3 protein-coding genes and 1 pseudogene are annotated in these 44,665 nt (G+C 75.1%); all 4 read left to right on the plus strand.

Translation table 11 applies throughout. The features are described 5' to 3' along the window. Window positions 1-41: 41 nt before the first annotated feature. The gene (locus ACFY8U_RS35520; RefSeq protein ID WP_389576250.1) at window positions 42-12,269 is read left to right on the plus strand and encodes a type I polyketide synthase; all 12,228 of its coding nucleotides are present in this window, start codon (window positions 42-44) and stop codon (window positions 12,267-12,269) included. Window positions 12,270-12,497: 228 nt separating this feature from the next. Next, a complete protein-coding gene (locus ACFY8U_RS35525) occupies window positions 12,498-32,744 on the plus strand; it encodes a type I polyketide synthase (protein WP_389576251.1) in 20,247 nt (6,748 codons plus the stop codon). Window positions 32,745-32,791: 47 nt separating this feature from the next. Continuing rightward, entirely contained in the window at window positions 32,792-42,493 is a 9,702-nt protein-coding gene (locus tag ACFY8U_RS35530) for a type I polyketide synthase (protein WP_389576252.1), read from the plus strand. Between the two features lie 70 nt (window positions 42,494-42,563). After that, a pseudogene (locus ACFY8U_RS35535) lies at window positions 42,564-44,665 on the plus strand (type I polyketide synthase); the annotation flags it as partial.

Raw genomic sequence — 44,665 nt, forward strand, 5'->3', positions numbered from 1 at the left:
CCCATGTGCACACCGCCGGCGCCACGCCCGACTGGGCCGCCGTGTACGCACCCTGGGCCCCCCGACGCATCGACCTGCCCACCTACGCCTTCCAGGGCGATGACTACTGGCTGCATCCCAGCCCCGGCGCCGGTGACCTCGGTGCCGCCGGGATGCGCGCCGGCGGGCACCCCCTGCTGAGGGCCGAGATGTCCCCGGCCGTCGGCGGCGGACTGCTGCTCTCCGGCCGCCTCTCCACCGCCGCCCAGCCCTGGCTGGCCGACCACGTCGTGCACGGCAGCACCGTGCTGCCCGGCACCGCGTTCGTCGAGCTGGCCCTGCACGCGGGCGCGTCCGCCGGGCTCGTACGACTCGACGAACTGACCCTGCACACCCCGCTCGTGCTGCCCGAGCGCGGCGGAGTGCAGGTACAGGTGCGAGTCGCGGCCGACGGCGCGGTCGACGTCCACGCACGGACCGAGTCCGACGAGGACGGCCCCTGGACCCTGCACGCGAGCGGCCTGCTCACCGGCGAGGAGCTCCCGCTCCCGGACGATGCCGCGGCCGAGCCGCCCGCCGACGCGGAGCCGGTCGCCCTCGACGCCCACTACTCCGCCCTGTCGGACGCCGGGCTGTCCTACGGCCCCGCCTTCCAGGGCCTGCGGGCCGCCTGGCGGTCCGGCGAGACGCTGTACGCCGAGGTCGCGCTGCCCGGAAAGGGCGCGGCGGCCGGGTACGGCCTCCACCCGGCCCTGTTCGACGCCGCGCTTCAGGCGCTCGCCGCCGGTCCGCTCGGTGAGGACGGGGCGGCCCGGGTGCCGTTCGCCTTCAGCGGCGTCTCGCTGTACGCCCCGGGCGCCACGGTGTTGCGGGTCCGCCTGGCCCCGGCCGGCGGGGACGCGGTGTCGGTGGCCGCCTTCGACGAGTCGGGCATGCCGGTACTGACGGCCGACGCGCTGACCCTGCGTACCCTCGGCGGACCGACCGCGCCGACCGCCGACCCGCTGTACGAGGTGGCGTGGACGCCGCTCGGCGCGGCGGAGACGCCGGCCGGGAACGCGGGACCCGACTGCTTGGTCGTGGACGACCCGGCGGAGCCGGACGCGGCCGACGCGGCCGGGCCGCTGGTGTGGCGGGCGCCGGCCGACGTGGTGGCGGTCCTTGCGGGTCTCCAGGCCTGGCTGGCCGGTGCACCGGCGGAGGGCACGCCCCTCGTGGTCCTCACCCGTGGCGCCGTCGCGGCCGCCGTCGGGGCCGGGATCACCGACCCGAAGCGGGCGGCGGCCTGGGGGCTGGTCCGCTCGGTCCAGTCCGAACACCCCGACCGGCTGGTCCTGTTGGACGCGGACACCGAGGACGGCCTGACACAGGCCGTCGGGCGGCTGCTCGACTCGGGCGAGCCTCAGGCGGCGCTGCGCGCGGGCCGCCTGCTGGTGCCCCGGCTCACCCGGCTGCGTACCCCGGGCGAGCCGCACGAGGCGCAGCCCATCCCTGCCCTCGACCCCGAGGGCACCGTCCTCATCACCGGCGGCACGGGCGCACTCGGCTCGCTGCTCGCCCGTCACCTGGTGGAGCGGCACGGCGCCCGGCACCTGCTGCTGACCGGCAGGCGCGGCGCCGACGCCCCGGGCGCCGCCGAACTGGCCGCCGAGCTGGCGGCCCTGGGGGCCTCGGTGCGGTTCGCGGTGTGCGACACCGGAGACCGGGACGCCCTCACGGCCCTGCTGGCCGGCGTCCCCGCGGAGCACCCGCTCACGGGTGTCGTGCACGCGGCAGGCGTGGTCGACGACGGAATGGCCGACACTCTGACGCCCGAGCGCCTGCGCTCGGTCCTCGCGCCCAAGGCGGACGCGGCGGTCGTGCTCGACGAGGCGACTCGCGACCTGGACCTGTCGTTCTTCGTCCTCTACTCGTCCGTGGCCGCCACCCTGGGCACCCCGGGGCAGGCCAACTACGCGGCGGCCAACGCCGTACTCGACGCGGTGGCGCAGCGCAGGGCGGCGCTGGGCCTGCCGGCCGTGTCGGTGGCCTGGGGCCTGTGGGCCCGTTCGAGCGCCATCAGCGGCCACCTCGACGCGACCGCCCTCGCCCGCGCGAGCCGGCTCGGCGCGCCCCTGTCCGACGCGCAGGGGTGTGCCCTCTTCGACGCGGCGCTCGACGCCGCCCGCCCGCACCTGGTGGCGGCGGTCGTGGACCGGGCCCGGCTGCGTGCGGCCACGGAAGTCCCCGCGATCCTGCGGGGGCTTGCCGGCACCGCCCGGAGCACGGCCGGACGGGCCGGAGGCAGGCGGGGCCGGGAAGGCCTCGCGGCAGCCCTGGCCACCGCGGCCGACCCGGCGCGCCGGCTCCTCGATCTGGTCCGGGCCGAGAGCGCGGCCGTGCTCGGTTTCGCGTCCGGTGACGAGGTGACGGCGGACCGTGCCTTCCGTGAACTGGGCTTCGACTCGCTCACCTCGGTCGAGCTGCGCAACCGCCTCAACACGGTCACCGGCCTCAGGCTCCCCGCCACCCTCGTCTTCGACTACGCCAACCCCACCGCCCTCGCGGAGCACCTTCTGGTCGAACTGGTCGGCGCCCGGGAGACCGCCGCGAAGCCCCGTGCGACGACCGCCCGCGGCGACGAGCCGATCGCCATCATCGGCATGGCCTGCCGGTACCCCGGCGGTATCGCCTCCCCCGAGGACCTGTGGCGGCTCGTCATGGCCGGCGACAGCGTCGCGATGCCCTTCCCCGAGGACCGGGGCTGGGACCTCGACGCGCTGTACGACCCCGACCCGACCCGCCGCGGCAGCTCCGACGTCCGGCTGGGCGGATTCCTCGACGGCGCGGGCGACTTCGACGCCGACCTGTTCGGCATCTCGCCGCGCGAGGCGCTCGCCATGGACCCGCAGCAGCGGCTGCTCCTGGAGACCTCCTGGGAGGCGTTCGAGCGGGCCGGCATGAATCCCGCCGGGCTGCGCGGCACCCAGGCGGGCGTCTTCGTCGGAGCCACCAACGTCGGCTACGCCAGCGGCGCGAACCTCCCCGAGGAGGTCGACGGACACCTGCTCACCGGTATGTCCGGCAGTGTCGTCTGCGGCCGGATCGCCTACACCTTCGGTCTCGAAGGTCCCGCCGTCACCGTGGACACCGCCTGCTCGGCCTCGCTGGTCGCCCTGCACCTGGCGGTGCAGTCGCTGCGCAACGGCGAGTGCGACCTCGCCCTGGCGGGCGGCGCCACCGTGCTGGGCGCCCCGGACGTCTTCACCGAGCTGAGCAAGCAGAAGGGGCTCGCGCCCGACGGGCGCTGCAAGTCCTTCTCGGCGGACGCGGACGGCACCGGCTGGTCCGAAGGCGCCGGCATGATCATCGTCGAGCGCCTCTCCGACGCGCGGCGCAACGGCCGCCGCATCCTGGCCGTGGTCCGCGGCTCCGCCGTCAACCAGGACGGCGCATCCAACGGTCTCACCGCGCCCAGCGGCCCCGCCCAGCAGCGGGTCATCCGGGCCGCGCTGGACGCGGCGGGCCTCGCGCCCTCGGGCGTCGACGCGGTCGAGGCGCACGGCACCGGTACGCGGCTCGGCGACCCGATCGAGGCCCAGGCGCTGCTGGCGACGTACGGGCAGGAGCGCGAGGACGACCAGCCGCTCTGGCTCGGCTCGCTGAAGTCGAACATCGGCCACACGCAGTGCGCGGCGGGTGTCGGCGGCGTCATCAAGATGGTGGAGGCGATGCGGCACGGCGTCCTGCCGCAGACCGTCAACGTCTCCGAGCCGACCGGGCAGGTGGACTGGTCCGCCGGCGCCGTCGCGCTGCTCACCGAGGCGCGGCCGTGGCACCGCGGGGACCGGCCGCGCAGGTCCGCGGTCTCGTCCTTCGGGATCGGCGGGACCAACGCGCACGTCATCCTCGAAGAGGCACCGGCCCCTCGCGCGCTGCCGTCCGCCCACAAGCCGGAGGCCGCACCGGACGCCGACGCGCCGGCGCGCCCCGTCGCCTGGCCGGTCTCGGCCCGCACCGACGAGGGCCTGCGCGCCCAGGCCGCCCGCCTGCGCGCGTTCGCGGCCGAACGCCCCGGTCCGGACGCGGCGCAGATCGCCCGGACCCTGGTCACCGGCAGGGCCGCGCTGGACCGTCGGGCCGTGGTGGTCGGGCACGACGACGACCTCGGCGGCCTGCTCGCCGGGCTCGACGCGCTCGTGTCGGAGACCTCGTCGGCCTCCGTGGTCCGTGGCACGGCGGTGCAGGGGCGCACCGCCTTCGTGTTCACGGGCCAGGGCTCCCAGTACGCCGGTATGGGGCGCGAACTCTATGCAGCGCACCCGGCGTTCGCCGAGGCGTTCGACGCGGTGGCGGCCCGGATCGACATGGGGACGCCGCTCACCGAACTGCTCTTCGGGGACGGGGCCCACCTCGAGCGGGCCGGCAACGCCCACGCCGGCACGTTCGCTCTCCAGGTGTCCCTCGCCCGGCTGCTGGAGTCCTGGGGCGTCACCCCCGACGTGGTGCTCGGCCACTCCACCGGCGAGCTGGCCGCCGCGCACATCGCCGGCATCCTCTCGCTCGACGACGCCTGCACCCTGGTGGAGGCACGCGCCCGGCTGCTTCTCGGCCTGCGCGAGGACGGGAAGATGCTCGCCGTGGAGGCGCGCGAGGACGACGTACTGCCCCTGCCCGACGGCGCCGACCTCGCCGCGGTCAACGGGCCCGAGTCGCTGGTCGTCTCCGGTGACGCGGACGTGCTCGACGCGCTCAGGGACCGCTGGCGGGCAGAGGGCCGGCGCGTGAAGGACATCTCGGTCTCCCTCGCCGCCCACTCCCACCACGTGGACCCGGCCCTCGGCGAACTCGCCGCCGTCGCGGCCGGCCTCACCCACCACGAGCCCGCCGTTCCCATGGCGGCCACCGGCCCCGGGCAGCTCGACACACCGGAGTACTGGGTCGAGCAGATGCGGCGCACCGTCCGCTTCGCCGACGCCGTGCGCGGTCTGCGCGGGGTGCGGCGGTTCGTCGAGATCGGGCCCAAGGGCGGGCTGTCGGCCATGGCCCAGCAGCTGGTGGACGACGCGGTCGCCGTGCCGACGCTGCGCTCCGGCGTCCCCGAGCCCGAGGCCCTGCTGCAGACGCTGGCCGGGCTGCACGTGTCGGGCGCGACGGTGGACTGGCCGCTGGACGCGGTCGAGGGCGCCGACCTGCCCACGTACGCCTTCGAACACCGCCGGTACTGGGCGCTGTCCGAATCCGGCCCCGCCGACGTGGAGGGCGCCGGTCTCGCCGGCGTGGACCACCCGCTGCTGGGCGCGGCGGTGGCGTCGGTGACCGACGACGGCCTGGTGCTCACCGGGCGCCTGTCCACCTCGGTCCACCCCTGGCTCGCGGACCACCGGCTCCGCGGCACGGTCCTGGTCCCGGGCACCGCGCTGCTCGAACTCGCGCTGCAGGCGGCCCAGATGACCGGAGGCCGACTCGTCGAGGAACTGACCCTGCACGCGCCGCTGGTCCTGCCGGAGCGGACGGCCGTGCGGTTCCAGGTCGTGGTCGGAGCCGAGGACGGCGCGTCCGGCGGCGGACGCGAGGTGGCGGTCTACGCCCGCCCCGAGTCCGGCACCGACGGACCGTGGGTCCGGCACGCCGCGGGCGTGCTCGCACCGGCCCTGCCGCCGGAGCCGGCGCCGCAGCCGGAGTGGCCCCCGGCGGGCGCGGAGCCCGTGGACCTGGAGGGGCACTACGCGCTGCTGGACGCGGCAGGCCTGGAGTACGGGCCGGCGTTCCAGGGCCTGCGGGCCGCCTGGCGGTCCGGCGATGTGCTCCACGCCGAGGTCGCGCTGCCGGACCCGCAGCGTGGCGACGCCTACGCGGCGCACCCCGCGCTGCTGGACGCCGCGCTGCACGCCCTTGCCCTGGCGGGCCCCGCGGAGGCGGGGCCGCCGGCACCACGGCTGCCGTTCTCGTGGTCGGGCGTCGCGCTGCACGCGGTCGGCGCACGGACGCTGCGGGTACGCATCACGCCCGTCGGCCCGGACGCCGTGACGCTCGACGCCTTCGACGACGCGGGCCTGCCCGTGCTGTCCGTCGCGTCGCTGACGCTGCGGGAAGCGGCCGCGCTGACGGCCCCGGAGCCGGCGGCCGACTCCCTGTTCGAAGTGGTGTGGACCGAGCTGGACGAGGCGGCCGGGAGCGCCGCCGGCGAGGCGTGCGTGACCGTGGACGATCCGGACGGCCTCGCCGAGGTGCCGCCGGTGGCCCTGTGGCGGGCACCCGCCGACCCGGCCGCGGCGCTCGCCGGGGTACGGGCCTGGCTCGCCGACGAGCGCACGGCCGACGCGCGGCTGGTGGTCCGCACCCGCGGCGCCGTCGCCGCCGTCACCGGAGACGACGTCGCCGATCCGCTCACCGCCGCCGCGTGGGGCCTGGTGCGAACGGCGCAGACCGAGCACCCCGGACGCTTCGTGCTGATCGACGCGGACACCGACGAAGAGGCGGCGGCCGTCCTCGGCCTGCTGTCCGGGGCGGACGAGCCGCAGGCAGCGGTGCGCGACGGCCGGGTCCTGGTGCCCAGGCTGAGGCGTTACCGGTCCGAGGGCACGGACACCGCCGTACGGCTCGACCCCGACGGGACCGTGCTCATCACCGGCGGCACCGGTGCGCTGGGCGCGATGCTGGCCCGGCACCTGGTGACACGGCACGGCGTCAGGAACCTGCTGCTGACCGGCCGCCGCGGCCCCGACGCCCCCGGCGCGCGGGACCTGGTCCGGGAACTGGCCGAACAGGGCGCGGACGCCCGCGTCGTCGCCTGCGACGCGGCCGACCGCGAGGCGCTGGCCGCGCTGCTCGCGGAGATACCGGCCGAACACCCGCTGACGGGGATCGTCCACACCGCCGGCGTCCTCGACGACGGGGTCCTGGAGGCACAGACCCCCGAGCGGCTGGCCGCGGTGTTCGCGCCGAAGGCCGAGGCCGCCCTCCATCTGCACGAGCTGACAGCCGGCCAGGACCTGGCCATGTTCGTCCTGTACTCCTCGCTCGCCGCGACCATCGGTGCCGCCGGACAGGCCAACTACGCGGCGGCCAACGCCGTGCTCGACGGCCTCGCCGCACACCGCAGGCACCGGAGCCTGCCCGCCGTCTCGCTCGGCTGGGGCCTGTGGGCGCAGCCGGGCGCGATGTCCGAGCACCTCGACGGCACGGCCGTCGCCCGGCTCACCCGCCTCGGAGACGCCCTCGGCGCCGAGGAGGGCCTCGCCCTCTTCGACGCGTCGCTCGCCTCCGACCGGGCCCACCTGGTGCCGACCCGCTTCTCCCCGGCACCCGTGCGCGCGGCGCACGAAGTGCCGCCGCTGCTGCGCGCGCTGGTGCGCGTCCCCGCCCAGCTCCGCAAGGCCGGCGCGTCCGGCGCGGACCGGGGCAACGGCCTGGCGGCGAAGCTGGCGGTGGCCGCCGACCCGGCCGGGCTGCTGCTCGACCTGGTACGCGACGAGGTCGCCGCGGTGCTGATCCACGCGCCGGGCGAGCGGGTCTCCCCGGACCGGGCCTTCCGCGAGATGGGCTTCGACTCGCTCACCTCGGTGGAACTGCGCAACCGGCTCTCGGCCGTCACCGGTCTCAAGCTGCCCGCGACCGTGGTCTTCGACCATCCGGCCCCCAGAGCCCTGGCGGGCCACCTGCACGAGCGGCTCGCCGGCACGGTCCGTGCCACGCGGACCACCGCGCCCGAGACCGCCCCCGCCCTGGCGGACCACCCGCACGAGCGGCCCACCGGCACGGTCCGCGCCACGCGGAGCACCGCGCCCGTGGCCGCACCGGCCCCGCCGGCGCAGCCGCCGGCCGGTGAGCCGATCGCCATCGTCGCGATGGCCTGCCGCTACCCGGGCGGGGTGGACTCGCCCGAGGACCTGTGGCGGCTGATGGCCGAGGAACGCGACGTGGTCGGCCCGTTCCCCGCCGACCGTGGCTGGAACCTCGGTTCCCGGGGCCGCGGCGACGCCATCCGGGCCGGAGGCGGCGCGTTCGTCGACACCGCCGGTGACTTCGACGCGGCGCTCTTCAACATCTCGCCGCGCGAAGCCCTCACCATGGACCCGCAGCAGCGGCTCCTGCTGGAGACCGCCTGGGAGACCTTCGAGCGCGCCGGCATCGACCCCGCGACCCTGCGCGGCAGCAGGACCGGCGTCTTCGCCGGCGCGATGGGATCCGGCTACGGCGTGGGGCTGCAGATGCCCGAGGACGCCGAGGGCCACCTGGTCACCGGCAGCGCGGGCAGCGTCGCCTCCGGCCGGGTCTCCTACACCTTCGGCCTGGAGGGCCCGGCCGTCACCGTGGACACCGCCTGTTCGGCGTCGCTGGTCGCGCTCCACCTGGCCGCGCAGGCGTTGCGGTCCGGCGAGTGCACCATGGCGCTCGCCGGCGGCGTCACCGTCGTCGCGACCCCGGACGTGCTGATCGGCTTCAGCCGGCAGAACGGCCTGGCCGCCGACGGCCGTTGCAAGGCGTTCGCCGCCTCGGCCGACGGCACCGGTTGGGGCGAGGGCGTGGGCCTGCTGCTCCTGGAGCGGCTCTCCGACGCCCGCCGCAACGGCCACCCGGTGCTCGCGGTGGTCCGTGGCTCCGCCGTCAACCAGGACGGTGCGTCCAACGGGCTCACCGCGCCCAACGGCCCCGCGCAGCAGCGCGTCATACGCGCCGCGCTGACCGCGGCCGGCCTGGAGCCGTCCGAGGTCGACGCGGTGGAGGCGCACGGCACGGGCACGAGGCTCGGCGACCCGATCGAGGCACAGGCCCTGCTGGAGGTCTACGGCCAGGACCGCGACGAGCCGCTGCACCTGGGGTCGGTCAAGTCGAACCTCGGCCACACCCAGGCCGCCGCCGGCGTCGCCGGCGTCATCAAGACGGTCGAGTCGATACGGCGCGGCACACTGCCGAAGACGCTGCACGTGGACGAGCCGACCACGGAGGTGGACTGGTCGGCGGGCGCGGTGGAACTGCTCACCGAGGCCCGTCCCTGGCCGCGGACCGGTCGCCCCCGCCGGGCGGGTGTGTCCTCGTTCGGGATCAGCGGCACCAACGCCCACGTCCTCATCGAGGAGGCCCCGCACGAGCGGCAGGCGGAGCAGGCCGCACCGCCGGAGCCGGGCACGGCGCCCGCCGTACTGCCCTGGCTGCTCTCGGCCGGCTCACCCGCCGCCCTGCGCGGCCAGGCCGCGCGGCTGCTCGCTTTCGCCGACGCGCACCCGGAGACCCCGGCCGAGGACATCGCCCGCGCCCTCACCGGCTCGCGGGCCCAGCTCGCACACCGCGCGGCGCTGCTCGGCGCCGACCGCGAGGCGCTGCTCGCCGCCCTGCGCGCCTTCACCGAGGGCGCCCCGGGCGCCCCCACCGGCAGGGCGGACGAGTCCCGCACCGCGTTCCTCTTCGCCGGCCAGGGCGCGCAGCGCGCCGGAATGGGCCGTGAACTGTACGACGCGCACCCGGTGTTCGCCGGGGCCTTCGACGCCGTCTGCGCCCGGCTGGAGCTCGGCCGGCCCCTGCGGGACGTGGTGTTCGGCACCGACGACGACATCCTGGCCCGGACCGAGTACACCCAGCCCGCGCTGTTCGCACTGGAAGTGGCGCTCTTCCGGCTCGTGGAGTCGTGGGGCGTACGACCGGACGTGCTGGTCGGCCACTCGATCGGCGAGCTGGCCGCCGCGCACGTCGCCGGTGTGCTGTCACTGGACGACGCGTGCACGCTGGTGGCGGCCCGGTCCCGGCTGATGCAGGCGCTGCCCGAAGGGGGCGCCATGCTCGCGGTCGAGGCCGCCGAGGACGAGATCACGCTGCCCGACGGCGTGGACCTCGCGGCGGTCAACGGCCCGAAGGCGCTGACCGTATCGGGCGACGAGGAAGCGATCGCAGGCTGCGAGGAGGGCTGGCGGGCGGAGGGCCGCAAGGTCCGGCGGCTCGTCGTCTCGCACGCCTTCCACTCGCACCGCATGCAGCCGATGCTCGACGCCTTCCGCGAGATCGCCGAGCAGCTGACGTACCACGCACCGGCCGTCCCGCTGGTCTGCACGGCACCGGGCGACCCGGCGACCCCCGAGTACTGGGTGCGCCAGGTCCGCGAGCCGGTCCGGTTCGCCGACGCCGTCGCCGAACTGTGGCGCCGGGACGTCGGCGCCTGCGTCGAGCTCGGCCCGGACGGCGTGCTCACCGCGCTGGCCCGCGCCACCGCCGGCCAGGACGTCGTCGCCGTACCCGCGCTGCGGCCCGGCCGCGCCGAGCCGGTCACGCTGCTGACCGCCGTGGCCGCCGCCCACACCCGCGGTACCCGCGTGGACTGGCAGGCCGTCCTGGGCGCCGGCCCCCGGGCCGCACTGCCCACCTACGCGTTCGACCGGACCCGCTACTGGCCGGAGTCCCGCGCAGCGGAATCCGGCCCGGCCGACACCGAGTTCTGGGACGCCGTCGACTCCGGCGACCTCGGCGCCCTGGCCGGAATGGATCCTGGCACGGCCGCCGCGCTGGCCGAGGCACTGCCCGCGCTCGCCGCCTGGCGCCGGACCCGGATGCTGCGCGAGGCCGCGGCCGACTGGCGGTACCGCGTCGAGTGGACGGACGTCCTCCCGACGACCAGGCCCGCCGGCGGACACTGGCTGGTCGCCGCCGCACGCGAGGACAGCGACCGGGCCGCGGCCGTGGCCGCCGCGCTGCGGGACAGCGGCGCCGGGGCGACCGTCTGCACGCCGGACGAGCTGCCCGCGGCCGACCCCGCCGACGGGGTGCTGCTGCTCTCCGACGACCCGGAAACCGTTCTGACCGTGGTGCGCACCGGACTCGGCTCGCCCCTGTGGTGCGTGACGACGTCGGCGGTCGGTGCCGGCGGCACCGTGGCCGACGCCCGCGCGGCCCAGGTGTGGGGTCTGGGCCGGGTCGCGGCCCTCGAACTCCCGCGCCGCTGGGGCGGTCTCATCGACCTGCCCGAGCAGCCCGGCGCGGACACCCTGGCCCTGGTCCCCGCCGTCCTCGGCGGCACGGAGGACCAGGTGGCACTCCGCGGCGGCCGGGTCCTGGCCCGCCGCCTGGGCCGCGCACCGCTGGCGCACGGCGGGGCGTGGAGCCCGGCGGACACCACGCTCATCACCGGCGGCACGGGCGCCCTCGGCGGGCACGTCGCCCGCCTGCTCGCCCGGCAGGGGGCCGAGAAGCTGGTCCTCACCAGCCGGTCGGGGCCCCGGGCGCCGGGTGCCGCGGCCCTCGTCGCGGAACTCGCGGACCTGGGCTGCACGGCCGTCGTGGAGGCGTGCGACGTCGCCGACCGCGACGACCTCGCAGCCCTGCTGGCCGCACACCCGGTCCGGGCCGTGGTGCACACCGCAGGCACCGACACCGCCCGTCCCCTCCGGGACCTCGATGCGGACACCTTCCGCGAGGTCCTCCGGGCCAAGGTCGACGGCGCCCGCAACCTCGACGAACTCCTTCCCGACGCCGAGCAGTTCGTCCTGTTCTCGTCCATCGCCGGGGTGTGGGGGAGCGGGGAGCAGGCGGCGTACGCGGCCGGCAACGCCTCCCTGGACGCGCTCGCCGAACGCCGCCGCGCCCAGGGCCGCGCAGCCCTCTCCCTCGCCTGGGGACCCTGGGCCGGGGAGGGCATGGCCGCGGCCGGACTCGGCGGAGCCGACGGCGATGCCGCCGCCTACCTCGCCCGGCGCGGTCTGACCGCGATGGCGCCCGAGACGGCGCTGCGGGCCCTGTCCGACGCGCTCGGCGCGCAGGACACCTGCGTGACCGTCGCCGACGTGGACTGGAGCCGCTTCCTGCCCGCCTTCACGGCCGGCCGGCCCGCCCCGCTGTTCGCCCCGCTCACCGACGGCGAGGGGGAGGAGCAGGCGGCGGAGGAAGGACTCACCGCGTACGCCGTCGGACTGGCCGGCTTCTCCCCGGCCCGGCGCGAACGCGCCCTGCTCGACCTGGTGCGCCGTCAGGTCGCCGACGTACTCGGCCACCAGGGAGTGGACGGCATCGCCGCGAGGAGCGGCTTCGCCGACCTCGGGTTCGACTCGCTGACCGCCGTCGAGATCCGGGGGAGGATCGCCGCAGCCACCGGACTGGGGCTCCCCAACTCGATGATCTTCGACTACCCGACCCCCGCCGCACTCGCCGCCCACCTGTCGGAAGAGATCGCGGCAGAGGCCGCTCCCACCGCGGACCAGGCCCCGGCCCCCGCCGGCGCGGATATCCCGGCGGACAGCACCGAAGAGGGTCCGTCGGAGGGCGACATCGACCTGATGGACCTCGACGCGCTCATCCAGACCGCGTTCGAGAATCCGGAGGAGTGAACCCCCTTCCCGCCTGCTCGAACACCATCGCAAATGCCACCCGTCGGCCCGGCCCCCTAAGGGGTCGGGCTAGGGGTTGTCCACGCCTCGGCGCCGTTCGTAGGCTCAGCGAGAGTTTCCGCACGGAATTTCCCCTGCCGAAATTACCCATTCGGTGTCGGAGAAATCCCAGGCGAAATTGCGTTGTCGCGCGGGCAGGGTAATTCAGCGAAATTCCGCCGCGAAAGTGTGCTGCGGGTCCGGAGAAGGTGGCATCGAGTGGCCGACGACCAGAAGTATCTCGACTATCTCAGGCGGCTCACCGCGGACCTGCGGCAGACCCGGCGCCGCCTGCGGATCGCCGAGGCGCGCGGGAGCGAGCCCGTGGCGGTCGTCGGCATGGCATGCCGCTACCCCGGGGAGGTCCGCTCCCCGGAAGACCTCTGGGACCTCGTCTCCTCGGGCCGCGACGGCATCTCCGCCTTCCCCGTGGACCGCGGCTGGGACACCGCCGCCATCTACGACGAAGCCCCGGACGCCGCCGGCACCACCTATGTGCGCGAGGGCGGATTCGTCCACGAGGCAGGCGACTTCGACGCCGCCCTGTTCAACATCTCGCCGCGCGAGGCGCTCGCCATGGACCCGCAGCAGCGGCTGTTCCTGGAGACCTCCTGGGAGGCCCTGGAGCGCGCGGGCGTCGACCCGCTGTCCCTGCGCGGCAGCCGCACCGGCGTCTTCGTCGGCTCCTCCTCGTCCGCCTACGGTGCCGGGCTGCGCGCCCTGCCCGAGGGAGTGGAAGGGCACCTGCTGACCGGCAGCGCGCCCAGCGTCGTCTCCGGACGGGTCGCCTACGCCCTGGGCCTGGAAGGGCCCGCCGTCACCGTGGACACCGCCTGCTCGTCGTCCCTGGTGGCGACCCACCTCGCCGTGCAGGCACTGCGGTCGGGCGAGTGCGACGCGGCCCTCGCGGGCGGCGTGACCGTGATGACCAGCCCGGGCATCTTCACCGAGTTCAGCCGGCAGCGGGGCCTCGCCGCCGACGGCCGCTGCAAGCCGTTCTCCGCGGACGCCGACGGCACCGGATGGGCCGAAGGCTCAGGTGTGATCGTCCTCCGCCGCCTCGCCGACGCGAAGCGGCGCGGCGACCGCATCCTGGCGGTCATCCGCGGCTCCGCCGTCAACCAGGACGGTGCGTCGAACGGCCTTACGGCTCCGAACGGCCCCTCCCAGGAACGGGTCATCCTGGCGGCCCTGGAGAACGCCAGGCTCGACCCCGCCGATGTGGACGTGGTGGAGGCGCACGGCACCGGCACGACCCTGGGCGACCCGATCGAAGCGCAGGCACTGCTCGCCACGTACGGCCAGGGAGCCCGCCGCGAGCCCCTGCTGCTGGGCTCCGTCAAGTCGAACATCGGTCACGCGCAGGCCGCTTCGGGCGTCGCCGGGCTCATCAAGATGGTGCTGGCCCTGGGCAACGAAGAGCTGCCGCCGACCCTCCACGTCAGCGAACCCACCCCGCACGTCGACTGGTCGCAGGGCCAGGTGCGGCTGCTCACCGACCCGGTGGACTGGCCCCAGGACCCGGAGCGACCGCGCCGGGCGGGCGTCTCCTCCTTCAGCATCAGCGGAACCAACGTCCACATCATCCTGGAGGGCCCCGACGCGACGGCCGAACGGGCCGACGACGAGACCGGAGAGACCGGAGAGACCGGAGAGAGCGGCGCGAGCGGCGAGACCGGCGGGGAGAGCGGTGAGACCGGCGGCGAGTCGGCGAAGACCGCCGACGCCGACCGTCCGGTGCTCCCGGTGCTCCCGGTCGTCCCGTGGGTGTTGTCGGGGCACACGGCGGAGGCCCTCGCGGCGCAGGCCGGCCGCCTCGCCGCCATGGCCGAGGCCGACCCGGCGGGCGTGGGCCGCTCCCTGCTCTCGCGTGCGGTGCTGGAGCACCGGGCGGTGGTGCTGGGGGAGGACCGTGCCGGGGCTCTGCGGGCGTTGGCGCGTGATGTGTCGCATCCGGGTGTGGTGCGGGGTGTGGCGCGTTCCGGTGGCGCTCCGGTGCTGGTGTTCCCGGGGCAGGGGTCGCAGTGGTTGGGGATGGGCCGGGAGCTGGCGGGTTGGTCGCCGGTGTTCCGCGAAGGCCTTGAGGAGTGCGCGGCGGCGATGGAGCCGCACGTGGACTGGTCGCTGTGGGACGTCCTGGACAGCGAGGATGAGGTTCTTTGGGGTCGGGTGGATGTGGTCCAGCCCGTTCTGTGGGCGTTGATGGTGTCGTTGGCCCGGCTGTGGAAGTCGTGTGGTGTGGTCCCGTCGGCGGTGGTGGGTCATTCGCAGGGTGAGATCGCGGCCGCGGTGGTGGCCGGTGGTCTGTCGGTGGTGGACGGGGCGCGTGTCGTGGCGCTTCGTTCGCGTGCGCTGCGTGCGCTGGCGGGCCGGGGCGGGATGGTCTCGCTGGTCGCCGGCCCGGAGGTGGCCGCCGAGCTGGTGGCCGGCTTCGAGGGCCGGGCGTCGGTCGCAGCCGTCAACGGTCCCGGTTCGACGGTCGTGTCCGGTGAGCCGGACGCACTCGACGCTCTGATGGCGCTGTGTGAGACGCGTGGGATACGGGCGCGCCGCGTGCCGGTGGACTACGCCTCGCACTCCGTACAGGTGGAGGAACTGCGCGAGCAGATCCTTACCGACCTTGCTCCGATAGTTCCCAAGTCGTCCACTGTTCCGCTGTATTCGTCGGTGACCGGTGGCCGGATCGATACCGCGGTGATGGACGCGGCGTACTGGTACGAGAGTCTGCGGTCGTTGGTCCGGTTCGACGAGGCGACGAATGCGCTGCTGGCCGACGGCCGGTCGGTGTTCCTGGAGTCCAGCCCGCATCCGGTACTGACCCCTGGCATCGAGCAGTCGCTGGAAGCTGCCGGCCATCCGGGCGTCACGCTGGCCACCCTTCACCGTGACCGCGGGGACGCGACGCGCTGGCTGACCGCCCTAGCCGAGGCCCACGTGGCCGGTGTCCCGGTCGACTGGACCGGCGTCCTGCCCGACGCCCGGCCCGTCGACCTCCCCACCTACGCCTTCCAGCACACCCACTACTGGATGACCGAACCCCCCGAGGTGGCCCGCGCCCTGGACGCGGCCGCCGGCGGCGATCCGGACGAGTCGGAGTTCTGGGACGCCGTCGACCGGCTCGACTACGACCAGGTCGCCGGCACCCTGCACCTGGAATCCGGCGACGGCCTGGAGACCGTACTGCCCGCCCTCTCGGTGTGGCGCCGAAGCCGCGCCGAACGCTCCACCGTCGACGCCTGGCGCTACCGCGTCGCCTGGCAGCCCGCCGACCGCGCTCCCGCCACCGCACTCGACGGGCGCTGGCTGCTGCTGCGCACGGAGGGGACGGACGCGGACCACGCCGCACGCTGCGCCCAGGCGCTGCGCGAGGCGGGCGCCGACGTGACCGAGCTGACGGTGCCCGACGCCGGACTCGACCGGTGGGGCCTCAGCCAACTCCTGCGCGAGACGGCCGAGTCCGCCGAGTCGCCGATCACCGGGATCCTGTCGCTGCTCGCCGACGACCGCCGGGCGCACCCCGAGGACCCGGCGGTCTCCGTCGGGCTCGGCGCCACCCTCACCGTCGTACAGGCACTGGCCGACGCAGAGATCACGGCGCCGCTGTGGTGCGCCACCACCGGCGCCGTCGCCGCGCACCGCGCCGACCGGATCACCGACCCCGCCGCCGCCCGCATCTGGGGACTCGGCCGGGTCGCCGCCCTGGAACACCCCGAGCGCTGGGGCGGGCTGGTCGACCTGCCCGCCGACCCCGAGCCCCGCGCCCTGGCCCGCCTCGCCGCCGTGCTCACCGGAGCCGAGGACCAGGTCGCCGTGCGGGCCGAAGGCGTCTACGTACGCCGCCTGCTCCACGCGGCCTCCACCGCTGCCGGTGATCCCGCCCCGGCCTCTGACGCGCCCGAGGCGGTCCTGATCACGGGCGGCACTGGGGCCCTGGGCGCGGAGACCGCCCGGATGCTCGCGCGCCGGGGCACCCGGAAGCTGGTGCTGAGCAGCAGACGGGGCATGGAGGCCCCGGGGGCCGCCGAACTGGTCGCCGAGCTGGGCGAGCTCGGGGCGACGGCGACCGTCGTCGCCTGCGACGTCGCCGACCGCGAGGCACTCGCCGCGCTGCTCGCCGAGCACCCCGTCACCGGCGTCGTCCACGCCGCGGGGCTCGACCCGGTCCTCCCGATCGACGCGACGTCGGTGCCCGAGCTCGCCGACGGACTCCGGGCCAAGGCCTGCGGTGCCGAACACCTCGACGCGCTCCTCCCCGACGCCGAACTGTTCGTGCTGTTCTCATCCATCGCCGGGATCTGGGGCAGCGGCGGACAGGGCGCCTACGCCGCCGCCAACGCCCACCTCGACGCCCTCGCCACCGCCCGGCGGGCGGCCGGCCGTGCCGGAACCGCCGTCTCCTGGGGCTCCTGGGCAGAGGTCGGCATGGCCGCGCGGGACGGCGCCGACGAGTACCTGAGACGCCGTGGGCTGCGCCCCATGGCGGCGGCTCTGTGCATCGCCGCGCTGGAGCGCGCGATCGACTCCGACGACGCGTGCGTGACCGTCGCGGACGTGGACTGGACACGCTTCACACCTGCCTTCACCAGCCGCCGGCCCAGCCCGCTGCTGGCTGAGCTGCCCGAGGCGGCCGACGCCCTCGCGGAGGGCGCGGACGGCGACGAGGGCCGTTCGGGCACCTCTGCCGCCTCCGCCGTGCGGACCCTGCTGGCCGGGGTGCCTGAGTCGGAATGGGGCCGTACGGTCGTCGACCTGGTCCGCCGGGAGACCGCGGCGGTCCTCGGCTACCCCGAACCCGTCGAGGCCGAGCGCCCGTTCAAGGACCTGGGCGTGGACTCCCTCACCGCGCTCCAGGTCCGTAAGCGCGTGGCCGACGCCGTCGGTCTGCAACTGCCCGCGACGCTCGTCTTCGACCACCCCACGCCGTCTGCGGTCGCGCGTCACCTGCTGTCGCTGATCAGCGCCGACGAGCGCACGGCGGCCGTCGCGGTGACGGCGGCGTCCGACGAGCCGCTCGCCATCGTCTCCATGGCCTGCCGCTACCCCGGCGGGGTGGACTCCCCCGAGGCGCTGTGGGACCTGGTCGCCGAGGGCCGCGACGGGGTCGGCGCCTTCCCCACCGACCGCGGCTGGCGGGCGGCCCCGGGCGCGAGCGTCGACTTCGCCCTGGAGGGGGGCTTCGTCCACGACGCCACGGACTTCGACGCGGGGCTGTTCGGGATCTCGCCGCGTGAGGCGCTGGCGATGGATCCGCAGCAGCGACTGCTGCTCGAGACGGCCTGGGAGGCGCTGGAGCGGGCGGGCATGAACCCGCGCACGCTCCAGGGGACGGCGACCGGCGTGTTCGTCGGCGCCTCTCCCTCGGGGTACGGCGTCGGTGCCACCGACTCCGGCTCCGAGGGGCACTTCCTGACCGGCATGTCGGGGAGCGTGCTGTCCGGCCGCGTCGCGTACTCGTTCGGGCTCGAGGGCCCGGCGGTGACCGTCGACACTGCGTGTTCGTCGTCGTTGGTGGCACTGCACCTGGCAGCGCAGTCGCTGCGTGCCGGCGAGTGCTCCATGGCGGTCGTGGGCGGCGTCGCGGTGATGAGCACCCCAGGCGTCTTCGCCGAGTTCGACCGTCAGGACGGTCTGGCCGGGGACGGCCGGTGCAAGGCGTTCGCGGCTGCCGCGGACGGCACGGGATGGGGCGAGGGCGTCGGCGTGCTGCTCGTGGAGCGGCTCTCGGACGCCGAGCGCCTCGGCCATCAGGTCCTGGCGGTGGTGCGAGGTTCGGCGGTCAACCAGGATGGTGCGTCGAACGGTTTGACGGCGCCGAACGGTCCTGCGCAGCAGCGGGTCGTACGGGCGGCGCTGGCCGCGGCCGGGTTGGAGACGTCCGAGGTCGACGCCGTCGAAGCACACGGCACGGGCACGAGGCTCGGCGACCCGATCGAGGCGCAGGCCCTGCTGGCGACCTACGGACAGGACCGTGACGAACCCCTTTACCTGGGTTCGGTGAAGTCCAACATCGGTCACACCCAGGCGGCCTCGGGTGTCGCGGGTGTGATCAAGATGGTGGAGGCTCTGCGCCACGGCGTGCTGCCCAGGACCCTGCACGTGGACGAGCCGACGCCGCACGTGGACTGGTCGGCCGGCGCGGTGGAGCTGCTGTCGGAGGCGCGGGATTGGCCGGAGGCGGGGCGTCCGCGTCGCGCGGGTGTGTCGTCGTTCGGTGTGAGTGGTACGAACGCGCACGTCATCCTGGAGCAGGCCGCTGATGTGGCCGAAGCGGCTCCCGTTGAGGTGGGGGCTGCGGGGCCGTGGGTGTTGTCCGCGCGGTCGCAGGGTGCGCTGGTGGCCCAGGCCGAGCGGCTGGGCTCGTTCCTGGCCGAGCGTCCTGAGGTGGCTGCGTCGGCTGTGGCGCACACGCTGGCGACGGCGCGTGCGGCGCTGGAGCACCGGGCTGTCGTGCTCGGTGACGACCGCGACGAACTGCTGACCGGACTGCGGGCACTGGCCGGGGGAGAGCCCTCGCAGCGGGTCGTCACCGGCACGGTGCGGAACGGGCGTACGGGCTTCCTGTTCTCGGGTCAGGGTGCGCAGCGGGTCGGTATGGGCCGTGAACTGTATGACGCCTTCCCGGTGTTCGCGGACGCGTTCGACGCGGTGTGCGCGCGGGTGGATGTGGACCGGCCGCTGCGGGACGTCGTGTTCGGCGAGGACGCGGAGCTGCTGGCCCGTACGGCGTACACGCAGCCTGCTCTGTTCGCGGTCGAGGTGGCGCTGTTCCGGCTGGTGGAGTCCTGGGGTGTCACCCCGGACGTCCTCGTCGGGCATTCGATCGGTGAGCTGGCCGCCGCGCATGTGGCCGGGGTGCTGTCCCTGGACGACGCGTGTGCTCTCGTCTCGGCGCGTGGTCGGTTGATGGATGCGCTGCCGTCGGGCGGCGCGATGCTCGCCGTGGAGGCGGCCGAGGGTGAGCTTGAGCTGCCCGAGGGTGTGGACCTTGCGGCGGTGAACGGCCCCACCTCCCTGACCGTTTCCGGTGACGCCGATGCGATCTGTGCCCTGGAGGAGCGGCTCCGGGCAGAGAACGTACGGGTGAAGCGGCTGACCGTTTCCCACGCGTTCCATTCGCGTCTGATGGAGCCGATGCTCGACGAGTTCGCGTCCGTCGCGAAGTCGTTGACGTACAACGCTCCGACCATCCCGGTCGTCACCACGGCGCCGGGCGATCTGGCGACGCCGGACTACTGGGTCGGTCAGATCCGTGAGCCTGTCCGCTTCGCCGACGCGATCGCCTCGCTCACCGACGTGCGGGTCTTCCTCGAGCTCGGGCCTGACGGGGTGCTCTCCGCCCTCGTCCCGAACATCGCCGAGGACGTCACCGCCGTCCCGGCCCTGCGTGCGGGGACAGGGGAGACGACCGCCTTCGGGCGGGCCCTGGCCGGCCTGTATGTCCTGGGTGCTGTCGTGGACTGGGACCGGTATGTGTCGGGGCCTGGTGTGGGTCTGCCGACGTATGCGTTCCAGCGTGAGCGGTACTGGCTGGGGTCGGCAGAGGTCGCGGAGGTGGCGGCTTCCGGCGCTGAGGATGAGGCGTTCTGGTCGGCGGTTGAGGCTGGTGACAGTGGGGCGCTGGCCGAGGTGCTGCGTGTGGGTGCTGGTGAGGTGGAGGCGGTGTTGCCGGCTCTGGCGGGCTGGCGGCGTGAGCGGGTGGAGCGTTCGCGTGCTGACGTGATGCGGTATCGCGTTGCGTGGCGTGTGACCGACGAGGAGACCGTCGGTGTGTCGGGTCGTTGGCTCGTGGTGGGTACGGAGGGTGTGCCTGAGGAGCGGGTCGAGGCGTGTGTGGGGGCTTTGGCGGGCGGTGGTGCGGAGCCGTTCGTGGTGGTGCTGGACGATGGTGAGCTTGATCGTTGGGAGTTGGCTGCCCGGCTGACGGAGGAGGACGCGTTCGGGGGTGGTGTCGCTGGTGTGTTGTCGCTGGCGGCGCTGGACTCGCGTGTGGGTGTGGCGGGTGTGCCGGAGGGTCTTCCGGTGTCGGTGGCGTGGTCGCTGGCGCTGGTGCAGGCGTTGGGTGATGCGGAGATCGACGCGCCGTTGTGGTGTGTGACGTCGGGTGCCGTGTCGACGGGGCGTGCCGATGGTGTGGTGGATCCGGTTCAGGCTCAGGTGTGGGGGCTGGGGCGGGTTGCCGCGTTGGAGTTCCCGCAGCGTTGGGGCGGGTTGGTGGATCTTCCGGTGGTGCTGGACGAGCGTGCGGGCTCGCGTCTGGCACGGGTACTGGCCGGATCCGAGGACCAGGTCGCAGTCCGCGCCTCCGGCACCTTCGCGCGCCGTGTTGCCCGTGTGGAGCCGCATGCTGACGCTCCTGGGGAGTTCGCTTCCGCCGGAGCGGTTCTCGTCACCGGGGGTACCGGGGCCCTCGGTGCGGCTGTCGCCCGTCGCCTTGCCCGGCGCGGGGTCACCGAGCTGGTGCTGACCAGCAGGCGGGGCATCGAGGCCCCGGGGGCCGCCGAACTGGTCGCCGAGCTGGGCGAGCTCGGGGCGACGGCGACCGTCGTCGCCTGCGACGTCGCCGACCGCGGGGCACTCGCCGCCCTGCTCGCCGAGCACCCGGTCACGGGTGTGTTCCACGCGGCTGGTGTCGTGGACACCGTGCCGCTGGTCGGTGTGGGTCCGGAGCAGTTCGCGGAGGTTCTGCGGGCCAAGACGCTGGGCGCCCGGCACCTGGACGAACTGGTGCCCGAGGCTGACATGTTCGTACTGTTCTCGTCGATCGCGGGTGTATGGGGCAGCGGAGGGCAGTCCGCGTATGCGGCGGCCAACGCCTACCTGGACGGTCTGGCCGAGCAGCGCCGCGCCCGCGGCCTGACCGCCACCTCGGTGGCCTGGGGACCCTGGGCCGAAGCCGGAATGCTCGTGGAGGAGAACGCCGAGGACTACCTGCGCCGCCGCGGCCTGACGCCGCTGCCGCCCGAGCTCGGAGTGACCGTCCTGGAGGACGCGGTCGCCCGCGACCTCGGCTGTCTCGTCGCCGTCGACGCGGACTGGACTCGCTTCGCACCCGCCTTCGGATCGGGCCGCGCCACCCACCTCTTCGACGACGTTCCCGAGGCCGTGGCCCCGTCCGCCGCCGCACCCGTGCCGGAGGCGGACTCCGACACCACGCCCCTCGTCTCCGCGCTCGCCGGAAAGGGACCCGCCGAGCGTCGTGCGCTGCTGCTGGACGCCGTCCGGACCGGTGCCGCCGCCGTCCTGGGCCATGCGAGCGCGGACAGCATCCCCGTCGAACTCCCCTTCTCCGACCTGGGCTTCGACTCGCTCACCGCCGTCGACCTCCGCGACCGGCTGATGGCCGCGACCGGCCTCTCGCTCTCCGCGACACTCGTCTTCGACCACCCCACCGCCCAGGCCCTGGCCGGCCACCTCGCCGAGCTGCTGCCGTCCTCCGCTCCCGGCGACACGTCGGCGGCGATCGCACCCCGCGTCGCAGCCGACCCGGACGAGCCGATCGCGATCGTCTCCATGGCATGCCGCTTCCCCGGCGGAGTCCGGTCCCCGGAGGACCTGTGGGACCTGGTCGCCTCGGGAGCCGAGGGCATCACCGACTTCCCCGCCGACCGCGGCTGGGACCTCTCCGCACTCCGGGAGACGGGAGCCTTCGCGGCCGAGGGCGGCTTCGTCCACGACGCCACCGAGTTCGACGCGGGGCTGTTCGGCATATCGCCGCGTGAGGCGATCGCGATGGATCCGCAGCAGCGACTGCTGCTCGAGACGGCCTGGGAGACGCTGGAGCGGGCGGGCATGAACCCGCGCACGCTCCAGGGCACGTCGACCGGCGTGTTCGTCGGCGCCTCGACGTCCGGCTACGGCACCGGCGGGCGCACCGAAGGCGCGGACGGCCACCTGATGACCGGCATGGCCGGGAGCGTGCTGTCCGGTCGGGTCGCGTACTCGTTCGGCCTCGAGGGCCCGGCGGTGACCGTCGACACGGCGTGTTCGTCGTCGTTGGTGGCGCTGCACCTGGCGGCGCAGTCGCTGCGCACCGGCGAGTGCTCCATGGCGCTCGCCGGCGGTGTGACCGTGATCGTCGGTCCCGACATCTTCGCCGAGTTCGACCGTCAGGACGGTCTGGCCGGGGACGGTCGGTGCAAGGCGTTCGCGGCCGGCGCGGACGGCACGGGCTGGGGTGAGGGTGTGGGTCTGCTGCTGCTGGAGCGGCTGTCGGACGCGCGCCGCAACGGGCACGAGGTGCTCGGGGTGGTGCGGGGTTCGGCGGTCAATCAGGACGGTGCGTCGAACGGTTTGACGGCGCCCAACGGTCCTGCGCAGCAGCGGGTGGTGCGGGCGGCGCTGGCCGCGGCGGGTCTGGAGACGTCCGAGGTCGACGCAGTAGAGGCGCACGGTACGGGTACGCGGCTCGGTGACCCGATCGAGGCGCAGGCATTGCTGGCAACGTACGGCCAGGACCGCGAGGAGCCGCTGTATCTGGGGTCGGTGAAGTCGAACATCGGTCACACTCAGGCTGCTTCGGGTGTCGCGGGTGTGATCAAGATGGTGGAGGCGATCCGTCGGGGTGTGCTGCCCCGGACGCTGCATGTCGACGAGCCGACGCCGCATGTGGACTGGTCGGCCGGCGCGGTGGAGCTGCTGTCGGAGGCGCGGGATTGGCCGGAGGCAGGTCGTCCGCGTCGCGCGGGCGTGTCGTCGTTCGGTGTGAGTGGTACGAACGCGCACGTCATCCTGGAGCAGGCCGCTGAGGTTCTTGATGTGGCTGAGCCGGCTCCGGTGGGGGCTGTGGGGCCGTGGGTGTTGTCCGCGCGGTCGCGGGATGCGCTGGTGGCCCAGGCGGGTCGGTTGGGCTCATTCCTGGCCGAGCGTCCTGAGGTGGCTGCGTCCGCCGTGGCGCACACGCTGGCGACGGCGCGTGCGGCGCTGGAGCACCGGGCGGTCGTGCTCGGTGACGACCGCGACGAACTGCTGACCGGACTGCGCGCACTGGCAGAGGACCAGGCCGTTCCTTCCGTGGTCCGTGATGAGGCCGCGCACGGCGGGCTGGCGCTGCTGTTCACCGGCCAGGGCGCGCAGCGGGCCGGTATGGGGCGTGAGCTGTACGAGGCGTTCCCGGTGTTCGCGGACGCGTTCGACGCGGTCTGTGCGCGGGTGGACCTCGAACGGCCGCTGCGTGAGGTCGTGTTCGAGGACGGTGAGGCCCTGGACCGGACCGTCTACGCGCAGCCTGCTCTGTTCGCGGTCGAGGTGGCGTTGTTCCGATTGGTCGAGTCCTGGGGTGTCACCCCGGACGTGATGGTGGGCCACTCGATCGGTGAGCTGGCCGCCGCGCACGTGGCCGGAGTGCTGTCCCTGGACGACGCGTGCCGTCTGGTGTCGGCGCGTGGCCGTTTGATGGATGCGCTGCCGTCGGGCGGCGCGATGCTGGCCGTGGAGGCTGCTGAGGGTGAGCTTGAGCTGCCCGAGGGTGTGGACCTTGCGGCGGTCAACGGGCCGACTTCGGTGACGGTGTCCGGTGACGCGGACGCGATCGGTGCGCTGGAGGAGCGGCTCCGGGCGGAGAACGTACGGGTGAAGCGGCTGGCCGTTTCCCACGCGTTCCATTCGCGTCTGATGGAGCCGATGCTCGACGAGTTCGCGTCCGTCGCGAAGTCGTTGACGTACCACTCGCCGACGATTCCCGTCGTTGCCACTGCTTCCGGGGACATTGCGACGCCGGACTACTGGGTCGGTCAGATCCGTGAGCCCGTCCGGTTCGCCGAGGCGATCGCCTCCCTCAGCGGTGTTCGTACGGCACTGGAGCTGGGTCCTGCCGGTGTGCTCTCCGCCTTCGTACCGGAGCAGGTCGACACCCTGGCCGCCGTACCCGCGCTGCGCCCCGACCGCCCCGAGGCCACCACCCTCGTCGCCGCCCTGGCCCGCCTGCACACACGTGGCGTCCTGGTCGAGTGGGACCGGTATGTGTCGGGGCCTGGTGTGGGTCTGCCGACGTATGCGTTCCAGCGTGAGCGGTACTGGCTGGGGACGGCAGAGGTCGCGGAGGTCGCGGTTACTGGCGCTGAGGATGAGGCGTTCTGGTCGGCGGTTGAGGCTGGTGATAGTGGGGCGCTGGCCGAGGTGCTGCGTGTGGGTGCTGGTGAGGTGGAGGCGGTGTTGCCGGCTCTGGCGGGCTGGCGGCGTGAGCGGGTGGAGCGTTCGCGTGCTGACGGGATGCGGTATCGCGTTGCGTGGCGTGTGACCGGTGAGGATTCCGTCGGTGTGTCGGGTCGTTGGCTCGTGGTGGGTACGGAGGGTGTGCCTGAGGAGCGGGTCGAGGCGTGTGTGGGGGCTTTGGCGGGCGGTGGTGCGGAGCCGTTCGTGGTGGTGCTGGACGATGGTGAGCTTGATCGTTGGGAGTTGGCTGCCCGGCTGACGGAGGAGGACGCGTTCGGGGGTGGTGTCGCGGGTGTGTTGTCGCTGGTGGCGCTGGACTCGCGTGCGGGTGTGGCGGGTGTGCCGGAGGGTCTTCCGGTGTCGGTGGCGTGGTCGCTGGCGCTGGTGCAGGCGTTGGGTGATGCGGAGATCGACGCGCCGTTGTGGTGTGTGACGTCGGGTGCTGTGTCGACGGGGCGTGCCGATGGTGTGGTGGATCCGGTTCAGGCTCAGGTGTGGGGGCTGGGGCGGGTTGCCGCGTTGGAGTTCCCGCAGCGTTGGGGCGGGTTGGTGGATCTTCCGGTGGTGCTGGACGAGCGTGCGGGCTCGCGTCTGGCACGGGTACTGGCCGGATCCGAGGACCAGGTCGCCGTCCGCGCCTCCGGCACCTTCGCGCGCAGGCTCGTCCGTTCCGCAGCCCCCGCCGGGGCGGCCGCCCGCTCCTGGCGGCCGCGCGGAACCGTACTCGTCACCGGCGGCACCGGCGGGCTCGGCTCGCGTGTGGCCACCTCGCTCGCCGAGGCCGGCGCCGAGCACCTGCTGCTCACCAGCAGGCGCGGCCCCGAGGCGCCGGGCGCGGACGAACTCGCCGCGTCCCTGGAGGCCCTGGGCTGCCGGGTCACCATCGCGGCCTGTGACGCCGCCGACCGTGATGCGCTGGCCGCGCTGCTCGCGGAGCACCCGGTCACCGGCGTTTTCCACGCGGCTGGTGTCGTGGACACCGTGCCGCTGGTCGGTGTGGGTCCGGAGCAGTTCGCGGAGGTTCTGCGGGCCAAGACGCTGGGTGCCCGGCACCTGGACGAACTGGTGCCCGAGGCTGACATGTTCGTTCTGTTCTCGTCGATCGCGGGCGTGTGGGGCAGTGGCGGGCAGTCCGCGTACGCGGCGGCCAACGCCTACCTCGACGGTCTGGCCGAGCAGCGGCGCGCCCGCGGCCTGACCGCCACCTCGGTGGCCTGGGGACCCTGGGCCGAAGCCGGCATGCTGGTCGACGGTGAGGCGGAGGAGCACCTGCGCCGCCGCGGCCTCATCCCGCTCGACCCCGGTCTCGCCGTGACCGCGCTGGAGCAGGTGGTCACCCACGATCTCGGCTGCCTCACCTTCGCCGACCTCGACTGGCACCGCTTCTCCGCCAGCTTCACCGCCGTCCGTCCCGCGCCGCTCTTCGGCGAACTCCCCGAGGCCGCCAGGCGCGAGGCCGAAGGGGCGACCACCGCCCAGGGCACGCCGCTGCGCCGCCGCATCGCGGAACTCGGCGCGCAGCAGCGGGAGCGGGTCCTGCTGGCACTCGTACGTGACGAGGCGGCCGCCACGCTGGGCCACAGCGGCAGCGACGCCGTCGCACCGCTGCGAGCCTTCTCCGACCTCGGGTTCGACTCGCTGATGGCGGTGGAACTGCGGGGGCGGCTGAGCGACGCCACCGGCCTGGACCTGCCCGCCACCCTGGTCTTCGACCACCCCACCGCCCAGGACCTCACCACCCACCTCGCCGCCCTGCTCGTCGCGGACCTCCCGCTGGCGGCCGGGAACGAGGAGGGCACCCTCGACGCCGGGGCCGTCCCCGCGGTCCCGGACGCCGGCGGCTCCCACGACGAGCCGCTGGCCGTCATCGGCATGAGCTGCCGATTCCCCGGCGGAGTCCACTCGCCCGAGGACCTGTGGGACCTCGTCGCCGAAGGTGTCGACGCGGTCGGCGACTGCCCCGCGGAGCGCGGCTGGCCGCTGCAGCCCGCCGACGGCACCGGCGTGCCCCGCCCCCTCCAGGGCGGATTCCTGGCCGACATCGCCTCCTTCGACGCCGGCCTGTTCAACATCTCGCCCCGCGAGGCCGTGATGATGGATCCGCAGCAGCGACTGCTGCTCGAGACGGCCTGGGAGGTCTTCGAGCGCGCCGGCATCGACCCGCTCTCGCTGCGCGGCTCCCGTACCGGCGTCTTCGCGGGCGCCAACAACCACGACTACACCTCTCTGCCCGGCGAGACCCCGGAGGGCGGCGAGGGCTACCTGGCCACCGGGGGTTCTGCCAGCGTTCTCTCCGGCCGGATCTCCTACACGTTCGGCCTGGAGGGCCCGGCCGTCACCGTCGACACCGCCTGCTCGTCCGGCCTGGTCGCCCTGCATCTCGCGGGGCAGGCCCTGCGCCGCGGTGAATGCTCCCTGGCCCTGGCCGGCGGCGTGGTCACCATGTCCACCCCCGGCGTCTTCGCCGAGTTCGGCAAGCAGGACGCGATGGCGGCCGACGGCCGCTGCAAGGCGTTCTCCGACGAGGCCGACGGCACCGGCTGGGCGGAGGGCGCCGGCATCCTGCTGCTGGAACGGCTCTCGGACGCCCGCCGCAACGGCCACCGGATCCTCGCGGTCGTCCGCGGCTCCGCCGTCAACCAGGACGGCGCATCCAACGGCCTCACCGCCCCCAACGGCCCCTCCCAGCAGCGCGTCATCCGCGCCGCCCTCGCCGACGCGGGGCTGTCCCCGTCCGACGTGGACATGGTCGAGGCCCACGGCACCGGCACCCGGCTCGGCGACCCGATCGAGGCCCAGGCGCTGCTGGCGACCTACGGCCAGGGCCGGACGGACGACGAGCCGCTCTGGCTCGGCTCCATCAAGTCCAACATCGGTCACACACAGGCCGCTTCGGGCATCGCGGGCGTCATCAAGGGAGCCATGGCGATGCGGGCCGGCCGGCTGCCGCGCACGCTCTTCGCCGACCGGCCCACCACCCAGGTCGACTGGACGGCCGGAAACGTCAGGCTGCTCGCCGAGGAGCGGGCCTGGCCCGAGAAGTCCGGGCCGCGCCGCGTGGGCGTCTCGTCGTTCGGCATGAGCGGCACCAACGCCCACGTGATCCTGGAGCAGGCGCCCGCCGACGAGGCCGTACGCGAAACCGCCGCGCCCGCGCCCTCGGCCCGGCCGGTGCCGTGGCTGCTCTCCGCCGACACCCCCGACGGGCTGCGCGACCAGGCCCGTCGACTCGCCGGCTCCGTACCGGCCACCAGTGCGTCGGACGACCCGCTCGACCTGGCATGGACGCTGGCCACCGCCCGCGCCACCCTCGCCGAGCGCGCCGTCGTCCTCGGACCCGAAGGGCTGACCGCCCTCGCCGAAGACGGCGATTCGCCGGAACTGCGCCGCGGCACCGCCCGCCAGACCGGCGCGCCCGTCTTCGTCTTCCCCGGGCAGGGCGCCCAGTGGACCGGCATGGCCGCCCGGCTCATCGACACCGAGCCGGTGTTCCGGACACGGCTGGAGGAGTGCGAGCGCGCGCTCGCTCCGTACCTCGACTTCTCGCTCATCGCCGTGATCCGCGGCGAGGACCCGGTGCACGCCGGCGTGGACCGCGCCGACGTCGTACAGCCGCTGCTGTGGGCGGTGATGGTGTCGCTGGCCGAGCTGTGGCGCGCGTCGGGCGTCGAGCCCGCCGCCGTGATCGGCGCCTCCCAGGGCGAACTGGCCGCCGCCGTCGTGGCGGGTGCCATGGAGCTGACGGACGCCGCGCGCGTCGTCGCCGCCCGCAGCCGGGCCATCGCCGACCAGCTGTCGGGCCGCAGCGGCCTGGTGTCCCTGCCGCTGACCGAGGCCGAGGCCGCGGAGATGCTCGCCACGCTGGCCCAGCCGCTGTGGATCGCCGCGCTCAACGGTCCGCGGGCCACCGTGGTCGGCGGCGAGAACGCCGCACTGGACCGCCTGACCGCCGAGTGCGAGCGGCGCGGCGTGCGCGCGCGCCGCGTCGGCATCGACTACGCCTCGCACACGGTGCTGGTCGAACCGCTCCGCCCGGTCTTCGAGGCGCTGCCCGAGACGCCCGCCGCCTCCGGCGACGTGCCGTTCTACTCGACGGTCACCGGTGCGGCACTGGACACCGCGGACCTGGGCTCCGGCTACTGGTACCGCAACCTCCGCGACACCGTACGGCTGGACCAGGCCGTCCGCGCCGCCGGGGCCGACGGCCACACCACCTTCCTGGAGATCAGCCCGCACCCCGTGCTCACCCCGGGCATCACCGAGACTCTCGACGACACCGACACCACGGGTGCGGTGCTCACGACCCTGCGCAGGGGCGAGGACGACGTCCGCCGCTGGGCGCTGGCGCTCGCCGAGGCGCACTGCGCGGGCGTCGACGTGGACTGGCGCGGCGTGCTGGGCGGTCCGGTCGGCCGGAGCGTTCTCGACCTGCCCACCTACCCCTTCCAGCAACGGCGTTACTGGCCGGACATCCGCCCCGCCGCCGATGTCGCCGCCGCCGGGCTGTCCGGCGTACGGCACCCGCTGCTCGGCGCGGCGGCACCGCTGGCCGGTGGTGGCACGCTGTGGACGGGCAGGCTGTCGACGGCCACCCACCCCTGGCTCGCCGACCACACCATCGGTGACGCGGTGCTGCTGCCCGGCACCGCCTTCGTGGAACTCGCCCTGCACGCCGGCCTCGACGGCCTGGACGAACTCACCCTCCAGGCACCCCTGGTGATACCCGCCGGCGCGGGCGTGACGCTCCAGATGCTCGTGGGGGAGTCCGCCGAGGACGGCCGCCGGCCCGTCACCGTCTCCGCCCGCCCCGAGGCGGCGGGCGACGCGGGCGAAGCGGGCGCGCCCTGGACCACTCACGCCACCGGCTTCCTCGCCGGTACCGGCTCCGCGGACCGGGCGCCCGAAACCAGCACGCCGGCCCCGTGGCCGCCCGCCGGAGCCGTACCGGTTCCCGTCGACGGCTGCTACGAAGCCCTCGCCGACGCCGGCTACACCTACGGCCCGGTCTTCCAGGGGCTGAAGACGCTCTGGCGCGCCGGGGACGACCTCTGCGCGGAGGTCGCGCTCCCCGACACGGCACGTGCCGACGCCGAGCGCTTCGGACTGCACCCCGCGCTCTTCGACGCCGCCCTGCACGCGGCGGGCGTGGGCGGACTGCTCGCCCGGACCGGGCTGCTCCCGTTCGCCTGGGAGGGCGTCCGGCTGCACGCGACGGGCGCCGACACCCTGCGGGTACGGCTCTCGCCGGCGGGCCGGGACGCCATCTCGCTCGTGGCCACCGACGCCGCCGGGACCCCCGTCGCCGAGGTCGCCTCCCTCACCCTGCGGCCGGTCGGCGCCGACGCGCTGCGCCGGGCGGCCCGCGCCGCGGAACTCGACGTACTCCACCGCGTGGACTGGGCGCCCGCCGCCGAAGGACCGGCCCTCCCGCTGGTCCTCGTCGGCCCGCCGCCCGCCGCCCTCGCGTCGCTCGCGGCCACCCGGTACGACGACCTGGACGCGCTCGGCGCCGCGGTCGAGGCGGGCGAGCTGCTGCCGGAGGCCGTCCTGTGGTGCGGCTCCCGGCCCGGCGGCGAGGAAACCGGCCACGCGGCCGACATCGGGGGCCACGCGGCAGACCCCAGCGCCGCGCACGCGGCCGACACCGCCTCCCTGCACGCCGCCGTCCACGAGGCGCTGCACGCCGCCCAGACCTGGCTGGCCGACGCGCGCTTCGCCGGCTCCCGGCTCACCGTGCTGACGGCACGCGCGGTCGCCGTCGGTGCGGGCGAGGGCGTCCCCGACCTCGCGGGCGCCGCCGTGCACGGCCTGCTGCGCTCGGCGCAGAGCGAGCACCCGGACCACTTCGCCCTGATCGACGTGGACGGCCACCCCGACTCGGCCGCCGCCCTGCCCACCGCGCTCGGCTCCACGGAGCCACAGCTCGCGATCCGCGCGGGCGCCCTGCTCGCGCCCCGGCTGGCCCGCGGCACCGGACCGGCCCCTGCCGGGGATCCGGTGCCCGGCACCCGCCTCGACACCACCGGCGAAGGCACCCTGGAGAACCTGGCGTTCGTCCCCGCCCCCGAGGCACTCGCCGACCTCGGCCCCACCCAGGTCCGGGTCGCGATGCGCGCCGCGGGCGTCAACTTCCGTGACGTGGTGATGGCCCTGGGCATGGTCCCCGGCCAGCGCGGCATGGGCACCGAGGGCGCCGGCGTGGTCCTTGAGACGGGCGCCGAGGTCACCGACCTCGCCCCCGGCGACCGCGTCTTCGGCCTGTTCGCCGGGGCCTTCGGGCCCACCGCCGTCACCGACCGGCGGGTGCTGGCGCGCATGCGGCCGGAGTGGACCTACGCCGAGGCGGCCTCCGTACCCACCCCGTTCCTGACGGCCTACTACGGGCTGGTGGACGTCGCCGGCGTCACCGCGGGCGAGACCGTCCTCGTCCACGCGGCGGCGGGCGGCGTCGGCATGGCCGCCGTGCAGCTCGCCCGTCACCTCGGCCTGGAGATCCACGGCACCGCCTCGCCCGGCAAGTGGCGGGCCACCGGCCTGCCCGACGAGCGGCTGTCCTCCTCCCGGACCACGGACTTCGAGGACCGGGTGCGCGAAGCCACCCGCGGACGAGGCGTGGACGTGGTGCTGAACTCGCTGGAGGGCCCCTTCATCGACGCCTCGCTGCGTCTGCTGGCCCCCGGCGGCCGGTTCGTCGAAATGGGCAAGACGGACATCCGCGACGGTGAGCAGGTCAGGGCCGCCCACCCGGGCACGCACTACGACGTCTTCGACCTCATGAGCACCGACCGGGGCCGGATCGCGGAGATCTTCACCGAGATCATCGACCTGTTCGATCAGGGCGTTCTGGAACTCCTGCCGCTCACCGCCTGGGACCTGCGGGACGCCGCCGAGGCGTTCCGGTTCATGGGCCGCGGCCGGCACATCGGCAAGAACGTCCTCACCCTGCCCGCCGCCCCCGACCCCGACGGCACGGTCCTCATCACCGGCGGCACCGGAGCGCTGGCTGGCCTGCTCGCCCGCCACCTGGTCGCCGAGCACGGCGTACGGCACCTGGTGCTGGCCAGCCGAAGCGGCCCGGCCGCCCCGGGCGCGGACCGGCTCGCCGCCGACCTCGCCGCGGTCGGGACCGACGTACGGATCGAGGCCTGCGACGTCGCCGACAGCGACGCGCTCACCGCCCTGCTGGCCGGCCTCGACCGCCCGCTCACCGGCGTCGTCCACGCCGCCGGGATCCTCGACGACGGAGTGCTCGACGCGCTCACCCCGGAGCGCGCCGACCGGGTCCTGGCCCCCAAGGCGGACGCTGCCCTGCTCCTCGACGAACTGACGGCCCACCAGGACCTGGCGTTCTTCGTCCTGTTCTCCTCGGCCGCCGCGACCTTCGGGTCCGCCGGGCAGGCGAGCTACGCCGGCGCCAACGCCGTCCTCGACGCCCTGGCCCACCGCCGCCGGGTCCGCGGACTGGCCGGCCAGTCCCTGGCCTGGGGCCTCTGGGACACCGAGGACGGCATGGCGGGCGGCCTCGGCCGACGTGAGCGCGACCGGGCGGCGACTGCCGGCGTGATCGGCGCGGAACAGGGCATGGCGCTCTTCGACGCCGCCCGCACCCTGCCGCACGCCCACCTCGTGCCCGTCGCCCTCGACCTCGCACGGCTGCGCGAAGAAGCGAAGGGGCAGCCGGTGCCCGCGCTGCTGCGCGGCCTGGTCCGCGCCCCCGTCGAGCGCACCCGGGCCGGCGCCGCGGCCCCCCGCGACCTGGCCGCCGACCTCGCCCGGCTCCCGGAGCCCGAACAGCGGCGCACCGTCCTCGACCTCGTACGCGCACACGCCGCCGCCGTCCTCGGCTACGACGGCCCCGACGCGGTCGCCGCCGAACACGCCTTCACCAAGCTCGGCTTCGACTCGCTCACCGCGGTGGAACTGCGCAACCGGCTCACCAAGGCGACCACGCTGCGGCTGCCCGCCGGCCTGGTCTTCGACCACCCCACACCGGCCGCGCTCGCCGCGCACCTGTGGACCGAACTGGCCGGGTCCACCGACCCGGCGCAGGCGGACACGGCGGACGTACTGGCCGGCCTCGACCGACTGGAAGCCGCCGTCGGCCGGCTCACCGCGGCCGGGGCCGACAGCCCGGCCGTCGCCGACCGGCTGCGCGCGCTGCTGGCCCGGGTGACCGAGGGCGAGCCGGATGCGGCAGGCGTGAAGACCGCCGTCGCCGACCGGCTCGAGGACGCCTCGGCATCCGACGTCTTCGACTTCATCGACAAGGAGCTGGGACTGTCGTGACCTCCCGCCGGACGGCCGACCGCACCGAACCCGCGCAGGGACCGGGCATGGCAGACGATCAGAAACTCCTCCAGTACCTCAAGCGCGTCACGGCCGACCTCGCCGAGACGCGGCAGCGGCTGGCCGAGGCCGAAGGCCGGGAGCGCGAGCCGCTCGCCGTCGTCGGCATGGCCTGCCGCTACCCGGGCGGCGCCGACGACCCCGAAGGACTGTGGGAACTCGTCCGCGAGGGCCGGGACGCCATCGGCGACCTGCCCGCCGCCCGCGGCTGGGGCGTGCCCGGCGGAACCGACGCGCTGCCCGCCCTCAAGGGCGGCTTCATCGACGACGCCGACCGCTTCGACGCCGCACTGTTCGGGATCAGCCCCCGCGAGGCGCTCACCATGGACCCCCAGCAGCGTGTGCTGCTGGAGACCGTGTGGCAGGCGCTGGAGCGGGCGGGCATCCCGCCGCTCTCCCTGCGGGCCACCCGGACCGGGGTGTTCGTCGGCGCCGGGTCCTCCGGCTACGGCGGGGGAGCACGGCCGCCCGAGGGCTCCGAGGGCCACCTGATGACCGGCATGGCGGGCAGCGTCCTGTCCGGCCGGATCTCGTACACCTTCGGGTTCGAGGGCCCGGCCTTCACCGTGGACACCGCCTGCTCGTCGTCCCTCGTCGCCGTGCACCAGGCCGCCCGCGCCCTGCACAGCGGTGAGTGCGACCTCGCCGTCACCGCAGGCGTCGCGGTCCTCGCCGACCTCGGCATGTTCGGCGAGTTCGGGCGCCACGGCGGCCTCGCGCCCGACGGCCGCTGCAAGTCGTTCGGGGCGGGCGCCGACGGCACCGGCTGGTCCGAGGGAGCGGGCGTGGTCCTGCTGGAGCGGCTCTCCGACGCGCGCGCCAACGGCCACCACGTCCACGCCGTCCTGTGCGGGTCCGCCGTCAACTCCGACGGCTCCACCAACGGGCTGACCGCCCCCAACGGCCGCGCCCAGCGCGCCGTGATCCGCGCCGCGCTCGCCGACGCCCGGCTCCTGCCCTCCGAGGTGGACGCCGTCGAGGCGCACGGCACCGGCACCCGGCTCGGCGACCCGATCGAGGCGGAGGCGCTGCTCGGCACGTACGGCCAGGGCCGGGAGGAACCGCTCTGGCTCGGCTCGGTGAAGTCGAACATCGGTCATGCGCAGGCCGCCGCGGGCATGGCGGGGCTGATCAAGATGGTCGAGGCGCTGCGCCACGGCGTGCTGCCCCGCACCCTTCACGCCGGAGAACCCTCACCGCACATCGACTGGTCGACGGGCGCCGTACGCCTGCTGGACGAGGAACGACCGTGGGCCCCGGCCGGGCGGCCGCGGCGCGCCGGCATCTCGTCGTTCGGGCTGAGCGGCACCAACGCCCACATCATCCTCGGCGAGGCCCCCGACCCCGGCGCCGCCGTCCCCGCCGCTTCTCTCGACGCTGCTTCCCCCGACGCCGCCCCGGCCGTGGCCGCCGCTTCCCCTGCCGCCGTTGCCCCCGCCGTGGTGCCCTGCCCGGTCTCCGGCCGCACGGCCGAGGCGCTCGCCGAGCAGGCGCGGCGTCTCGGCGCCGGCCTCGACGCGCAGCCGGACCTGGATCTGCTGGACATCGGGCGTACGCTCGCCACCACCCGTTCGCCGCTGGAGCACCGCGCCGTCGTGCTGGCCGGCGACCGCGCGGAGCTTGCTGCCGGCCTTTCCGCGCTGGCCGCGGGCCGCAGCCCGGCGGGCCTCGTCCGCGGCGAGGCCACCGGGGACGCCCGCCTGGTGTACCTCTTCACGGGCCAGGGCTCCCAGCGCACCGGAATGGGCCGCGAACTCCACTCCGCCTTCCCGGTGTTCGCCGAAGCCTTCGACGCTGTCTGCGCCCGCCTGGACACCGCCACGGGCCCCGGCCTGCGGGAACTCGTCTTCGGCGACGGCGACGGCGACGGCGAGGACGGTGGCGCGCTCGACCGCACGGTCCACGCCCAGGCCGGGCTCTTCGCGCTCGAGGTGGCGCTCTTCCGTCTCCTCGAGTCCTGGGGGATGGCCCCCGACCACCTCGTCGGCCACTCCGTCGGGGAACTGGCCGCCGCCCACGTCGCCGGAGTGCTCTCCCTCGACGACGCCTGCACGCTCGTCGCTGCCCGCGGCCGGCTCATGCAGGCACTGCCGGGCGGCGGCGCGATGCTTGCGGTACAGACCTCCGAGGGCGCGCTGGAGCTGCCCGACGGGGTGGACGTCGCGGCGGTGAACGGACCCGCCTCGGTGACGGTCTCGGGCGACGCGGACGCGATCGCCGCACTGGAGGAGCGGCTGCGGTCGCAGGGCGTACGGGCCAAGCGGCTCACCGTCTCCCACGCGTTCCACTCCCACCTGATGGAGCCGATGCTCGACGACTTCGCGGCCGTCGCCCGGTCGTTGACGTACCACTCGCCGACGCTGCCGGTCGTCTCCACCCTGACCGGCGGTCCGGTGAACGCGGACGGCCTGTGCGACCCGCGCTACTGGGTCCGGCAGGTCCGCGAGACCGTACGGTTCGCCGACGCGGTGTCCTGGACCCATGACCACGGCGCCGGCGTCTTCCTGGAGCTGGGCCCCGGCGGAACCCTCGCCGCCGCCGCCCGCGACAGCCTGCCCGCACCGGGAGCGATGCCGGGCGGCCCGACGGTAGCGGCCACGCTCCGCGCCGGACGCCCCGAACCGGAGACCCTGCTCACCGCCCTCGCCGCCGCCCACACGGCGGGCGCGGCCGTCGACTGGCGGGCCGTCTTCGACTGCTGGGGCGGGCGGCCGGTGCCGCTCCCCACCTACGCCTTCCACCGCGACCGTTACTGGGTCGAGCCCGGCACCGCCGCCCCCGCCGACCCGGTCGGCGCCACCGCCGATCCCGCGGCGGAGCGGTTCTGGAACGCCGTCGAGCGGTCCGACGCCGGCCTGCTCGCCGAGACGGTGGGCCTGTCCGACCCGGCCGCCGTCGAACCGCTGCTGCCCGCCCTCACCCGCTGGCGGCAGGACAACCGGAACCGCGTCCGCGCCGACTCGCTGCGCTACCGGGTGACCTGGCGGCCGCTCACCGGCCTCACCCCCGTCACGGCCGGCGGCCACTGGCTTGCCGTGCTGCCCGCGGAGCGCGGCCACGACCCCCTGGTGTCCGCGGTACCGGCCGCGCTGCGCGACGCCGGCGCCCAGGTCACCGAACTTCCCGTCGGCCTCCTCACACACACCGACCGCGGGGAACTCGCCGAGCTCCTGATCAAGCCCGCCGCCGACGGCCCGTACACCGGCGTGGTGTCGCTGCTCGGCCTCGAGGACATCCCGTCCGCCACCCACCCCGCGCTGTCCGCGGGCCTGGCCGGGACCGTACTGCTCACCCAGGCCGCCGGCGACGCCGGGATCGACGCGCCGCTGTGGGCACTGACCCGCGGCGCCGTCGCCATCGGCTCCGCCGAGCACGTCGGCAGCCCCCGCCAGGCCGCGCTGTGGGGCTTCGGACGGGTCGCGGCCCTCGAACACCCCGGCCGCTGGGGCGGACTGATCGACCTGCCCGACGCCCTCGACGAGACATCGGCCGCCCTGCTGGTGACCCTCCTCACCGGCTCGACGGGCGAGGACCAGACCGCCCTGCGCCCCTCGGGCGCCTTCGCCCGGCGCGTCGCGCCCGCCCCGGCCGCCGACCCGGCCGGCACCGGCCCCGCCGGCCCCTGGCACCCGGCCGGCACCGTTCTCATCACCGGCGGCACCGGCGCACTCGGCGTCCGCACCGCACGGCTCCTCGCCGAACGGGGCGCCGCCCACGTGGTGCTGGCCGGACGCCGCGGCCCGGAAGCGCCGGGCATGGCCGACCTCGCCGCCGAACTCGCGCCCGCCACCCGGGTCACCGCCGTCGCCTGCGACGTCACCGACCGTACGGCGATGGCGGCCATCCTCGCCGAGCACGACGTGCGCGCGGTCGTGCACGCCGCAGGCGTGACCGGCACCGAGGCGCTGGAGAGCACCGATCTCGACACGTTCGCCGGCGTGCTCGACGCCAAGGTGCGCGGTGCCGAGGTGCTCGACGAACTCCTCTCCGACGCCACCCGCGTCGAACGCCTCGTGCTCTTCTCCTCCGTCGCCGGCGTGTGGGGGAGCGGCGGACAGAGCGCGTACGCCGCCGCCAACGCCCACCTGGACGCCCTGGCCGAGCGCCGGCGCGCCGCCGGGCTGCCCGCCACCTCGGTCGCCTGGGGCCCCTGGGACGAGGCCGGCATGGCCGCGAGCGACGACGTCCGCGCGCACCTCGCCCGGCGCGGCCTTCCGCCCATGGAGCCCGCGCTGGCCACCACCGCGCTGGCAACCGCCCTCGACCACGACGAGACCACCCTGGTCGTCGCCGACGTCGACTGGCAGCGCTTCACCTCCGCCTTCCAGGTCTCCCGGCCCGCCCGCCTCTTCGGCGAGATCCCGGAAGCAGCCGAGACGGCGGCCGTCACCGCCGCCGAACCCGCGGCGGTCCGCGCCGACTGGGCCCGGACACTGGCCGAGCTGCCCGCTCAGGACCGCTCCGCCCCCCTGATCGAGATGGTCCGCGAGGAGACCGCCGCCGTGCTCGGGCACCCCTCCGTGGAACCGGTCGGCGTCCGTGCGGCCTTCCGCGACCTGGGCGTGGACTCGCTCACCGCCGTCGAACTGCGCGACCGGCTGGCCGCCCGCACCGGCCTGGCCCTTCCCGCGGGCCTGGTCTTCGACCACTCCCGGCCCGTCACGCTCGGCGAGCACCTCGCCGCCCGTCTGGGCGACGACACGCCGGCGCCGTCGGCCCACGCGGTACGGGCCCCGGTGGCCGACGACGACCCCGTCGCCGTGGTCGGCATCGGCTGCCGCTTCCCCGGCGGCGTACGGACCCCGGAGGACTTCTGGCAGCTGATCGCCCGGGGCGAGGACGCCGTCACCCCCTTCCCCACCGACCGGGGCTGGGACCTCGGGGCGCTCCTCGACGCGGCAGGCGACACCCCTGCGGCCAGCTTCGGCGGCTTCATCGACGACGTGGCGGGCTTCGACGCCGGCATGTTCGGCATCTCGCCCCGCGAGGCGCTGGCCATGGACCCGCAGCAGCGGCTGCTCCTGGAGACCGCGTGGGAGGCCGCCGAACGGGCCGGGGTCGCCCCCGGGTCGCTGCACGGCAGCGACACCGGCGTCTTCGTCGGCAGCAACGGCCAGGACTACGGCTACCTGCTGCTCGGCTCCGGTGAGAACGTCGAGGGGCACCTGACCGCGGGCGTCACCGGCGCGGTCCTCTCCGGCCGGCTCTCGTACACCCTCGGCCTGGAAGGCCCCGCGGTGACCGTCGACACGGCCTGCTCCTCCGGCCTGGTCGCCGTCCACCTGGCCCTGCGCGCCCTGCGCGACGGCGAATGCTCCCTGGCCCTGGCCGGCGGCGTGTCGGTGATGACCACCCCCGGCCCGTTCACGGAGTTCAGCACCCTCGGGGGCCTCGCCCCCGAAGGCCGCTGCAAGTCGTTCGCCGACAGCGCCGACGGCACCGGATGGGGCGAAGGCGCCGCCATGCTGCTGCTGGAGCGTCTCTCCGACGCCCGCCGCAACGGCCACCCGGTCCTCGCCGTGCTGCGCGGCAGCGCCATCAACCAGGACGGCGCCTCCAACGGGCTGTCCGCGCCCAGCGGCCCCGCCCAGCAGCGGGTGATCCGAGCCGCGCTCGCCGCCGCCCGACTCGCCCCCACCGACGTGGACGCCGTCGAGGCACACGGCACCGGCACCGCGCTCGGCGACCCGATCGAGGCGGAGGCACTGCTCGCCGCCTACGGACAGGACCGCGCCGAGCCACTGTGGACCGGCAGCGTGAAGTCCAACATCGGCCACACCCAGGCCGCCGCCGGAATCGCCGGCATCATCAAGATGACTCTGGCGATGCGCCACGGACTGCTGCCCCGCACCCTGCACGTGGACCGGCCGACCACCAAGGTGGACTGGTCCGCCGGGGACATCGCGCTCCTCACCGAGGCCCGCCCCTGGCCGGCCACCGGCAGGCCGCGGCGCGCGGGCGTCTCATCGTTCGGCGTCAGCGGCACCAACGCACACGTCGTCCTGGAGGCCCCCGCCCTCGAGGACACCGCGCCCAAGGCCACCGACCCCGAGGACACCGGCAACGGCGCCGCCACCAGCCTCGACGCCTCCGCCCCCGACACCGCACTCCCTCTGGTGCTCTCCGCCCGTACCCCCAAGGCCCTGCGAGCCCAGGCCGCCGCCCTGCACGCCCACCTGGCCGGCCGGCCGGAGAGCGGCGCTCCAGGGGCGGCCGAGGACGACGGGACGCGACTCGCCGACACCGCGTTCACCCTGGCGACCGCCCGCACCCCCATGGAGCACCGCGCCGTGGTCGTCGGCACGGACGGACACCAACTCCTCGACGCGCTCGCCGCGATGGCCGCCGACCGGCCCCACCCGGCCGCCGTCACCGGCCGTGACACCACCCCCAAGGTGGCGTTCGTCTTCCCCGGGCAGGGCACCCAGTGGGAGGGCATGGCGGCCGAACTGCTCGACGAGTCACCGGTGTTCGCGGCACGGTTCGAGGAGTGCGCGCACGCCCTCGCGCCGCACGTCGACTTCGTACCCGCCGACGTGCTCCGCCGCCGTCCCGGCGCCCCCGGCCTGGAGCGCGTGGACGTCGTCCAGCCGCTGCTGTGGGCCGTGATGGTGTCGCTCGCCGAGGTGTGGCGGGCGCACGGCATCACCCCGTCCGCGGTCATCGGCCACAGCCAGGGCGAGATCGCCGCCGCCGTCGTCGCCGGTGCGCTGTCCCTGGCCGACGGCGCCGCCGTGGTGGCCCTGCGGGCCAAGGCGCTCACCCAGGTCGCCGGCCAGGGCCGGATGCTGGCGGTGGCGCTGCCCGCCGACCGCGCCGAGGAGCGCCTGACCCCTTACGCCGGGCGGATATCCCTCGCCCTGGTCAACGGCCCCCGCTCGGCCGTGGTCTCCGGCGAGCCGGTCGCCCTGGCTGAGCTGGAGGCCCAGCTCGCCGCCGACGGCGTACGGTGCCAGTGGCTGCCCTTCGACTACGCCGCGCACTCCGCGCAGATGGAGGCCGTCCGCACCGGCGTCACCGGCGCGCTGGCCGCCGTGGCCGGCACCCCGCGCAGCTCCGATGTGCCCTTCTACTCGTCGCTCACCGGCGACCGGTTCGACACCGCGGGCGCCGACGCCGACTACTGGTTCACCGGTCTCCGTGAGACCGCCCGCTTCGACCGCGCCGCCACCGCCGCGCTCCGCGACGGACACACCCTCCTGATCGAGGTCGGCCCGCACCCCGTGCTCACCGCCGCCATCCAGGAGACCGCCGCCGAGGCGGGCCGCACCGTCGCCGCGCTGGGCACCCTGCACCGCGGCCGAGGCGGCCGCGAACGACTGCTGACGAGCCTGGCCGAGGCCCACGTCCTGGGCGCGCCGGTGGACTGGCGCACGGCACTGGAGCCCTGGCCCGGTGCCCACCTCACCGACCTGCCCACCTACCCCTTCCAGCGCACCCGGTACTGGCCCAAGGCGCGCGGCGCCGACCCGGCCACCGCCCCGGCGGCCACCGCCTCACCGGCCGAGTCCCGCTTCTGGGCGGCCGTCGACGACGGGGACGCCAAGGCCGTGGCCACCACGGCGGGCCTGGACGCGGCAGACCTCGCACCCCTGCTGCCCGCACTGTCCGCCTGGCACCGCGACACCCGTGAGCAGGAGACCGTCGCCGCCTGGCGGTACCGCGTCACCTGGAACGCCCTGGAGGAACAGCCCGCGCCCTCCTGCTCCGGGCGCTGGCTGCTGGTGGCCCCCGACTCCGCCGCCGCCACGGCCGAAGCCTGCCGCGCCGCCCTCACCGAACGCCAAGGCGAGACCGACGTCCTCCTCGTCGACCCCGCCGACACCGACGCGGCCGAACTCGCGGACCTGCTCCGCGACCACGTCGCCCCCGGCGAACGGCTGCGCGGCGTGGTCTCCCTGCTCGCCCTGGACGAGGCACCCTGCACCCGCCACCCGGCCCTCACCGCCGGACTGGCCGCGACCCTCCACCTGCTGCACGCCGCCCTCGACACCGATCCCGGCCCGCTGTGGACGCTCACCGCGGGCGCCGTCGGCACCGGCGACGACGAGGCGCCCGTCAGCCCCGACCAGGCCGCCGCCTGGGGCCTCGGCAGGGTCGCCGCCCTGGAACACCCCAGCCACTGGGGCGGCCTGATCGACCTGCCCGCCCACGGCCTGGACGGCGAACCGCGCCTGGCCGCCCGGCTCGCGGCCGCCCTGACCCGCACGGACGGCGAGGACCAGATGGCCCTGCGCGCCCGCGGCACCTACGGACGGCGGCTGCGACACGCCGAGACCACCCCCGTACCGCCCGGCACCGGATGGCGGCCCACCGGCACCGCCCTCATCACCGGCGGCACCGGAGCCATCGGCGGCCACGTCGCCCGCTGGCTTGCCACCGAGGGAGCCGAACACCTCGTCCTGCTCAGCCGGCGCGGACCCGAGGCCCCCGGCGCGAGCGACCTCGCCGCCGAACTCACCGCACTCGGCGCCCGCGTCACCGTCCGTGCCTGCGACCTCCAGGACCGCGCCGAGGTCGCCCGCACCCTCGCGGAGCTGGCCGCCGACGGCGTCACCGTCCGGACCGTCATGCACACCGCCGGCCTGGGGGAGCTCGCACCCCTCGCCGACACCGGCGTCGCGGACCTGGCCCGCCTGATGGGCGGCAAGGCGGCCGGCGCCCGGCACCTCGACGAACTGCTCGACCCGGCGGCCCTCGACGCCGTCGTCCACTTCTCGTCCGTCTCTGCCGTGTGGGGTGTCGGAAGCCACGGTGCGTACGCCGCGGCCAACGCCTACCTCGACACGCTCGCCGAACTCCGCGGCCACGAAGGCGCTCACGTCCGCTCCGTCGCCTGGGGACCGTGGGACGGCGGCGGCATGGTCGAGGCCGGCGCCGCCGAGCTGATGCAGCGCCGCGGCATCCCCCTGCTGCGGCCCGGCCCCGCCATGGTCGCGCTGCGCCAGGCACTGGACGCGCCAGAACCGGCGGTGGCCGCGGCCGACGTGGACTGGGCGGGATTCGTGCCCTCCTTCACCGCGCTGCGCCCCAGCCCGCTCCTCGCCGACCTGCCCGAGGTGCGCGCGCTGACGACGGGCCGGCCGGACGAGGACGCGACGGACGGCACGACCGGCGACGAGGAAGGGCTGCGTGCCCGGCTGGCCACGCTGTCCGCCGTCGAACGCGGGCGCGCCGTGGTGGAGCTGGTACGGACACACGCCGCCGTCGCGCTCGGCCACACCGGAGCCGAGGAGATCGAGCCCGAACGCACCTTCCGCGACCTCGGCATCGACTCGCTCACCGCCGTCGCCCTGCGCGACCGGCTGACCGCCGCGACCGGACTGGCCCTGCCCGCCACCCTCGTCTTCGACCAGCCGACACCCGTCGCGCTGGCGGAGCACCTGGGCGGCCTGCTGCTGCCGGAAGCACCCGAGGACGCCGACGCCCTGCCGTCGGCGGACGAACTCGACCTGCTGGAAGCGGCGCTCGCCCGCCGCGCGGACGACGACCTCGACCGGGTCCGGATCGTGATGCGACTGGAGTCGCTGCTGTCCCGGACCCGCAACGGGCCCGATACCGCCGCGTCCGCCGACGCCACGGCCGACGGCGACGGATCCGTCGACGCGGCCGCACTGGCCGACCGGCTCGGCAATGCCACGAACGACGAACTGTTCGCCCTGGTGGAGAGGGACCTGGGACTCAAGTGAACGCCGCCGCCCCGAGGGCCCTCAGGAGAACACGATGAACGACGAAGCCGCCACGAGCCCCACCGAGCGCAAACTCCGCGACTACCTGGGCCGGGTGATCGCCGAACTGCACGACACCCGCAGGCAACTGCGCGAGGCCGGCGCCCGGGACCCGGAGCCCATGGCCGTCGTCGCGATGGCCTGCACCCTCCCCGGAGGCGTGCGCTCGCCCGACGACCTGTGGCGGCTGCTCGCCGCCGGCGGGGACGGCGTCACGCCCTTTCCCGACGACCGGGGCTGGGACGACACGCCCCTGGCGGCGGCCGACGGCGTCGCCGAGGCCACGGCCTCCCAAGGCGGCTTTCTGCACGAAGCGAGCATGTTCGACCCCGCGTTCTTCGGCATCAACCCGCGCGAGGCGCTGGCCATGGACCCGCAGCAGCGGCTGATCCTGGAGGCGGCCTGGGAGACGATGGAGCGGGCGGGAATCCACCCCGGCACGCTGCGCGGCAGCCGTACCGGCGTCTTCGTCGGCACGAACGGACAGGGCTACGGCAACGGCATGCAGGCCGGCCTGGCCGGCACCGAGGGCTACCAGCTCACCGGCGCCGCCACGTCCGTACTCTCCGGACGCATCGCCTACACGATGGGCCTGGAGGGGCCCGCGGTCAGCGTGGACACCGCGTGCTCCTCGTCGCTGAGCGCCCTGCACCTGGCCATGCAGGCGATCCGCAACGGCGACTGCTCCCTCGCCTTCGTCGGTGGCGTCACGGTCATGCCCCACCCGGTCGGCTTCCACGAGTTCAGCCGCCAGAGCGGCCTCGCCTCCGACGGCCGGTGCAAGGCGTTCTCCGCCGACGCCGACGGCATGGGCATGGCCGAGGGCGTCGCGATGATCCTGGTGGAGAGGCTCGCGGACGCGCGGGCCGCCGGTCACCCGGTGCTCGCCGTGGTCCGCGGCTCCGCCGTCAACCAGGACGGCGCCTCCAACGGCCTCACCGCCCCCAGCGGCCCCGCCCAGGAGCGCGTCATCCGCGCCGCCCTCGCCAACGCGCGCCTCACCCCCGACCAGATAGACGTGGTCGAGGCCCACGGCACCGGCACCGCGCTGGGCGACCCGATCGAGGCACAGGCGCTGCTGGCGACGTACGGCCGCGACCGCGCCCAGCCGCTCTGGCTCGGCTCGCTGAAGTCCAACATCGGGCACACCCAGTCCGCCGCCGGTATCGCCAGCGTCATCAAGATGGTGCTGGCGCTGGGCCACGGCACGCTGCCCCGTACGCTCCACGCCGACGTGCCCACCCCGCACGTGGACTGGTCGGCCGGCAGCATCGAACTGCTCACCGACCAGCGCCCCTGGGAGCCGGGCGAGCGCCCGCGCCGGGCGGCCGTCTCGTCCTTCGGCATCAGCGGCACCAACGCCCACGTGATCCTGGAGGAGGCGCCCCCCGCCGCGACGGCACCGGCCACCCCGCGCCGCACCGGCCCCGGCGTGGTCCCGCTGCCGGTCTCCGGGCGTACCGCGCAGGCCCTGTCCGCGCAAGCGGCGCGGCTGCGCGTCTTCCTGGACGAAGCGCGGGAGAACGCTGCCGCCCCCGCCGAACTCGTCGATCTCGCCTACTCCCTCGGCGCGACCCGCCAGTCCCACGAGCACCGCGCCGTCGTCCTTGCCTCGGACCTGGAAGCCGTCCAGGCGGGCCTGCGCTCCATCGAGGAGGGCACGGCCGGCACCGGTGTGCTCACCGGGGCCGTGCGGCCGGGGCTGACCGCCTTCCTGTTCAGTGGTCAGGGTGCGCAGTACGCCGGTATGGGGCGTGAGCTGTATGAGGCGTTCCCGGTGTTCGCGGACGCGTTCGACGCGGTGTGTACGCGGGTGGACCTCGAACTGCCTCTGCGGGACGTCGTGTTCGGGGAGGATGCGGAGCTGCTGGCGCGTACGGCGTACACGCAGCCTGCTCTGTTCGCGGTCGAGGTGGCGTTGTTCCGGCTGGTGGAGTCCTGGGGCGTGGTCCCGGACGTGCTGGTGGGTCATTCGATCGGTGAGCTTGCTGCCGCGCATGTGGCCGGAGTGCTGTCCCTGGACGACGCATGCCGTCTTGTCTCGGCGCGTGGTCGGCTGATGGATGCGCTGCCGTCGGGCGGCGCGATGCTGGCCGTGGAGGCCGCCGAGGGTGAGCTCGAGCTGCCCGAGGG

The sequence above is a fragment of the Streptomyces sp. NPDC012508 genome (genome assembly GCF_042902595.1).
GTDB lineage: Bacteria > Actinomycetota > Actinomycetes > Streptomycetales > Streptomycetaceae > Streptomyces.

What these genes read in the sequence shown, in the direction of transcription:
- ACFY8U_RS35530 (WP_389576252.1), top strand. Translation starts at nt 32,792, where the DNA reads ATGGCAGACGATCAGAAACTCCTCCAGTACCTCAAGCGCGTCACGGCC.